Origin of the sequence: Pseudomonas bijieensis, from assembly GCF_013347965.1 — a bacterium.
Lineage (GTDB): Bacteria > Pseudomonadota > Gammaproteobacteria > Pseudomonadales > Pseudomonadaceae > Aquipseudomonas > Aquipseudomonas bijieensis.
The window spans coordinates 230,687-288,357 of sequence record NZ_CP048810.1; the positions used below are offsets into that span (position 1 = coordinate 230,687).

A 57,671-nucleotide genomic window follows, 5' to 3' on the forward strand; every position below is an offset into this window, starting at 1 on the left:
GATTTCCCCGGCCACGCCGACCGGCACCGGGCGCAGGGATTCGTCCAGCACATACAGGCGGTTGTTGGCGGTCGGCTGGCCGATGGGCATGTGGCTGACCTCGGCCCCCGGTGCTTCGAAAATCGGCTGGAAGGCCACGTCGTCGGCGCATTCGGCCGGCCCATAGGCGTTCATCAGGGCGATGTCGGGGAAGCGCGCGAACCAGTCCCGGGCCACAGTCGGCGGCAGGGCTTCACCGGTGGGCAGGACCCAGCGCAAGTCCGGCAATTGCAAATCGCATGGGCACAGCGCGAGCAAGGTACGCATCAGGCTCGGGACGATTTCCAGTACGTTCAGGCGCTCGCTGGCAAGCACTTGCAACAGGCGCTGCGGGTCGTGGGCGACTTCATCCGCAAGAATGTGCACGGTGGCGCCGAGCACCGGCGCGGCGAGGAACTGCCACACCGAAATGTCGAACGCCACCGACGCGGTCTGGGGAATCCGGTCGGTGGCGCTGAGCCCCAGGGCCGGCACCTTGCCGAAGATATTGTTGAGCATGCCACGCTGTTCGATCATCACGCCCTTGGGCGTGCCGGTCGAACCCGAGGTGAACAGTACGTAGGCCAGGCTGTGCGGGCCCGCGAGCACCGGCAGCGGCGCGTCGTTGCCGGACGTCCAGCAGGCTTCGGCGAACAGCGCCTCGGGCGCCTGGTCGAGGCCGCTGAGCAGTTGATCGAGCAGGCTGCTGCAAGCTTCGCTGGCGACCAGCAACGGCGCGCCGGACAGCCCGAGGATTTCCCGCAGGCGCTCGGGCGGATGATTGACTTCAAGGGGCAGCATCGCCGCGCCGGCCTTGAACACGGCCAGCATCATAGTCAACAACGCCAGGCCACGGGGGGCGACCAGCGCCACCAGTTGATCTTCAGCGGCGCCGGCTTCTCGCAGGGCATGGGCCAGGCGCGTGGAACGCAGGTCCAGCTCGGCGTAGGTCAACGACTCACCGGTGCAGATCGCGGCGACCTGTTCGCCGCGCTGGGCCACCTGGGCGGCAAACAGCTCGGCGTAGCTTTGATCCAGCGGAAAAGCGTGGGGGTTGAGCGCCCACTCGCCCAGCAACTGCTGGCGTTCCTCGGCGGCCAGCAGTTCGAAGCTGGCCAATGGCGCGTCGGGGGCGGCGAGCATGCTGCGCACCAGGCTGGCGATATGGCCCAGCAGGCGCTGCACGGTGGCGGCCTCGAAACGTTCGCGGTCATAGGACACGCGGATGCCCAGCTGTTCGCCCGGCAGGATCACCACGGTCAAGCCGTAGTGGGTGTGCACGCTGTGGTCCATGCCTTCGAGGCTGAACTGGAAACCGCCTTCGAGGATCTGTTCGTCGATGGGTGCGTTTTCGAACACCAGGATGCTGTCGAACAGGGTTTCGCCCCGGGGGAAATCGCTCCAGCCCTGGATATCGGTCAACGGCGTGTGCTCGAAGTCGCGCATGTCGACGTTGAGCTTTTGCAGGTCGCCCAGCCAATTGCCGAGCGAGGCGTTCGGGTCCACCGAAACCCGCAGCGGCAAGGTGTTGATGAACAGGCCGATCATTTCCGCGACGCCGGTCAGGTCGGCCGGACGCCCGGCCACAGTGACGCCGAAGACCACGTCCCGCTGCCCGCTGTAGCGCGACAGCAACAACGACCAGACACCTTGGAAAAACGTGTTCGGGGTGATCCGGCGACTGCGGCAGAACGCTGCCAGCGCTTGGGTTTCCTGCGCGTCGAGGTGAATCAGTTGGTCGTCCACCAGCACTGCATCGGTGTAGCGGTCGCGGGTCACGCCGTTGTCCACGGTCAGTGGCGTGGGGGCGTTGAGGCCTTGCAACTGGCCGCGCCAGAATTGCTCAGCCTTGCCTGCGTCCTGGCGTTGTAGCCACTGGATGTAATCGCGAAATGGCCGAGGGCTTTTCAGTTCCGGCGTGCGGTCGTTGCACAGTGCTTCGTAGACTTTGAGGAAGTCCACGGTCACCAGGGAAATGCACCAGGCGTCCATCAGGATGTGGTGGAAGCTGCGAATGAACTCGTAGGATTCATCGGCCAGGCGCACCAGCCGGAAGCGAATCAGCGGTGGCTTGGACAGGTTGAAGCCGACTTTCTGCTCGTCTTCCAGCAGCGTGCGGATTCGCGCTTCCTGCTCATGGGGGGCGAGCCCGCGCAGGTCGAGGGTGTCCAGCGGCACCTTGACCTGGCGATGGATCACCTGCACCGGTTGCTTCTGGCTTTTCCATTGGAAACTGGCGCGCAGGGAAGGGTGCAGCGCCACCACCTGGCGCCACGATTCGAGGAACGCCGCTTCATCGATGGCTCCGCCGATGCGGTAGCGATCCTGCATCAGGTACACGCCGGAGTCTTCGTGCAGCAAGGAGTGGAATAGCATCCCTTGTTGCAGCGGCGATAGCGGATAAATGTCTTCGATCGGGTTACCGGCGGTTTTTTCGGTGGTCATTGAAAGCGTCCTGCGTAAAAAGGGGCAGCGGTGATGGCGTGGCGACGGGAGGAGCCGTTCACAGGTCGGCCTCGTCCAGTTCGGCCAGCAACGCTTGCATTTCGTCATCGGACAGGCCCGAGGCGCTGAACTCGGTGCTGTCGGCTTGCGGCTCGGCGGCGTTCGGGGCCAGCGGTTGCGCGACCTCGGCCATGGCGGCGATGGTCTGGCGTTCGAAGACTTGCTTGGCCGAGAGTGCGATGCCTTGCTCATGGGCCTGGGCCACCACTTGCAGGCTCAGGATCGAGTCGCCGCCGATGGCGAAAAAGTTGTCGGTGACGCTCACGGTCGAGAGCTTCAAGACCTTGGCGACGATGGCTTGCAGGGTGGTCTCCATGGCATTGCGCGGCGCCACATGGGCGCTTTCATCGAACTGGTCCGGGTCGGGCAACTGGCGAGTGTCGAGCTTGCCGTTGGGCGTGCGTGGAAAGCTCGCCAGGGTCAGCACCAGGGCCGGCACCATGTACGACGGCAGGCGTTCGCCGAGGAAACGCTTGATCGCCTCGGAGTCCGGTGCGTAGCCATGAGCGGCCAGGATGTAGGCGAGCAGGCGCTTGCCTGCGGCCTGTTCCTGGACGATCACCGCGGCTTCGCGCACGTCGCTGTGGCTGCACAACTGGCGTTCGATTTCCCCCAGCTCGATGCGGTAGCCGCGGACCTTGACCTGATGATCCTTGCGTCCGAGGAACGCCAGGCGTCCGTCGGCCAGCCAGCACGCCAGGTCGCCGGTGCGGTAGGCACGGGTGCCGTCGGCCAGGGTGACGAAGGCCTTGGCGGTTTCTTCGGGCTTGTTGCGGTAGCCGCGGGCCAGGGTCGGGCCGGCGAGGACGATTTCTCCCGGCTCGCCGATGCCGCAGGCGGTGTCGAATTCGTTCAGCAGGCGCAGGTCCATGCCGGCGATCGGACGGCCGATGCTGACGTTCCGATTGGGCTCCAACACCTCATAGGTGGCCCAGACGGTGGCTTCCGTGGGGCCGTATTCGTTCACCAGCCGGGCGTGGGGCAGAGCCTTGCTGTGTTGCGCGATCAGCGACGGCGGACAGGCTTCGCCGGCGACGATCCAGCAGGCGAGGCTGTCGGCTCCGCCACTGCGTTGCAACTGATCGAGCAGGGCCTGGTAGAGCGACGGCAGCGACAGACCATGGCTGACCTGATGCTGGGTAATCAACTGGGCCAGGCGAGACATCTCCAGCTCTTCACCTGGGGCGGGCAATACCAGGCGTGCGCCTTGGGCCAGGGTCCAGAAAATCCCGGCGACCGAACTGTCGAAGGCAAACGACGACAGCAGCAGGTAGGCGCGCACTGGCGTCGCATAGGCGGCCATGCGCACCTGAGTCGAGAAGCTCAGGGCGCCGTGGCTGATTTCCACGGCTTTCGGCGCACCGGTCGAGCCCGAGGTGTAGATCAAGTAGGCGAGGTCGTTCGCGTCTGGCAACGGCAGTGTCGGCAAATCGCCGAGGTCCGGCGTTGCCAGGTCATCCAGCACGAAGCGTTGCAGGCTGGCCGGCACGCTGTCGGCCAGTTCGGCGCTGACCACGATGTGGGCAATGGCGCTGTCGGCGAGCATGTAGGCGCGGCGGTCGGCCGGGTAGGTCGGGTCGATTGGCACGTAGGCGCCACCGGCTTTCAAGACGGCGAGCATGGCGACAATGGCCGCGTTGCTGCGGGCGAACAGGATGCCGACAGGCACCCCGGGGCCGATGCCGGCCGCGACCAGCCGATGGGCCAGCTGTGTGGCGCAGGTATCGAGGCGGCTGTAGCTCAGGTCGCCGTCCTTGTCGCTGAGAGCGATGGCGTCCGGCTGTTGGCGAACCTGACGGGCGATCAACTCCACCAGTGTCAGCGGTTCGATGGAGGGCACGTTCGCATTGGTGCCGATCAGCTGCGATTGCAGCGCTCCACCCAGGGGCAGTTGGGCCCAGGCCCGTTGCGGTTCCGCCAGGGCGCCTTGCAGCAGTTGCAGCCATTGCTCGGCGAGGCAACCCGCCGCGTCGGCACTGAGGGCATGGCGATCGTAGATCAACTGCGCGTGCAGGCTGTCGGGCAACTGGCGCACGTTCAGGCACGCCTTCAACGGGTTCATCACCGCGCTGGCATGGCGCTCCCGGGCATCGCCCAAACGCCAGGCAAAGGCATAGTCGGCGTTGAGGTGGCCGGTGTAATAGTCTTGCCAGCCGATTGCTCGCTCCAGGGTGGCGGCCACTTGCGTGCTTTGCTCCAGCAGGGTCGCCTGGGCATCCAGTTCGATGTTCACGGGCAGGCACTGCTCGAACAGGCCCAGGGTATCCGCCAGTTCCGCACCGCGACTTTCATGGATCAGGGCGAGTGGCACCTGTTGCTGGCCGGCCAGTCGGCCCAGCACCGCTGCCCATGCCGCCAGCAGCAGGTCCGGGGTCAGGCCCGGGTGACGGGCGAGGTCGGTCGACAGGCTGAGGTCCAGTCGGGCGGGGGCAAATCCGCCATCGAGGGCCGATTCGAGCGGAAGCTGCAAGGTGGCCGCTTCGGTTTCGCCCGAAGGTTTCCAGAAACTCACGCCCGGATGGTCCGGCGCCTCCTCGACCAGGCTCCAGCGCCACTCGGCGTAATCGGCGTACTGCAGGGTTTCGGACAGGTCCGTGGGGGTGTCTTGCAGCAGTGCACCGGCCAGCCATTTCAGGCTGACGAGGTCGAAGTGGCTGCTGGCCGCCGCCAGGTCCAGGACCGCTTGCTCATCGGACAGGCGCACCAGGGTCACGCACAGAGGGGTTGTCCAGTCACGGGGCTGATCGGCGAGCCGAGTCAGTGCGGCGTCCTGGTCGGCGCGGCTGTGCTGGCGCAGGTCCTGCAGATTAACCACCAGTGAGCCGGCTTCGTCAATCACCTGCACCGGGTCGCGCAGGCCGAGTACGGGCATCAGTCGCGTGCGCAGGATTTCGCTGCCGGCCACCAGGGCTTGCAAGCGGTTGTTCAATGCGTCGACGTCCAGCGGTTGCGACAGCGACCATTGCAAATGACAGCTGAACGGGTGCTCCGCCGCGCCGTTGATGTGGGGGTAGACCGATGCCTGTTGCGGTGAAATACGAAAACCTTGAAGTCCGCTCATGTTCATCTCGACTGGAAAAGGGCTTGAGCCTGGATCACCGCACAGACGCCGGGGCTTGCTGGACACGTGTCAGGCAAGCCTCCTGCGAACGGCGGGTGGACCCGTTGAATGTCAGACGGCAACGTCGCTCGACAGCAGGGCTTCAGCCATGCCGGTCATGATGGCGCGCTTGCCGGTAAAGGGTTCGCGACCGTGCACGGCGAGCATGTTGTCGATGAACAACACGTCCCCCTGTTGCCAACTGAAACGCACCAGCGAGTCGAGGTAGGCCGCACGCAGCGATTGCAGTACGTGCGGCTCGATCGGTTCGCCATCGCCATAAAAGGTGTTGGTGGGCAGGTCGAGGTCGTTGAAGTTGCTTTGCAGCGAATCGCGGATGCGTTCGGGCAGGGTGCTGATGTGGAAGAACGTCGCGTGGTTGAACCAGACCTCTTCGCCGGTGCGCGGGTGGCGCACCACGGCCGGCCCGCGTTGGCGGGTGCGCAGGCGATTGTTGTCTTTCCATTCCACTTCGATGCCGACGCTGGCGCAGTAGGCCTCCACTTCGCGGCGGTCTTCGGACTGGAACACGGTCTGCCACGGCAGGCCGAAACCGTCGCCGTAGTTGCGAACGTACAGCACGCCTTTTTCCCGGAACCGCGCTTCGATCTGCGGGCTGATCCTGGCCTTCACGGCGCGGGTCGAACCAATCGGTGTTTCACCACCTGTCTCGGACGGCAGTTGGCAGTAGAAGAACAGCCGCAGCGGGAAGCGCGGCGAATAGGAGTGTTCGTTGTGGGGGAAAATCATCTGGTCGGCCGGGTAGTCGGTCGAGGTGTAGATGTTGCCGCCGACCCGTGTCCGGGGCGAGGCGCGGAACATGTATTCCAGTGCGCCGGGGGAGAGGGCGGCGATCACCTGGTCGAACTGTTCGACGGACGCGACGTTGAAGCCGCGAAACAGCAGGGCGCCGTACTCCAGCAGTTTCTTTTCCAGCGACTGGCGTTCCCGGGCGGCCCAGGCGACCAGGTCGACGCCACTGACCGCCGGCTCGATCACCAGGGGCAGGGCGTGGTCCGGGCTGAGCAGGCGCTCGGTCACCAACTGTTGTTCCGAGACGCTCATGGCTTTGCGACGCACGGCGCCGAGGGCGCGTGGCGATGGGGGCACGATAGACATAACGGCATCCGACTCGGTTAAAGGGACAAGGAGCGACGTTTGGCTTGCATCAGCTGGCTGCGACCGGCCAGCGCCTGGGACTGTTGCCGCTCGCGGGCGAAGGCCTGGTCCCAGCTGTCGATGCGTTCGGCCAGCGCCGGCAATGGCTCGTCCAGCAGGCTGTGTAGCTGTTCCAGCAGGCACGTCCACAGGTGTTGCAGACGCGAGGCACGGTCCTGATCGAAGTATTCACCGCGATACTTGAGGGTCGCGGCGAGGCCTTCGCTGCCGTGCACCAGGTCGAGCACCAGGTGGAAATCCCCCGGTGCCTGTGCCACGTCCAGCGCGGACAAGTGCGCGCCGGCGATGGCGGTCGGGGCCACCCGCGACGGCTGATAGTTGAGCTTGACCTGGAACAGCGGCGAGTGACCGGGACGGCGCTGCGGCGCCAGGGCCGAGACCACCAGGTCGAAAGGCAGGCCTTGGTGGGCGTAGGCCAGGCGCGCTTCATCGCGCACCTGCCCAAGGAAACCGGCCAGGGTCGGTTCGCCGCGCAGGTCACAGCGCAGGGTCAACTGGTTGACGAAGAAGCCGATGACGTCGTTGTGCTCGGCCAGCGGCCGGCCGCTGACATCGGTGCCCAGCAGGAATTGCGGCTGGCCGCCCAGTTGCTTGAGCACCAGTTGGTAGCAGGCCAGCAACAGCATGAACAAGGTCATGCCTTGCTCGCGGGCCAGCGTCGTCAGCCGTTCGCAATTGGCCTGGGGCACGCTGAAGTCCAGGCTGTGCTGGCCCTGGGTCTTGCCGTTGCCACCCAGGTCCAGCGACTGCGGCATGCCGGCCAGGTGCGCGCGCCAGAAATCCTGCTCGGCGGCGATCCGCTGTTCGCTCCAGTGCCGAGCTTCCCATTGGGCGAAGTCGAGGTATTGCACCGGCGACGAGGCATCTGCCGAGCCGGCCAGCTCCGCCAACAGCACTTGCGCCGAGCGACCGTCGAAAGCGATGTGGTGCAGGGTCAGCAGCAGGTCATGGTGCTGGTCATCGCGGCTGAGCAACTGCGCCCGCAGCACGGGGCCGGCCTCCAGGTCCACAGGTGTGGCGTGTTCGTTGGCCAGGTGGTCGCGCAGTGCCTGCTGTTGCTGCGCCTCACTCTGGTCACGCAAGTCATGGTGCGCCAGCCGGACCGCCGAAGCCGGCAGCACCCGTTGTTGCGGGCCTTCGACACCGTCGCGGTAGACGGTGCGCAAGACACTGTGGCGCTCGACCAGGGTGTTCAGGCGCAGTGCAAGTGTCTCGACGTCCAATGGCCCTTGCAGATGCAGGTGCAGCACCAGGTTGTGCTGGGTGTCGTCCGGGTTCAACTGACGCAGGAACCACAGGCGACTCTGGGCGAAAGACTGACGACCCTGCTGGGTGTCGAGGCGCTCGCTCGAGGTCTCGGAGGTTGGCGACGCCTGTCCCAGGAAGTCCTGCAAGGCTTGCGCCCATTGCCCGAGGGTTTGTTCGCCGAACAGATCCTGGGTATCGAGGCTCCAGCCCAGGTCCCGGTGCAAGCGAGCGGCGAAGTCGGCCAGGCCGATGGAGTCCAGGCCCTGGCCTACCAGGCTGAGCTCGACGTTCGCCGAGAAATACGGGTTGACCTGGCGCAGCGTCTGTTCCAACCACTGACGGCACGCCGCCGGGGCGAGGTGCGATGCCTCGGCTACCAGGCGCTTGAGCTGGTCAAGGTCGACGGCCTCGCTATCGTCGGCGAGGGCGCCAGTGCTCTGGGCAATGATGCTCAGGGTGCCCGCGGCCAATTGTTTGCGCGCGCCTTGACGGGCGATCTTGCCGCTGGTGGTCATCGGGATGGTGCCGGCTTGCACCAGCACAATCTGGTCGATGCCACAGTCGGCGGCTTCGCGCACGGCATTTTGCATCGACGCGAACAGCGCCGGGTGATGGGCCGGGTCGACGAACTTGCGTTGCGGCTCGGCGACGATCACCAGTTTCTCGCGGCCCAGTGCCGGGTCCATTTCCGAGAAGGCGGCGATGCGCCCGGTACGGATGCCCGGCTCGGCGTCGGTAATGGCGAATTCGATGTCGTGGGGGTAGAGGTTGCGACCGTTGAGAATCAGCAGATCCTTGAGCCGCCCGCAGATCACCACCTGGCCTTCGTGCATGAAGCCCAGGTCGCCGGAGCGCAGGTAATGTTCCGATGAGCCGATGATCTGTGCTTCAAAGGCTTCGCGAGTGGCCGTGGGGTTCTTCCAATAGGATTCGGCGTTGCTTGGGCCCTTGAGCCAGACTTCGCCAATGCGATCGTCAGCGCAGCGCTCAAAGGTTTGCGGGTCGACGATGGCGATGCTGTGCAAGGCTTGCGGGTAGCCGCAGGCGACGAACTCCACGGCGGCGGCATCGGCGGCCGCCAGGGCCACGCGGCCGGTCTCCAGCACGGCTTTGTCCAGGCGCAGCACCACCGGCAGCGCGTCGGCCGGTGTGGCGCTGACGCACAGGGTGGCTTCGGCCTGGCCGTAACCGGGGCTGATGGCCAACGGGTTCAGGCCGCATGCGGCAAAGCGCTGGGCGAAGGCTTCCAGGGTGCCTGGGTGGATCGGTTCGGCGCCGTTGATGGCGTGTTTCCAGGCGCTCAGGTCGAGCTGTGCGATCAGGCTATCGCTGACCACGCGGTTGCACAGGGCATAGGCGAAGTTGGGGGCGAAACTGGCGGTGGCGCGGTAGCGACTCAGCGCCTGCAACCAGGTCGACGGCGCATTGACGAACGTCTGGGACGCCATCAGATAGCAGGGCATGCCGCTGTAGAGCGGGGCCAGCATCCCGCCGATCAGACCCATGTCGTGGTACAGCGGCAGCCAGTTGACCATGGCGCCGTGTTCGTCGAAACCGTACGCCTGGCGCATCAGTTCGACGTTGGCGATCAGGTTGCGCTGACGCACCTCGACGCCTTTGGGCGAGCCGGTAGAGCCCGAGGTGTATTGCAGGAAGGCCACGGTCGAACCATCGATGGCCGGGCGTTGCCACTGGCCGGCCGGGGGTGTGCCCAGGTCCTGTACGGTCAGCACCTCGACGCGGCCCTCCACCAGTTCCAGCAAGCCTTCGCAATAGTCCGCCGGTGCGAGAATCAGCGCCGGTTCGGCATCCACCACCACGTTGCGGACGCGGTCGAGATGGCGCGGTTTGCGCGACGGCGGCGGAAACAACGGCACGGCAATCAAGCCGGCATACAGGCAGGCACAGAAGGCGCGGGCGTAGTCGAGGCTGCTGGGCAGCATCAGCAACACCCGGTCGCCCGCTGCATAACGCGCTTGCAGCGCGGCCGCCAGGGATCGGGATTGCTCGTGCAGTTGGGCAAAGGTCAGGGTTTCGCCGATCTCTACGCCGTCCGGCAGGAAATGCAGGGCGGCACGCTGAGGGAAGTGCTGGGCGTTGGCTTCCAGCACGTCGATCCAATGTTCGAATGAAAACATGTGCAATTCACGCCATGGCCACGATGACTTTGCGGTCACCTGTGAAAGGATTGCGACCGTGTGCCACCAGTCGGTTGTCGAGCATCAGGACGTCGCCGGGCTGCCAGGGAAAACTGATGGCGGTCTCGCGGTAGACCTCGCGCACGGTGTCGAGCATGTCGTCGGCAATCGGCGAGCCGTCGCCGAAATAGACATGGCGCGGCAGGTTCTCTTCACCCACCGCCGCCAGCAGGCTGGCGCGTACGCTCGGTTCGATGGCCGATACGTGGAACAGGTGCGCCTGGTTGAACCAGACCCACTCACCGGTCTCGGGATGCTGCTGCACGGCGGCGCAACGCTGGCGGGTGCGCAGGTCGCCATCGGCTTTCCATTCCCACTCGATGTCGTTGTCCTGGCAATAGCGTTCGACCTGGGCACGGTCCTGGGTGTTGAAGACTTTCTCCCAGGGCAGGTCCAGGGCGCCGCTGTAGTTGCGCACGTAGAGCAACTCGCGGCTGGCGAACAGCTCGCGAATCTCGGCAGGCATGCGCTGGTAGATCAGGCGGCTGTCGGCAATCGGGGTCTCGCCACCGGTTTCGCTGGCCTTGATGCAGTGGAACCAGATGCGCGAAGGCCAGGGCCGGGTGTAGGCCTGCTCGTTGTGCAACGGGATGAATTGATGGGCCGGGTACTCAGTGGAGCTATAGATCCCGGCGAAGACTTTGCTGCGCGGCGTGGAGCCGAATTCGTAACTGGCCAGCGGTGCACCGAAGCTGGCAGCGAAGCGCTTGAAATCGATGGGCGTGGCGACGGTGAAACCGCGGAACAACACGCCGCCTACCGTGGTCAGGGCATGGGCCAGGCCGTCGCGGATCGAGGCGTCCAGATCGTGGATCGACTGTCCCGGTGCCGCCTGTACCAGCACGGGTAACGACTGCGCGCTTGCATCCGTGGGCGCCATTGAAAAAAGCTCGGAACGCCCGTTCAGGTGTTCGATTGAGGTCATCCTTGTGCATCCTCTTTTGTCTTCTTCGACCAGTCACAGGACCTTGAAAGCAGGGCAGCGGTCGGGTGTGTAGGACTCGTCTGTAATGTATCCAGATCAATACAAGACGACATACTAGGTACAAATGAGATGGATTATCAATACTATTTATTTAATTTTTTTTTTGGATTAGACTCCGCTCCGCTGGCGCCAAACAGCCTTCGGCCAGCTCAAAAAACCTAAAAATATCTGTCGCAGGGGAGCGGGGCGTGAATTTCAAAAAGAACACAATTGCGTTGGCTGTGGGGTCGGCCATCGGCTTGAGCAACGGCGCATGGGCGGCTGAAGAAGCGAGCAAGATGGAGATCGCTCCCATCACCGTGACGGGTGAAAAAATCGACCGTACGCTCGAGAAAACCCAATCCAGCGTCGTGGTCGTCACCGACAAGAACCTGCGTGAGCATGGCGACAAGGACCTGGTGGATGTCTTTGCCCGTACGCCCGGCGTCTATAGCCAGGCCGGCAATGAGAACTGGGGTATTCGTGGCGTGCCGGTGTCCGGTTTCGACGACCAGGGCCCGGCGGCCCTCAACGGTGCGGTATCGGTGTATGTCGACGGTGCCGTGCAGCCGAACCGCGCGCTGACCCTCAGCCCGGTCCCGCTCTGGGATGCCGAGCAGGTCGAAATATTCCTGGGTCCACAGTCCACCACCCAGGGTCGTAACTCCCTGGCCGGTGCGGTGGTTATCCAGACCAAAAATCCAACCTTCGAGCCTTCCTTCTCGGCGCAAACCAATGTGGGGAACTATGGTGAGCACGGAGCGGCCGTGGCGGGTGGCGGGGCGATCGTGGATGAGAAGATCGCCGGGCGTATTGCCGTGGATTATTCCGACGGTGACGGCTACATCCGCAACACCACGCTCGATAAAGATGCCAACCCGCATCGCACCAGCAACGCGCGCGGTAAATTGCTGATCCTGCCCAATGACGACACTGACGTCTTGCTGACGTATGCCCATAACGAACACCGCCAGGGTGACCGCTCGACGATGCGCGGTTCCGATGGCAAGCCGAGCTATTACGACATCGCGTCCAATACCGAAGCCTTCGACAACCTCAAGCAAGACACCCTCAGCGCCAAGGTGGATTATCGCCTGAACGATGCCTGGTCGCTGACCAGCATGACCGCCAATACCAGCACGGACTACAGCAACCGTCTGGATTTTGACCAGAATGCGGTGGACAACGAGGTCGTTCTGCGTAAGCAAGACGGGAACCTGTTCAGCCAGGAACTGCGTCTGAATTACGCCTCGGACACGGTGAAGAGTTTCGTCGGCGCCTACTATGGCCACAACACCAACAAGTTCCACGACCGGCTGCTGTTCGATGACGTGCTGGTGCGTACCGTCAAAGGTGATACCAAGATTGAAAACAAGGCGGTGTTCGGTGAAGTCAACTGGACGTTCGCGCCGCGCTGGACGTTGATCACCGGCCTGCGTTACGACCACGAGACGAACAATACCGATATCGAGGAGGACGGCCGTTTCGTTCCCGAGAAAATCAAGAAGTCGTTTGATGCCGTGCTGCCGAAACTGGGCATCGACTATGAATTGGCCACGGACCAGTACCTCGGATTCATGGTGCAGAAGGGCTATCGCGGTGGTGGTGTCAACCTGCGCTCCGGTAGCGGTCACCAGGCCTACGACCCGGAATACACCACCAACTACGAGCTGTCCTATCGCGGTTCGTTCTTCGACAAGACCCTGCGCGCCCGCGCCAACCTGTACTACACCGACTGGAAAGACCAACAGGTCAGCGTGCGACAGTCTGGCAGCAACGTCATTGATATCTACAACGCCGGTCGCAGTGACATCAAGGGCCTGGAAGTCTTCGTCGAAAAAGACATCACCGAACAACTGACCCTGAACGTCGGTGGTGCCATTACTGACAGCAAATACAAGGACTTCGTCGCTGACAATGGCCAGGACAGGAGCGGTGAATCGTTCCTCTACTCGCCTAAATACAAGGCCTCGGTGGGTGGTGTCTATCGCTTCGACGATCGCCTGATATTCGGCACGGACATTGTCTATCAGAGCACCGCGCCTTCGGAGTACGAATTCGACTCAAACGGCAAAGTCAGTGGCGAGCGTAAGAGCGACGCCTATGTGCTGGTGAACTTCAACACCGAGTACAAAGTCACCAAGAACGTCGCCGTGTCCGCCTATGTCAAGAATGCGTTCGACAAGGAGTACGTCACCAACAATCGCAACGACGACATCATCGACGTCGGCGCACCGCGCACGTTCGGCATGATCCTGCGTTACGACATGTAAACCCATGGGCGCGGGGAGGCAATCTCCCCGCGCCTGGTTTGCGGCTTCCCGGATGTGTGTTTCCAGGCTGTTTGTTCCCTTCCAAACCCAGCCTCCATGGAGGAAATCATGAGTGCTTTTTCGAATGTCACAGCGGGTGGCGCGCAACAGCTACGCCTGTTGCACACCGGCCTGTCGAGTCCTTACTGCCTCGATTCGACACCGTTGCTGGAACGCCAGCAACAGCAGGAATCCAACGCCCGCAGTTACCCGCGACGCATTCCCCTGGTGCTTGAAAGGGCCCATGGCATTTATGTGCAGGACAGTCGCGGACAAGTGTTCGTCGATTGCCTGGCCGGTGCCGGCACTCTGGCGCTGGGGCACAACCATCCGGTGATCATCGAAGCCATCACCCAGGTCATGGCCGCTGGTGTGCCGATGCATACCCTGGACCTCATGACACCAGTGAAGGACGCATTCGTCCAAGAGATTTTCGCGTGCCTGCCCAGCGAGTTCGCTCGCCATGCACGTATCCAGTTCTGCGGCCCGAGCGGGGCCGATGCGGTCGAGGCCGCGCTCAAGCTGACCCGTACCGCGACGGGGCGGCATTCGGTCCTGGCGTTCGAAGGGGCCTATCACGGGATGACCCTGGGCACGCTGGCCATCAGCGGCAACCTGTCGCCCAAAAACGCCCTCGGCGCGTTGATGCCCGGTGTGCAGCGCCTGCCGTTCCCCCATGATTACCGCTGCCCGTTCGGGGTGGCCGGCGATCAGGCGGTCACGTTGAACGTGCGTTATCTGGAGCACCTGCTCAACGACCCGGAAAGTGGCGTGACCGCACCGGCGGCGATGATCCTGGAGCCGATCCAGGGCGAGGGCGGGGTGATCGCCGCGCCGGACCGCTGGCTGCAGGAGCTGCGCCGCTTGACTCAGGCCCATGGCATCCCGCTGATCGTCGATGAGATCCAGTGCGGCATCGCCCGCAGTGGGCGGATGTTCGGCTTCGAGCAATCGGGCATCACGCCGGATGTCATCACCCTGTCCAAAGCCATTGGCGGTGGCTTGCCGCTGTCGGTCATGGTCTATCACGAGTCGCTGGATGTCTGGCAACCGGGTGCCCACGCCGGCACGTTCCGTGGCAATCAGCTGGCGATGGCGGCGGGCACCGCGACCTTGCGCTTCATTCGTGACCATGGCTTGGTCCAGCACGCCGAAACGGTGGGCGCGCACTTGCAAAAACACCTGCGGGCACTGCAAAGCGAGTTCGCCTGGATCGGCGATGTGCGCGGTCGCGGCCTGATGCTTGGCATGGAAATCGTCGATCCGCAGGGCACCCTCGATGTACAGGGGCATCCGCCGGTGGACACGGCCCGGGCCAAGGCTTTCCAGCAGGCCTGCCTGAAGCACGGATTGATCGTTGAACTGGGCGGACGTCACGGCGCGACCGTGCGCTTGCTGCCGCCGTTGATCATTACCGAGCAGGAAATCGATTTTGTCGCGAAAATCCTGTTCCAGGCCGCGAGCACGATCAACGAGCGTCCTGCGGGTTAATCATCCACCGATGTCCAGGGCTTGCCGACTGCCATCGGCAAGCCTTTTTTTCATGGGGCAGGGAATAACAATGCAGAAAAATTTCGCCTCGCTGAAACCCGCCTCGCTGTTGCTGCTGGTGCTTGGGTTAAGCGCCTGTGGTGCCCAGGAACCGCGCGCCAGGCCCAGTGCGGCGTTGCCGCAGGTCAAGACTCTGACGGTCCAGCCGCGAGCGTTTGCCATGAGCACTGACTTGCCCGGTCGGATCGAGCCGGTGCGCATCGCCGAGGTGCGCGCGCGGGTGGCCGGTGTGGTGCTGACCCGGCACTTCCAGGAGGGCAGTGACGTCAAGGCCGGCCAGTTGCTGTTCAGCATCGACCCGGCGCCGCTCAAGGCGGCGCTGATGCGCGCCGAAGGTGCGCTGGCCAGGGTCGAGGCCGATGTCTATCGGGCCAACGCCCAGGTGCAGCGCTTCAAGCAACTGGTGGAGATCAGCGCCGTCAGCCCGCAGGCGTTCGACGAAGCCATGTCCGATCTCAAGAGCGCCCAGGCCAATCGCCTGGCGGCCCAGGCCGACCTGACCAGTGCCCGGCTCAACCTGGATTACTGCCAGGTGCGCGCACCGATCAGCGGCCGCATCGGTCGAGCCCTGGTCAGCGAAGGCGCGCTGGTGGGGCAGGACGAGGCGACGCAGATGGCGCGAATCCAGCAACTGGACCCCATTTACGCGGACTTCACCCAATCCGCCGATCAGGTGGTGGCCTTGCAGCAGGCGCTGGCCAGTGGGCGCCTGACCCTCGATGGCAGCGGTGCGGCCGAGGTGACGGTACAGGTGGGCAATCCCGCCCAGACCCGACGCGGCAAGTTGATGTTTTCCGATATTTCCGTGGACCGAAGCACCGGGCAAGTGACCTTGCGCGGCGAGTTCCCCAACCCGGACAACGTGCTGCTACCTGGCATGTACGTGCGGGTGGTGGCGCCGGCAGGGGTCGACCCACAAGCGCTGTTCGTTCCACAGCAGGCGGTACAGCGCGGTGCCGACGGCCAGGCCCGGTTGATGCTGGTGGATGTCGCTGGTGTGGTGCGCGAACGGGTGGTCAGCACCGGTGCGATGTTCGGCACCGACTGGCAGATCACCCAGGGGCTGGCGGCGGGCGAGCAGGTGGTGATCGAGCGGGCCGACAAACTCAGCGCGGGGACGCAGGTCCACGTGGTTACCTTGGCCGAGCAACAGGCTCGTAACTGACGGCCAGCGGCCTAGGGAAGAAAACGATGCCGGATTTTTTCATCAACCGTCCGAACTTTGCCTGGGTCATCACCTTGTTCATCGCCCTGGCCGGCGTACTGACTCTGGGCACCTTGGCGGTCAGCCAGTACCCGGACGTGGCGCCGCCGCAAATCAATGTCAGCGCCAACTATCCGGGGGCCTCGGCGCTGATTGTCAGCCAGAACGTTACCAGCCTGATCGAAGAGGAGCTCAACGGCCTCAAGGGCTTGATCTATTACGAATCCAACAGCGCCAACGGCGGTGCCGAAACCACCATCACCTTCAAGCCGGGCACGGATCCCGACATGGCCCAGGTCGATGTGCAGAACCGCTTGCAGCGAGTGGTCGGCCGCTTGCCCCAGGCGGTGATCGAGCAAGGGCTGGAAGTGGAGCAGGCACGTTCCAACTTCCTCCTGGTGTATGCCTTGTCCTACACCGATGGCCAGCAGGACTCCGTCGGGTTGGCTGACTATGCCGCCCGCGCCATCAACAACGAAATTCGCCGGGTGGCCGGGGTCGGACGAGTGCAGATGTACACCGCCGAACGGGCCATGCGGATCTGGGTCGATCCGGCGCGGCTGGTGGGCTACAACCTGTCGATGGCCGATGTCGGCAGAGCCATCGCGGGGCAGAACATACAGGTGCCGGCTGGTAGCCTGGGTGAACGGCCGGGGCCAGCCGACCAGCAGATCACCGCCACGGTGATGGTACAAGGGCAGCTCGAATCGGTGGAGGCGTTCGGCAACATTGTGCTGCGGGCCAACGACGACGGTTCCAGCGTACGAATCCACGACGTGGCGCGGGTCGAGCTGGGGCGCAAGGACTACCGCTTCGACGCGCGCCTGAACGGCAAGCCGGCGGCGGCCATGTCGGTGCAACTGGCACCGGGCGCCAACGCACTGCAAACGGCGGAGGCGATCAAGACGCGGCTCGCACAGCTGTCGAGCACCTTGCCGGCGAACATGGTCCTGAGCGTGCCGTATGACACCTCGTACTTTGTCGAGGTGGCAATCAAGCAAGTCATCTACACCCTGGTCGAAGCCATGGTCCTGGTGTTCCTGGTGATGCTGCTGTTCTTGCAGAACCTGCGCTATACGCTGATTCCGGCGGTGGTAGTGCCGGTCTGCCTGCTGGGAACGGTCGCGGTCATGGCCGCGCTGGGCTTCTCGATCAACATGATGACGCTGTTCGGCATGGTGCTGGCGATCGGGATCCTGGTGGACGACGCCATTGTCGTGGTGGAAAACGTCGAGCGGTTGATCGCCCAAGAACACCTGTCGCCCAAGGCCGCGACCCGCAAGGCCATGCGGCAGATCAGCGGGGCGATTGTCGGCATTACCCTGGTGTTGGCGGCGGTGTTCCTGCCGCTGGCGTTCATGGGCGGCTCGGTGGGCGTGATCTACCAGCAGTTTGCCGTGGCCTTGTCGGTGTCGATCCTGTTCTCCGGGTTCCTGGCGCTGACCTTGACGCCGGCCCTGTGTGCCACCGTGCTCAAACCTTTCGACCCGGCGCACCCGACCCGGCCCAACCGCTGGGCGAGCGCTTTCAATCGACGCTTTGAGGCCCTGGCCCAGCGTTATGAGCGGCTGGGCGCGAGCTGGGTTCGACGCGGTAGCCGCAGCCTGTGTCTGTACCTGGTGTTGCTGCTGGTACTCGGCTTCACCTATGCCCGGCTGCCGTCCTCGTTCCTGCCTGCGGAGGACCAGGGGTACATCGTCACCGATATACAGCTGCCACCCGCCGCATCGGCCGCGCGCACCGACGTGACGGTCCAGGCATGGGAGCGATATGCCCTGGCGCAACCAGCCACGGACCAGGTGTTGGCGATCATGGGTTTCAGTTTTTCCGGGGAGGGCGCCAATGCGGCGTTGTCGTATGTCACCCTCAAGGATTGGTCGCTGCGCGGCAGCGGGCAGGCCAGCGACGAGGTGGCTCGACGCGCGAACGACGCCTTTGAAGAGGTCGCCGATGGCACGTTGTTCAGCGTGGTGCCGCCGCCAGTCGACGGTCTTGGCACCTCCAGCGGCTTCGAGTTGCGCTTGCAGGATCTGGCGGGTCAGGGGCACGAAGCGCTATTGAAGGCGCGCAACCAATTGCTCGAGGCAGCCAAGGCCTCGCCGGTGATTGACCATTTGATGGAGGATGGCCTGGCCGATGCACCGCAAATCAACGTCAGCATCGACCGTGAAAAGGCCGAGGCGCTGGGGGTGAGTTTCGATGTGATCAGTGCGGCGCTGTCCTCGGCGCTGGGTTCGGAGCAGATCAACGAGTTCGCCAATCAGGGACGGATGCAGCGGGTGATCATCCAGGCCGATGGCATGAGCCGGCAGACGCCGCAAGCGCTGCTGCGCCTGCAAGTGCCCAACCGCCAGGGGCGCCTGGTGCCTTTGGATGCGTTCAGCCGTTTTGAATGGCAGGTCGGACCGTTGCAGATCGCTCGCTATAACGGCTCGGCATCGCTGCGTTTTTCCGGGGATGCCGCGCCGGGCTACAGCACCGGGCAGGCGATGCAGGCGTTGCAGGACATCGCCCGGCAGTTGCCGGCCGGTTTCAGTCTCGAATGGGCGGGGCTGTCGTTGCAGGAACAACAGGCCAGCGATCAGGTGCCGCTGTTGGTAGGGTTGTCGTTGACCATGGTTTTGCTGGTGCTGGTCGCCCTGTATGAAAGCTGGGCGATTCCCTTTGCCGTGCTGCTGATCGTGCCGGTGGGCATGCTCGGTTCGGTATTGGCGGTGACAGTGATGGGCATGCCCAATGATGTCTATTTCAAAGTGGGCTTGATCACGATCATCGGTCTTTCCGCCAAGAACGCCATCCTGATCGTCGAATTTGCCAAGGCCCTCCACGCTGAGGGCGCCAGCCTTGCACAAGCGGCGGCTCAAGCTGCACGCTTGCGGTTCCGACCGATCGTCATGACCTCCCTGGCCTTCATCCTGGGAGTGATGCCCCTGGCGTTCGCCAGCGGTGCCGGTGCTGCCAGCCAGCGAGCGCTCGGCACCGGCGTGGTCGGCGGCATGTTGGCAGCGACCGTGCTCGGGGTTTTGTTCGTGCCGGTGTTTTACGTTCAGGTGCTGTCCGTCGCGAACCGCTTGCGTCGCCGCCGTGGTGCATCGATCGAGGAGGGCGCGTGACATCCCGTTGATTCGAGCTGGGTGGAAGGCACTTCCGGCGTTGGAAAACACCGAGCCCCAGGCAGTCGTTCAAGGTCTCTGCAGTGATCACCAAACCCTGTGGGAGCGAGCTTGCTCGCGATGACGGCGGTACATCCGACATCACTGCCAACTGACCCACCGCTTTCGCGAGCAGGCTCGCTCCCACAGGGATTTGCGGTGGACTCCAATTCTGTGAACGCCTCGGAACCATTGTGGGAGCGAGCCTGCTCGCGATGACGCCGGCCAGCCAACATCACTGTCAACTGACCCACCGCTTTCGCGAGCAAGCCCGCTCCCACAGGGATTTGCGGTGGACTCCAATTCTGTGAACGCCTCGGAACCATTGTGGGAGCGAGCCTGCTCGCGATGACGCCGGCACAGCCAACATCACTGCCAACTGACCCGCCGCTATCGCGAGCAAGCCCGCATTCACAGGGATCTGCGGCGGACGCGCGATCTCGCCCGTCAGTAAGCCGGTGCTATCGGTCTTCCACGCGGACCTGTTGGAACCCTGTCACCAAGTCGGGCCATCCTGTCGTGCTCGACCTCAGGCATTGGCGTGGGTCAGCCCGGTCAAGGTGTCCGCGATAGCCTTCGTACGTTGCGCCGTGCCTTCGGTGGTGCGGCTCGAGTCTTCCAGGGCATCGAGCATCTCGCGCAGGGCGCTCACGGCGATGGACTGGTCTTCGATCTGTTGGGCGACACCTTGGATCTCCGTGGAGAGCAGGTCAATGTCGACGCCGATTTCCGCGGCATTCTTGCGGGTGATTTCCGCCAGCTTGCGAACCTCGTCCGCCACCACCGCAAACCCTCTGCCCATCTCACCGGCGCGCGCCGCTTCGATGGCGGCGTTGAGGGCCAACAGGTTGGTCTGTCCGGCGATTTGCTGGATAACCTGTACGATCGACTGGATACGCAAGCTCGAACTGGCCAGCGCCCGGGCGCCGACCACCGCTTCCCCCGCTTGGGTGGCAAGCTGCTCGACAGTCGTGCCGGCCTGTTCGGCGACGTTGTTTTGCCGGTCGATCGTGCCCGTCAGGTCATCCATCGACAGGTGCAGCTCGCCGGAGTAATGCTTGATCTGTGTTGCGATCTGCGCTTGCTGCTGGCTGGCGTGAGCCAATACCTGGCCCAGGTCCGTCAGGCCGTCGAACACCGGCAGGATCGTATTGTCCAGGCCGCGAGTGTCCAAGGCGCTGCTGAAGTCATTCATCTTGAACGCCATGATCTGCTTGACCACCACATGGTTCAGGCCCGCCAGCTTCTTGACCTGACGGCGCAGGAAAAACGCCTTGAACTCGCCATAGTGGGCGATGAAGTTATCGACGTATTCATCGACGAAACTGGCGCCCTTGGTGATTCGAAAGAAGAAAATCGCCGTGAGCGTCTGGTTCAGGTTCAAGCCGAGGATTTCGCCAAAGGTCGAGAAGCCGGCCAAGGGCACATCCCCGAAAATACCGGCCATGCTGCCCAGGTCGCTGCTGTTGTTGAGCCGGCGCAGGATGCAGTCGTTGAGAATGGCGGCCACCGGACGGCCGCCCTTGCCCTTGAGAAATTTCTCGTAGTCGAGCCGGGTCGCCTCGCGAAGGGGCGTGCGCTTGACCATCACCAGCTCTTCGCCGGGCGCCACATCGCAGAACAGCTGGATGATCTGCTGCTGAAAGTCGATACGGGCAATCGAGCGTACGAACAGCTCATCGCCCACGCGGATGGCGAATGAATAATCGGCCAGCTTCTTTTCCAGCGCCTGAGCACTGCACTCGAATGCATCGCACAGTGCCTGGACCATGCTCTTGATGTTCCCACGGCTGTCGATGACCTGGTCGATGGTGCGGTCTTCGACCGACGCGGTCAGCACATTGAACGTCAGCCCGGCAGGTTGGAAATTCTGGCTCTTGAACACCCCGAAGCGCACATCCGCCGCGGTTTTCAGGAAGACAATCTGCGCATGGTTCTGATAACTGCGCTGCCCATCGCTGATCAGGGTTTTTTTGAAATCCGTCTTGCCACCGGCCGACCCGCCGACGAACAGGCAAGGGAAACGTCCAGATTCATAGAGCGCCTCCATAAAGAACGACTCGGAGGCCGAAAGACCATCGAACACCACGTAGGCCAAGGTATCGCGATGATCGATGGGCGTGCTCACTTGCGCCTGCTTGATGTTATTCACCAACCTGGTGATTCGCTCACGCATGGCCAGGCGCTTGCCGCCACCGCGAATGTCCTCGCACTCCAGCGGCACCATCACCACCTCGGCCGACACAATCACACTGGCGTCAAACAGCTGCAGCACCACCCGGTCCCAGGTTTCACCGGTCTGGCAATACAGCGTGTTCGCACCGTTGCACAACTCGCCCGAGGTCGTGCACAGGCTGATGGTGCTGTTGGGAAAGCGCTTCTTGACCTTGGCAGCGACTCGGTCGATGTCCAGGTGAGGGGAGACGAACCCGGTGACCAACACGGGAGTGATGCGTACGTTGGCCAGCGTCTGGTCAAGTTCACCGGCAGTGCAGACCACGCTGACCGTCCCCTGGTTGCGGGCTCGGGCTTTGTTGAAGAGGTTCAGTAGGTTCATGGCTGGACTCGGTTGAGCGCGACGTGAGGCGTATGACGGCTGGGGGGTATGGGCGTGAGCTTGTGCTATTTGCGGGGGTGGCCCATAGGGGCTTTTGGTTGGGGGTTGCTCCGTCTGTTGGTTAGCGACTTTCGTATAGGTGCCAGGGAAGGGGCGATGAAAAAACAGTCTCTGACCTCTAGACGAAAAAATGGCAGCCGCTATGCTTCGGTGATGGCCTCTTGCTACTTTTTATGGACGTCATAACCAGTCCTTGGCGTGAGAGGAGAACTGGTTCGTCATCGCCCTTTTTGCAGAGACAACTCGTGAACAAACAAAAAGCTGTGTCGGGATTTGCTCGGAGTAGTTTAGATATAAAAACTGTGATGCTTTGGGTGTTGAAATGAGTGTCTCGAATATTAAAGGGGTTATTGTAGTTAACGAAGCTGTATCTGGTATCCAGTTGGCTGAGTTACAAAGAAAATTTCATATGAAACTGCCAGAGTCCTATGTGCAAATGCTTCGCTCGGCTAACGGCTTTTCATTGCAAAGTGGCGTGGTCGTCTATTCTTCTGATGAACTTGTTGAGAGGAACGAGACTCTTGAAGTGAGCACTTATGCTCCAGGTTGTCTTGCGATAGGCGACGATAGTGGTGGTCGTTCCATATTAATTTCTTTCACAAGTGAATGTGTTTATTTGGTGGGGCAAGGTAGCATGGATTCAGATGATTTTGAGATGATTAGTAATTCGTTGGCTTGTTGGCTTAGCAAGGGGTGTGTGCTCTAGTGCGCTGCGCTCGAAATAGCCTGTCCATTAGAGTGTGATTTAGCTCGTTTGCTTCTAATTTGTGGCGCGCAGCGCTACATGTGAGGACGTAATGTACGAGTATGTAGAGTATGTGTTAGCTAATTATTTTAATGTGGCGATTGGTTATTCCGAAGGAGAGGCTGTTTCAATTTTGCGTGTGCATCTAGCCTCAAATCCAACCCTTTTTATTGGGGTTAGAGCACATGTGAAACGTGCATTTGGCGACGAAAATTTTTCGTGGAAAGAAGCTCTTTCTAGAAATGATGTTGTTACATTTGAATCGGAGAGCGAGGCGCGTGAATATGCGCAAAATCTACTTTGGAGTCAAGTGCTTAAGCTCTGATTATTTATAAGATACATCGGTTTAAGCAGATCTATCAGGAAGGGGAGGCGATGCACGAAAAAAACAGGGTGGTTGATGTTAAAAAATCACAACTCGTAGTGGAAGGGGGCGGAGATGGGGCTCGATAGCTCACCTGTGATTGGCCCGTCTCATAATCGTGATGTGTTCCCATGTTACATTTGATCGAGGGCGGAAGGGGCAGACCCTGAGGGACCCCCGGTTGTCAATTGTTGGAAACCAATCGTTCCTAGAGGTTGAATTCAATGCAATATGTAAACCTGCTTGGTATGCACCCTGGATGCGTGGAACTGCGACCATTTGCGAAAAAATTCTTTGACACCCTAGGCGTTGATGATAGGGAAGAGCGCGAGAGCAGTAATTACATTGATGGTTATTATTTTAAGGGATCCCTTGGTGGCATGACTTTCTCCGTCGCTATCTCAGACGAAGATACGCATGAAAACGTACCGTACTGGATTCACATTTCAGCGAACTTGGTTACACCTGACGCATCTAGAAGATGCGGTTTCTCAGTTGATTCGAGATAAGGTACTTCCAATGGGGTTTAAGTTGGCCCGTATTGTTAACTTTGGTAAGCGAGGTGAGCTGCGAATTGACTACTGACATGTCAAGCGTGATAAGGACTATATTACGATTGTTATTGGTAGGGTTGTGATGATAGGTTTTGTCAATGGCGAGATTTTTCAGGTTGAATCACGGTGACCAACGCACTTGAGAAGTCAGAAGGCAACAGAGAGATAGGGCTCTAATAAATGAAGTTTACAATGACCGTAGTTGAAAAATTTGAGTTGTCAGATGGAGTTGCGATCCTCGCTTGTATAGGCTGTAACTCAAATGTTGATGTTGTCGGAAAGCGATTTTATCCGGTTTCTGGTGATAAGGTTCGACTGCCTCTGACGATAGTTTGTGAGCGTAAGATGCTAAATCAACAGTCGAATCTTGATCAAAAGGCTTTTGAAATAAGAGATGTTGTGGATCTGACGCAAGAAGAGGCAAGAAGTGGAGATTGGCAGTTGGTCGTAGAATAAAATCAAGAGGGCTGGACGGGGAGTAAAATTCTAGCTTACTTGAAGTAGTGCTATTAACGCTTTACTACGCTATTTAAAGGCCAAATAGAATGCTAGCGATTGTCGGGTAAAGCATTGCGCACAAGTAGATTTTGAGTTTGGCGATAAAAAATATTATTTATTTTGAGGGTTGGATGGATGAGTTCTCCAATTATTTTTAGCTTGAGCGAAGATGATAATTCAATGAGGTTGATTTATCGTCTTGAGCATGACTTGGAAAGAGATCACGAAAGAGTATCTTTGGCTCAAGCTTTAACATTGGATAAAACTCGCCCGCTTATGGGGCTTAAAGGAACCTATGGGCTTTTTGGATCAGCAGATTGGTGGGATAGCATCCGCCAAGGACAAATGCCGCTGTTATTCATTTCTGGCGTCATTTTGCGGGCTTATGTTGCGGGGCAAGATAAGCATCAAGCGAATAATATGCTTGATTTAGAGCTAAAAGACGGCTCGGTGCGAGCTGTTGGTATTTATGTCAATGATAGGGAAGACGTTCGGTTGTTTCGGCCTGGTTACAAAGCTAGTGTTGTATATGCGTTAGATGAGTTGAAGCAGCAGCCGGCTTCTGATGGTGGTGTTAACTACTCAAAGGTTGCATTGGAGATGGCGATTTCATTGCAGTCTGTTATATAGCGAAAGCCGCTTGTCGTTGGCAGCTTTGAGGCAGCGTGGACCAAGTTTTTCGCAGGGTATCTGCTGTAGTACGCACTGTCTTAGTTGGAGGTTATGGTCTATTAGAGATCCCTCAGGGACAGACCACGTTTTCTGTGAAGTATTTTGATTGACTGAAACAGTAGGAAATAGAATGGGGTGATGTCTTTTCTTAGGTTGGCTAAGCTTTCGGTCCGACTTGCAGGCTGTATGGCAGTTACGCAGAGATAGAGGGCTTTAGTTATGGAATCCCAACTGTTCAACGAAGTTCGCCAGATTATTGAAGACTGCAAAGTGCTGAATTTTCCAGAGTCAAAATTGGCACTTGCAATAATTCGCGCCGCAGAAAAATACTCCGATAAGGAAGTTGTAAGCGTCTTTTCCTGCCTGTCAAACGATGTGATGGCGGAGATTAGGCAGCAGATCTCAAGGTACGAAACTACCGGGGAATATTACGTCATTTCAAGTGCGGGGATAAAAGACTTGTTTGGACTGATGGGGCGCATTTCGAAATTAGTTGTAAGTTTCAATTAGTCCGTGTAGTAAAAATGTTAAGGCTGAAGGGGTGGCGGGGGCAGGCCACGTTTTCTGTGAAGTATTTTGATTGGCTGAAACAGTAGGAAATAGAAAAGGGTGATGTCTTTTCTTAGGTTGGCTAAGCTTTCGGTCCGACTTGTATGAAAGGACTCTCCATATGCCACGCAGAGCACGCGTCTTGATACCGGGCGTACCCTTGCATTTAATTCAGCGAGGGAATAATCGATCGGTTTGTTTTTTTCTCGGACGATGATTATCTTTTTTATATGGAACTCCTCGCTGAGCAAGCCAGCAAAAGTGGATGTGAGGTTCATGCGTGGTGTTTGATGAGTAATCATGTGCATTTGTTAGTCAGCCCTCAAGAACAAAGTAGTGCGGGTTCGCTTATGAAGGGAATAGGGCAGAGATATATGCAGTACGTGAATCGTACATATGGACGCAGTGGGACCCTATGGGAGGGGCGCTTTCGTTCATGCCTTGTTCAAAGTGAAAGCTATGTTTTGGCCTGCTATCGTTATATAGAAATGAATCCTGTCCGGGCTAGAATGGTAACGCATCCGGCAGAGTATCGTTGGTCGAGTTATCGTGCTAACGCACAATCAGAGTTTTCGTATTTTATTACCCCGCATGCTCAGTATCTGTCGCTTGGAGGGCCAAATACATCGACTGCCGAAGCTTACAGGGAGCTTTTTAGAAACGAGCTGGGGGTGGGGCTGGTTGACCAGATTCGGGCCGCCACTAATGGTAACTATGTGCTTGGTGGCTCTCGATTTGCTAATGAAATTGAAGCAGTGATCGGACGGCGAGCTCAGCGAGGCCATCCTGGACGTCCTGGAAAGCGACCACTGTCTTAGTTGGAAAACGTGGTCTGTCCCTGAGGGATCCCCACAAATTTACTCCAGGCTCTGCGCCTGATAATGCACCTCGTCGCGCAGGGCCTGCTCGAGTTTTTCTAAATGCTCTCGTCCGCCAAAGTCCGTGCAGCAACGCCAATACTCCAGCCCTAAGCGCCACAGCGAAAGCACTCGCCGATCTTTAAGGCTGTTACTTTGATAACGCTGTTCCAATTTGCTTTCACGTGCTAGCAGCCCTGTCAGGAAGATGAGGTAATTAGCCAAAGCTGCGATCAACAGCAACACCTCGATGCGCCGTGGACAATGACTTCTATGCAGATTCAGCCCCAACCCCAAGTGCTCACTTTTCACATCCCGGAAGCCTTCTTCAATCTGCATGCGCCTTTTATAAATCGCGACGATTTTCGCTGGATTCCACTCGCAGTGCTCCAGGTTGCTCGCCAGCAACCAAGGCTCACGCTCTCGTCTGGCGGACTGTCGGCTGAGTTTGTTTTGGCGATTGAACCTGTGACGCGTTGATGCTTACGTCCTTTGGCTGAGTGACGGACACAGTACAAGTCAATGAAATGAGGCGCGCTACGGGTCATCTCGACATGACCCAACGATTTGGGTGACGAAGTGGCCAGAGCATACAGGCTCTTCACAGGTTGCCAGTCAGCACCTCCCTGACGATAAAGCTCGCGATTTCGTATGCGAGCCACGTAATACCAGCCCTGCGCTGCCACTGCCTTCATCCATGGACGCCGAAAACCCGCGTCAGTTACCAGGATGGGAATACAACCGTCAGGCAGTAGTTCGGCCAGTGTATTAAGCAAGCGTTTTTGGTAGCTCGGGCAACTCTCGCGCTCATGCACACTTTCATAAATGGGAAATGAGCGTCCGGCCAGCGGGATCGCTGCTCTCAACAAAAAAGCATCCCCTGGAGCATCAATTCGAGACCAGTCGACCAAAATCAACGGATGTTTTAGCGAGCCCAGCAACGCTCGTAACATCACCCAGTAGAACAGTGGACGCTCTGCTCTGAGGTGTTGATTACCCAGCAATCGGTCGACTCGCTTGATGGCATGTTTGGGGTAAGCCCGGCCAGGTAGAGACCGCCCCAGGCCTGTCAGCGTCAGACGACGGCCTTGCAGTAACGAACTGACACAACTCATCAACGTAGTCAGACGGCGGGAATGGACAGAGGGAAGTGCTTGAGCGAGCGCTCTGTGTAAAAATCGGATGGCCTGCATGGGTTCGGGATCTTGTTTTTGTGTGGTGCAAACCAAGTTGCCGACTCATGCAGGTCTCTTCAATATTCCAACTTCTTGATTTCCTGTAAGAAAATTCGGGGATCCCTCAGGGTCTGTCCCCGTTTTCTTTGCGGTGATGGGGCCGATGGCGGCTATGCGCGACATAGCTACTCAGGCAATCCTCGGGTCGGCGCTGGATCAGGCTCGTGATTACGCAATAGAAAAGGTCGGCGACTACTACCAGACCAAAGGGGTACGAGCTGATAACGCCGACATCCTTGCTAGTGGTACAGTTTTTGGTGTAGAAACGCTCGCTGGTCGCGTCATGTCTGCGGTGGATGGAGCCAAGCAGTATGTGAGGCATATAAGTGGTAAAAGTGTCGAAAATAGCAGTGGCGAGACGGTTATTTTGTATCGAGTTGATGATGCAGATTTTGCTCCACGCATCGCGTCGGATGGCTCCGTGCCAGTCGTTGCTACTAAGAAAGGTGATGAACGTGCACTTTTCATTAATATCGGTCAGCCGGAGAGAGCGAAGGAGTTCGCATCGGTGAATCGCGGGGGGAAGGCAACTATTACTGCGGTGGAAGTTGATGCGTCCTTTCGTGAGCGGCTAAGGGCTACGGCCATCTACGATAAGGCCCCCGATGTAGGGCTATATCCAAGTTCACCTTTAAGTGTTGATGTTAATAAGGCGTCGGATCAATTTGGCCTGAGGACTCCTGAGCATTTTCAATGGCTGAGGGGTGCCATAAAGCCGAATACGGTCCGTATCATCGATCCGAAAAATCTATAAATAGAGGCGTAAAGGTGGCGGTAGTTTTTATTATTCCTTTTCATGTTCGACCGCTTGAGTCGTCAATCATGCCGTCTGATCTTTCTGGGGCATATGTAAGTTGTTATGCGTCTGGAGTTGATTATGTTGATGCTACTCAGAAAGTGCTAAAGCGGCTCTCTGATGATGGCCTGTATCCAATTGAGATTTTGGAGCCAATCCATGAGATGAACTCTGAAGAATGGTTCGAGCACATAAAAGAGCAGTGGGCAGATCACTTTGAGTCTCTGCCAACTCAGCTTGAGTTTGAAGAGGCGATTCAGAACAATAAAGTGGTATATGGGCCTTTTGGTTCATATTCCTAGCAGTAGAATCTCTGGAGGTAGTAGTTTTTGAGCTTCATCCATCTGCTGATTTATCACAAGTGAATTGATTTTGTGGGCCAGTGGTGTTATGTCAGTAATTCGCTGAATCCATTCTCCAGTATATAAACGGACGGCCTCTTGGCTGAGGCCGATCTGGATGGCGCGATACGGCAATGGTTGCAGTAGTAGATTACGCTCCGGGTCCCACTGAACACGTACTGGGGAGCGGCTTTTGAGTTGTTTCCATTCCTCGTGGCTCATGTTGGGTTCGGAGTGGCTGGGGCAACTATGTGCCAGTGCCCACTCGAAACCTTCGCGGGTTATGTCGATGGCAAGGATGCGTTTTTGGCCTTCGTCCTTGAATCCCCAGCCTGCGCGATACATCATCCAAAGAAATGATGGCTTAATCCAGGTCATGCGCTCCATTTTAAAGGGGGGCGAAACAAACGTTCCGTGTGTTAACGCGCTGTCGGCAATAGCATCGGAATAGGCTTGATAAACACGAATGGTTTTATCGTCATAAACAGCGCGAACTTGTTGGAGAATGGTTTGATTCATTGCTTTTTTCTCGCTGTAAGTCATCCGGTCTGAAGTATATTTTATGGGGAAGCGTCGTGAGTGATTGGGAACAGGTCATCACTTCGTGCATGATGAGTCAAGAGTACACCCTATGTGAAAAGCCTGAAGCCCCTTGGCCGGGGTGGATCCCCTCCATTAAGCCAACCAGCACGATCCCTCAGGTACAGACCACGTTTTCTGATGAAATTGAAGCAATGATCGGACGGCGAGCTCAGCGAGGCCGTCCGGGGCGCCCGGGAAAGCGATCGCTCTCTTAGTTTAGATCACGTGGTCTGTTCCCCCATTTCCCTCACTCCCCAGCGCCTTATTAAATGTTTTCTACATCCCCTAAACTTTTTTCCAAAACCAAGCATAAGCACTGACATTAGCGCTGCTTGGTCGTTGGTCCGGAAATAGTATGGCGAGCAACAACCCTCGTACATTCCATTCGTTTGGAGGCATCAGCCTTTCTTGTGCCGGGTCACGCACAACAAAGAGTCACGGTTCTTATCAATGGCTTACAGGCATCGTTCAATACGCTTGAAAAGTCAGAAGGCAACATCCTCGAAATACCCGTTACCCCCTCGATGCAGCAACATATCGCAGAGCAGGGTTTCGTGAGGATGCAATTGCAATTTGCAGACGCAATAAGCCCGCAGCAGCTCGGTTTGGGCGATGATGCGCGGATACTCTCGGTAGGATTGAAAACGTTAACCGTCAATTGACTGTGTGTTGGTAGTGCAGTTTTAAGCGATGGAAAAAGGGGGGCTTGTCGCCTGGACGACAAAGCGCCACCCGCTATGCTTCGACGATGGCGTCTTGCCATTCACTACGCCCATCACAACAACCCAGGGCGCGAGACGAGAACCTGCCCGTCATCGCCCCTTTACAGAGATGATCCATGAATACATACAAAGCCGTGTCGGGAGTTGTGTGGGGTTTTTTGTTGGGTTGCATCGGCCAGGCCAATGCCTTTCAACTTTCGCCGGATGGCACCTTGGCTGAGCGGGAGATGGCCAAGAAATACGGGGTTTCCTATAAGGCGACGGTGCCTTTCGCCAGCTTTGCGCTGCATAATTTTTCCGATCCGGCCCATGAGGCGTTGACGCAGAAGATCTATGGGTGCGACGGCGATTGGCAGGATTGCAGCAACCCTAACCTGGAGTATGCCGGAGCCTACATTATTGCCGGGGTTCGCTGGAACGATGACCCGGTGTTCATGCCAGGCACGGAAGATGCCAGAACCAAGGGCTGCAATGGGCGTTACTCGGTTGGCTTTATCTCGCAGACGCGGTGCTGGGTAAATCTGTTCGAGAAAGCCGAGGACAAAAGCGCTTCCGATCCGATGGCGTTCATGGGGTCGGGGAATTACATCTCTCGTTCGCATTTCGGCGACCTGCAGTTCTTGCATGCAATGGCTTCCCAGGAGGGCGCCACGCCAGAGCAGACCAAGCGTGAAATCATGATGTGGGCCGAGTTCGCCTGGGGTGTTGCCGACGGAACCTACCCCATCAATACCTATTTGAAAGACATCAAGATCGAAGGCTGGGAGCAGCATTTCAATAATGGGCAGACGGTGCAGGACCTTTTTGCGGTCGGGCGTCCGTGGCTGCGGGCGAATGTGAACCAGGTGGCGTTGGGCAGCCTGCTTCATCTTGTCCAGGACAGTTTTGCCGGCGGGCATGCGCAGCGGCGCGAAGAGGTAATGGGTGACAAGTGCATGGGCGGGGCGGAGGCTGTGCTGGGGCGAATCGAGGAGTTTCATTCTTACGCCCGGCAGGATCATGCCAAGCACAAGGCCGATGACGCCAGTTCAGTCGCTAGGATCATGCTGATGGCCCATGAACCGGACGTCGTGGATGCGGGCAAGAAGCTGAGAGGGTTTATCGCCGATCGCAGGAAATGGGCGGATGTCAGGCCTTATCTGGATGAGTGTGTCTTTGCCCTGGCCAATGAAACGACTCCGGCGTCGGCGGGTGATGGATACAGGCTGGAAGCCAACCGCTGAACACGTGACGAAAAGCTGTGGGGGAAAAACTGTGGGAGATTCTATGTTGCAGGGGAACCCTGCAACCGTGAATTTGGTTGGTATTCGCTCTGATTTTTCATCAGGGCGAATGCTACCCGACACAACTTGCGGGCGAGGATAACCAAGGCCTGAGTTCTGGCCAGGCCTCGTGCCAAGAAGGCCTCATAGTAAGGTTTCCAGGCAGGAGACCGACAGGCCGCCATCGCGGCGTTGTGCGCCAGGCGTCGTAGCTCCCCGTCCCCTTTTTTGCTCAAGTGACGAGGACTGTGCTTCTTCCTGAATCTTTTGGACGCAAATCCATCCCCAAGAAAGCAATGAATGCATCGCCACTGACAAAGTGACCGCGCATGAATGCGGTCGCCAAGCCAATGGCCGTCAGTTCACCAATTCCTTCGATGGCTTTGCAGCGGTTGATGTTTTCAGTGATCCCTGCCGCTTGGCTGGCCTCACGCATTAGTTTCTGAATGGCCTGATCGGACTCTTTGAAGACCTCCAACTGCCGGGCCAAGATGTCCTTCAGACACGGTTCGTTCGAAAAACTCAGCACGATACTGACGCGGGCCTTGATGAGTGCCGCACGTTTTCTAAGCAGGTTTTTTAACACTTTGTAGGCTTCTGGAGGTGGGCTCCAGATACGCAGCCTTGCTTGCTCGTTCGTTAGATACCGAGCCAGCAAACGCGCATCACAAGGATCAGTTTTAGCCCGCAGCCCAATACTTTCACGGTAATGGGCCACCCGATAAGGATCCACAACGTAAACATGAAACCCCATTCCATGGGCCAGCTCAGCTGTGTCCAGGTGATAAAAGCTGGTGGCTTCCAGCGCAATCGAGCTTTGGGCTGGTAGCGTTTTGAGCCACCGGCCAAGAGCTTCGCGGTGGTTGGCGATGGCTTGAGTGATTTTCAGGTCTTCGCGGTAAACGACGATTTCGGCCTTCGCTACATCGATACCAATAACCGTTGGTGAGTTAAGGATTGTCATGACGAATCCTCGGAGCTAGGGTTTAGGTGCTTGTCGGGGTCTACCTTTGCGCTGGCTTGCCTCTATCGTCGGTTTTACCGATGAATTCCTTATCGGCGCTTTAGGTAGAAAGGGCGGAACGAGAAGTCTCCCACGGTCCGTACTGGCTAGAGTCGGAATCGAGCTTTTAGTCCCGCCCACCCCTTCAAGTCTAAACATACAAGCGAGCTTGCTCGCGATAACGGTGTGTCAGCTTACGGTTATGGTGAATGTACTGACGTCATCGCGAGCAGGCTCGCTCCCACAGTAGCCGCAGAATGATGTGCCTTACTTGCCCGCCGGCCGTTCGTTGACATTCAGCCTTCCTCGACCATTATTAAGTGCCTCCAGAGTTATCAGTCCTCCAGAGGCACGAGCATGGTACAAACCGACATTCTCATTGTGGGAGCCGGCCCTACTGGATTGGTCCTGGCGTTATGGCTCACCCGGCAGGGGGTGGCTGTCAGGATCATCGACAAGAGCCATGGGCCGGGGGAGACCTCGCGGGCCATGGCCGTCCAGGCCCGTACCCTTGAGTTGTATCGCCAACTCGGCATGGCCGGTGCGGTCATCGAAGCCGGGTACAAGACCCCGGCCATGAACATGTGGGCCCTGGGAAAACGCAAGGCGCGGATTCCGCTGGTGGATGCCGGCGGGGATGTGTCACCTTATCCTTTTGTCCTCATATACCCCCAGGATCGTCATGAGCAGCTGTTGGTCGAGCGGCTTAAGTCCCTGGGCGTCGAAGTCGAGCGGCAGACCGAACTGCTGTCTTTCGAGGACCATGGCGATCGGGTTACCGCGCGCTTGAAGCAGGCGGATGGTCGCGAAGAGACGCTCACGGCCGCTTACCTGGCAGGCTGCGATGGCGCGCGCTCGCTCGTGCGGCATCAGGTGGGGAGCGGTTTCGAGGGCGGTACCTATAAGCAGCTGTTCTACGTGGCGGACGTGTCTGCCAGCGGTTTCGAGCCTGCGGGCGAGGCCCATATAGCGTTTGATAAATCCGAATTCGTGCTGGTGTTTTTCTATGGCGAAACTGGTCAATATCGCCTGATCGGCACGGTTCGTGACGAGCGCGCAGAACACCCGGAGACGCTTACGTTCGAGGACGTGGGTCACGACGCGATTAACGGCCTGAACATCAGGATCGATAACGTCAATTGGTTCTCCACTTACCGGGTCCATCATCGCGTCACGGATCAGTTCCGCTGGGGCAGGGCGTTTTTGCTGGGAGACGCTGCCCACGTCCACAGTCCGGCCGGCGGCCAAGGCATGAATACCGGCATCCTCGATGCGATCAATCTGGCCTGGAAACTGGCGGCGGTCGTGAAGGGGCGGGCAGCAGACTCGCTGCTCGACAGCTACCAGGCGGAACGCCAGGCGTTTGCGCAAAAGCTTGTGGAAACCACAGACCGGCTGTTCACCTTTGCCACCGCCCAAGGCAATTTTGCCGACTTCGTGCGCACGCGCATCGCTCCACTCTTCGCAAGCGTTGCCTACAAGAGCGAGAACGTGCGTGAGTACCTGTTCCGGATGGTGTCCCAAACCTCCTTGAATTATCACGAAAGCCCATTGAGTGCCGGCAAGGCGGGTGACGTGCAGGGCGGCGACCGTTTGCCTTGGGTACCGCTGCCGGGTGCCGACAACTACGAACCGCTCGCGACCATCGGCTGGCAGGTGCATGTCTACGGCGAGGCCCGGGCGGACCTGAAAGCCTGGAGCAGCCAGCACCAGATCCCCCTGCACACGTTCGCCTGGCAGCATGATCATGACAAAGCCGGGTTGTGCCGGGACGCCGCCTATCTGCTACGCCCCGATACCTACGTCGCCCTGGCGGATCCGCAAGCGTCTACGGCAACGTTGAGCCAGTATTTCAGCGACCGGGGCCTGACACTGCCGGCTTGAACGCGCCAGGTAGGGCGCCGGACGCTGCCGATAGCCAATCTGTGACCGTCTTCAGCCCAGATCCCCAGCCTCATGCCGCTCCGGCACCTGGCTCGCCTCGTCACCCCACGTGCGGTTGACTCGTTGTCCGCGCAGGACGGCAGGACGCTTGGCGATTTCTTCTGCCCAGCGTTGCACATGGGTGTATTCGTGGGCACTGAGGAATTCGGCGGCGCCGTAGACGTTGTTGCGCACCAGTTGGCCATACCAGGGCCAGACCGCGATGTCGGCGATGGTGTAGTCGTCGCCTGCCAGGTAGCGGCTTTCGCCAAGGCGGCGATCCAGCACGTCGAGTTGGCGCTTGGCTTCCATGGTGAAGCGATTGATCGGGTATTCGAGCTTCTCCGGCGCATACGCGTAGAAATGTCCGAAGCCGCCACCCAGGTACGGTGCGGCGCCCATCTGCCAGAACAGCCAGTTCAGTGTTTCGGTGCGACCTGCCGGATCGGTGGGCAGGAAGGCGCCGAGTTTTTCCGCCAGGTAAAGCAGGATCGAACCGGACTCGAAGACGCGGATGGCCGGCTCTACGCTGCGGTCCACCAGGGCCGGGATCTTGGAGTTGGGGTTGATCTGGACAAAGCCGCTGGAGAATTGGTCACCCTCGTTGATGCGGATCAGCCAGGCATCGTATTCCGCGCCCGCATGACCCAGCGCCAGCAGTTCTTCCAGCAGGATGGTCACTTTCACGCCATTGGGCGTGGCCAGGGAATAGAGCTGCAGTGGATGCTTGCCAATCGGCAAGGTCTTTTCGTGAGTCGGCCCGGCAACAGGGCGGTTGATGCTGGCGAACTGGCCGCCAGACGGGGCGTCGTTTTTCCAGACCTTGGGCGGAACGTAGGACGCATTGCTCATCGGGACATACCTCATCGGTTGCTTGTGGTGTGATCCCCCAGAGTCTACCGCTGTTCGTTCATGATCCGCGCCACTTCACCGGAAGCCTTGAGCTGGTCGAAGGCGCGTTGGGCCTTGGCGACGACTTCATCCGGTGTGCTCAGGCTGAAGGCCAGGTGGACCCTGTGGGGTTGTTCGTCGAGGGTATAGACCTCTTCCAGCGAAGTGAAATCCACCTGGGCGTCTTTGCTCATCAGGCGTGCGGTGTTCTCTGGCATCGGCAGCAACTGGATCTGGCGATTGAGCAGTTTTTGAAAGTTGTCGTGGTTGTTGGCCGAGATGACCAGCCGGGTGAACCCACGCTGTTGCAGGTAAATCTGCTTGGCGTCATTGCGCACCACGCCGATGCTGTACTGCTTGGCCTCCTCGAGGTTGTTGACGGCAATGCCTGCGCTGTCCCGCATCTTGTAGAGCCGGCTCGCTACCCGATGAATTTCACCGACCCATTTGAACAGTTGCTCGCGAGCCGGGGTGCGGTCCAGCGGGAAAATCAGCACGTTAGGCTCGTGTAGCGCCTTTTCATAGGCCCGGGCCCACGGGTAGAGCGACAGGCTGTAGTCGGTGAGCTGCGCGTTTTTCAGCGTTTCTTCGGCGATGCGAATGCCCGGCCCGACGACCTTGTCGTCACGCTGATAGGCGTACAGCGAGTCTTCGGTGACGACTTCGATTGCCTCGGCGTGGCTTTGCAGGCTGATGGAGGCAAGTAGCAAGCATGAGCAGAGTGTCAGGCGAATATGCATATGCAGACCTCATGGCGCGCGATGGTTGTTACAGGGCGACGCAGTCGCGCCCCTGGTGTTTGGCCCGGTACAGCGCCTGGTCGGCGCGTTGCAGCAATTGGTCAAAATGATCCATTGTCTCCGGGTCGAGCTCGGCGACGCCGATGCTCACGGTGACAAAAGGCGATACCTTGGAGCCGCTGTGGGGCAGCTCACGCTCGGCCAGGCTCGTACGCAAGCGTTGGGCGGCTTCGCAGGCTTGGACGCCGTCGATATTGGGTAGGACCACGACGAACTCTTCGCCGCCTACGCGTGCGGTCAGCTCGCCAGAGCGGCCGAACACACTGCGCAGGGTCTCGGCGATCTCTTTCAAGCACTGGTCGCCCTGCATGTGGCCGTAGGTGTCGTTGTAGATCTTGAAGAAATCGACATCGCACATGAGCACGGCCAGCGGGGTCTTATGGCGGATCGCCCGGCGAAACTCGATTTCCTTCAGTTCGTCGAAATAGCGACGGTTGGCCAGGCCCGTCAAGGCATCGTGACGTGACAACGTTTCGAGCGACTGGTTGGCCGCCTTCAATTCAGCGGTGCGTGCCTCGACCAGTTCGGCCATTTGATCGCGGCTGGTGGCAAGGGCCAGTTCGTCCGAACGCTGGCGCTCCAGATGGGCGTGGAGATTGTCCTGGAGTGCATTGACCTGGGATTCGAGCAGGCTCAGTTCATCCTGGCGGAGCACCGCCCGTTGCAGCTTGAGGTGATGCTTGAGGGTTTGCGGCGCAAGTTCGCCCAGGTGACGGGCGATATGCACCACGTGCACGGTCACCAGGCGGTTGAACATGGTCATGACCAACCCGGCCAGCAGCAAGGACTGGATGAGCTGGGTGATGACGATGCTGCGTGCTTCGCCCCAGAGGCGCTCCCACAGCAGGTTATTGTCGCCTTCGATGGTCAGCTCGCCGACTTTTTCCTGGGCTCCGGCGTAGGGCTGCGCTATGAGTTGGCGATGCAGCACCGGCACCACGCCCGATTGAGCGACGGTGTATCGATTGAGTTCGATGATTTCGGGGGCTTGGCCGGGGCGCAGGATGTTCAACACCACGCGACCCACGGGCGCTGCCGTGGCGACGCTGGTGATTTGCTGGTCGAGGGATTCACGGTCCAGCTCCCAAATGGCGTGGGCCAGGGTGTTCTGGAACACTTGGTCGATCAGGGCCAGTTCCGAATTCATTTCCGCGAGGTTGTTTTCCCAGGCCAGCCAGGTTCGCCAGGTGACCATCGCCAGGGTAAAGAGCAGGCAGAACAGCAGCGTTGCCAGCACCAGGCGCCGCCCCAGGGAGCTGAATGCCTTGGCCTGTGGTTGTAAGGAGGACACCGTACGGAAATCGCCCTCCATGTCATAACCATTTGCGCAGGATGGCATCGTAGACGCCGTTGCGGCGGATGGTTTCAAGGCCAACACGGAACTTCTCCACTGTTTCGGTCGGCGTCTTGCGGCTGAACGCCATGTTCAAGCCATCTGTACTGCTCAGCTCGGGCAGCGGCAGCGAGCGGATCAGCACTTTGTCCGGGTCTTCGCCATTCTGGCGTGTCAGGTACAGCGCGTTGAGCTCATTGGAGATCCACAGCTCCACGTGATCGACCTTGAGCTTGCGGTAGTTGTGTTCGTACTTGGTGCTCGACTGCAATTCTTCGCCGATGCGGAACCCTTTCGACACCAGGTACTGCTCGCCCACGTCCTGATTGACCGTGGCGATCTGGTGACCATGGGCATCGGCCAGCGAAGCGAGTTTTACCGGCCGGTCCGCCAGTGAGTAGATGTACCACTGCGTCGGGCCAATGGTGCCGACCCACTGGAAAAGCGATTCACGTGCCGGTGTACGGACGATCGAGTAGATCAACACGTTGCTTTCATTGAGCGCCAGTTCATACGCCCGGGCCCAGGGCATAGGCTGGATAGGCGCGTCCAGGCCGACCTCCTTGAGCACGGCCTGGACCACCTCGGTGCTCATGCCGGTCACTCGCCCGTTCTGCGTCATGTTGTAGGGCGGAAGTTCCTCGGTGACGATGCGCAGCGGCGCCTCTGCCGCGCAAGCGCCAGCAGCGAGGAACATCAGGACGCCCCACATCAGCAGGCGATTAAGCGGCAAACCCATTGATCATTACCCTATGCAACTTGCAGAACCCGGCGAGGCCTGGGAGCTATCACTGATAGGGTTATCGGCTGGGCGGGCGCCTGCTTGAATCGTGCCTGTCGAAAGCGACAGCCCAGCCGCGGGATCAACCGTTCAACAGCGTCATCGTTTGCGCCTGGTATCGGTCGCCCGCCACCGCACCTTCGCCCGCGAAAATCCCATCCAGTTGGGCCAGTTCGTCAGCGCTCAACATCACCGAAGCCGCCGCCACATTGCTTTCCAGATACTTGCGCTGCTTGGTGCCCGGGATCGGGATGACATGCTCGCCCTGGGCCAATACCCAGCCCAGGGCCAGTTGCGAGGCGCTGATGCCTTTGTCCGAGGCCAAGGCCTTGACCCGCTCTACCAGCATCAGGTTGCGATTGAAGTTGTCAGCCTGGAAGCGCGGGCTGAAGCGACGATAGTCATCGGCGGCGAAGTCCTCCGGGGATTTCAGCTCGCCGGTCAGGAAGCCCCGGCCCAGGGGGCTGTAGGCGACGAATGCAATGCCCAGGCGTTGGCAGGTAGCGAGCACGCCGTTTTGTTCGGGGTCGCGGGACCACAGCGAGTATTCGCTTTGTACCGCTGCCAGTGGATGCACGGCGTGGGCCCGCTGGATGGTCTCGGCGCTGGCTTCCGAGATCCCGATGTCGCGGACCTTGCCTGCCTTGACCAGCTCGGCCATGGCGCCGATGGTTTCTTCGACGGGCACTTCAGGGTCAATGCGGTGCTGGTAGTAGAGGTCCAGGTAATCGGTGTCGAGGCGCTTGAGGCTGCCGTCGACAGATTGCCGGACGTATTCGGGGCGGCCATTGACACCTCGGGCGTGGGGGTCGCTGCTGCGCACCAGGCCGAATTTGCTCGCCAGGTACAGGCCTTCACGCTTGCCACGCAGGGCGCGTCCGAGCAGTTCTTCGTTGGTGTACGGCCCGTACATGTCGGCGGTGTCGAACAGCGTCACGCCCAATTCCACGGCGCGATGGAGCGTGGCAATCGCCTCTCGCTCGTCCACGCCGGTGGTGTAGAAATCCGACATGCCCATGCAGCCCAGGCCGATGGAGGAAACGTAGGGGCCACGATGGCCGAGTTGGCGGGTCTTCATGATGATTACTCCTGGAAATGAACGACCTGTGCAGTCTCCATCAAGGGGTTTCCTGGATAAATCCACGATTATTGGTTTAACTATTCGTGATATCTGAATAATGAGGCGCAACATTGGACCGATTACAAGCCATGCAGGTGTTCCGGCGCATCGTTGAGCTGGGTGGTTTTGGCAAGGCGGCCGATGACCTTGGGCTACCCAGGGCCACCGTCAGCCTGCTGATCCAACAGTTGGAAGCGCATCTTGGGGTGCAGTTGTTGCAGCGCACCACCCGGCAGGTGCGCGCAACGCTTGATGGCCAAGCGTATTACCAGCGCAGTGGCCAGTTGCTGGACGACCTCGATGACCTGGAAAGCTCGTTGTCGGCGCAGCGAAGCCAGCCGCGCGGCACCTTGAAAGTGGACATGCCCATTGCCTTCGGGTGCACCTGGATCCTGCCGCGCCTGGCGGATTTCTACCGCCGCTACCCGGCGTTGCAACTGGATCTGGGCTTCCACGACCGCCAGGTCCATCTGCAGCGCGAGGGCGTGGATTGTGCAATCCGCGCCGGCAATGTCGTCGACCAGGCGTTGGTGGCACGCCCCATCGTGCGCCTGCACCAACTGACCTGTGCCAGCCCCGGCTATCTTGCCCGCGCCGGGACGCCTGGGCGGCTGGAGGATTTGCCAGCGCACCAGGTCATTGGCTTTGCGTCTGGCAATGGACGGTTTTTCCCGTTCGAATTCGAGGTGGCGGGGCGGGTGCGCGAAATGCAATTGCCGAGTGAACTGAACGTCAATAACGCCGACGCTTATGTGACCGCCTGTGAGGCGGGATTCGGCTTGATCCAGGTGCCGCGTTATCACGTGCAACGGCAGTTGGCCGAGGGCAGGCTGGTCGAAGTATTGAGCGAGTATCGCGTGCCGACGTGGCCGATCTCAGCGGTGTACCCGCCCCATCGACAGTTGTCGCCCAGGGTGCGGGTGTTTATCGACTGGGTGATCGAGCTGTTGCACGGCGAGGCGGATGCGCAGGGGGCGCTGATGGAGCGGGCGTAGGCTTCTGCACTGTGCTCGACGGCCAGGTCGACAGAGCCTGGTCAACCACCATCTCCAGGAGCTCGCGACTAAAGCCGGCCTTGGCCTGAACAGCCATGCCGTGAGTCATTGCCAGCACAAAGGCGGCCAGTGCCGTGCAGTTGGCGCTCTGCGGCAGATCCCCATCCTCTTTTGCCCGTTCGAAGCGCTCACGCAACGTCACTTCTGCGGTTGCTCGTGCGTCGATCAAGGCGCATCGAATGGGTTCGGCATCGTCCGAGCCTGCCAAGGCGCCATGGATTCCGAGACAGCCTTTGCGGTCCGGGTACCGGGTATTCAATTCCACCGCCCGGCGGAGGATGTGTTCGGCTACCTCCCGCGAAGTGGGTTGTTCCAGCGCCATCGGGAAGAAATCCAGATAATGCGTGTAATAGCGCTCGAGCGCTTTGCGGAACAAGGCCTCCTTGTTGCCGAACGCAGAATAAAGCGCAGGGCGTTCAACGCCTGTGGCCTGGGTCAGGTCGGTGTATGACGCCCCCTCGTAGCCCTTGCGCCAAAACACGCAAAGCGCCGCTTCCAGCGCTTTCTCCACGTCGAACTCACGCTGTCGCCCCATCAGATCACCTCAAGCTTTTTCATAACGATCGATATTAAACCCCTTGACGATTGCTTCGCAAATTCATACTGTCCGTTACGTTAACGGTCGTTATGGTTTCTCGGTAGCCTCCACGAGGGGCATTCAAACATTCATGAAGAGGTTTTTACCGTGCAGAAATTACTGGCAGGCAAGGTTGCACTCGTAACAGGTGGATCACGTGGCCTCGGTGCCACCCTGGCGCAGGCACTCGCCGACCTGGGAGCGGATGTTGCAATCAGCTACGTCGCATCGGTCGAGAAGGCCGAGGCCGTGGTCCAGCAACTCAAGGCGAAGGACGTTCGTGCGCTGGCAGTTCAGAGCGACCAGGCGGACATGGCGGCGGCCCGACCGTTGATCGACAATGTGATAGCGCATTTCGGCCAACTCGACATCCTGGTGAACAATGCGGCGATCGCGGTTCAGGGCAAGACGGTGGACGCCCCCGATCTCGATACCGTCAACCTCGATCGCCAGTGGCAGACCAACGTGATGGGCGCCGTGGCGACCACGCGCGCGGCCGCCCCGGTGCTGTCGGATGGCGGTCGGATCATCTTCATCGGTTCACTTCTGGGCGGGCATGTCCCGTTTGCCGGCGCCGCCGACTATGCGGGAACCAAGGCGGCTATCGTCGGTTATGCCAAGGGCGTCGCTCGGGACCTGGGTGCTCGCAATATCACGGTCAATGTCGTCCAGCCCGGCATCATGCCAACCGACATGTCGGCAGAGGTATTGGGCGACAGTGTGCCCGACGCGCTGCTGGACCTGCATCCGATTCGCCGGATTGCAACACTCGAGGAGGTAGCGGCTACGGTCTGTTTCTTGGCGGGGCCAAGCGGTGGCTATATCACCGGCAGCGCGATCGATGTAGCCGGCGGCCTGAGCATCTGATCCCCAACGTTCAATCGGAACCAGAGGTGCAATCTCCCATGACGACCATCGGCATCATCGGCGCAGGCGAGGTGGGTAGCCACATCGCACGCGCGGCCATCGCGAACGGCTATCAGGTCGTGATTGCCAATTCGCGCGGCCCCGAGACCCTGGAGAGCCTGATTGAGACGCTGGGTCCGTCAGCGCGCGCAGCCACTGCTGCGGGCGCTGCGATGGCGGGCGATTTCGTCGTCGTGGCGGTTCCACTCAAGGTCGTCAATGACATGCCGGTGGAAGCGCTTGCGGGGAAGGTCGTGCTCGATACGAACAACTACATGATATGGCGGGATGGGCATATCCCGCTCATCGATTCCGGCGAAAAGACCGTCCACGAACTCCGTCAGGAGCAACTCCCCACTTCCAAGGTGGTCAAGGCCTTCACTCATATCCAGGCGCCCCGGATCATCACTTGGGGCCAGCCCGCTGGCACCGCCGAGCGCCTGGCCCTGGCGGTTTCGAGTGATTTTCCCGAGGCGGTGGCACTCGTGACGCGACTGTACGACCAATTCGGTTTCGACACTGTCGACAGCAGCCCGCTTAGTCAATCCTGGCGCAACGCTCCCGGCCAACCCGCATGGAAGCAAGAGCGCCAGATCCGGCTCGAGCTTATGGCCAACCTGGCCGCTGCGCGACACCCGTCAAGCCTTGACCCAGCGCTGGCGACTCCAGCTACTCAACGTATCGACCGCGAACACCAGTAGCAACATCGCCAGGATCACCGTGCTGCCCTGTGCTTCCTGGAACAGGCTGAGGCTGACGTAGAGCATTTGCCCTAAGCCGCCGGCGCCGACGAAGCCGAGCACGCTGGCCATGCGTATGTTGTTTTCCCAGCGGTACAGGACATAGGCCAGCAGTTGAGGCAGAAGGTTGGGCAGCGTGCCGTAGCAGAACGCCAATACGGCATTGCCGCCTTGCAGGCGGATCGCGTCGGCCGGTTCGGAAGGGGTATTTTCCAATGCCTCGGCGAACAGCCGGCCGAGCACGCCGGTGGTGTGCAGGGCCAAGGCCAGGGTGCCGGCATTGGGGCCGAGCCCGGCGGCCAGGACCATCAGTGCGGCCCACACCAGTTCTGGAACGGCGCGCAAGGCATTGAGCAGCAGGCGCGAAGCGCTCTGCGGGGGCCAGCCGAAGCGACCGGCCGCAGGCAGGGCCAAAAGTAGGCCAAACACCGCCGCGAGCAGGGTGCCAAGGGCCGACATGGCAAGGGTTTCCAGGGCGCCGTGAGCGATCGCCTTCAGATGACCCGGGCTCAAGTCCGGACTGAGAAAACGCTGCGCGTAAGCCCCCATCCGGTGCAGATTACCGCTGTCGCCAAGCTCGCTCAGGTCGATGCCCAGGTAGACGAACGAGGCGACGACCGCCGAGCCGATGCACAGGACCATGACCGCGTTGAGCAGGCGCTTCATGCCAGCCTCCAGCGCAGCAGGCGGCTGAGTTGATCGGCGAGCAGCACCAGCATCAGGAACGTCAGCAGCAGGCTGGCCACTTCACCGCCGGCGAACATTCGCAACGACAAATCCATTTGCTGGCCCAGGCCTCCGGCACCGACGAACCCCATCACCACCGAGGCGCGGATGGCGCATTCCCAGCGATACACCGTATAGGACAGCAGTTCCGCCGCGACATTGGGCAGGATCCCGTAGCAGAAGGCCGCGAGCCGGCTGCTGCCGGACTGCAAGAGTGCGTGGGCCGGGCGCTGGTCGACCGACTCGTAGATTTCCGCGTAGACCTTGCCCAGCATGCCGCTGTAGGTGATGGCGATCGCCAGTACGCCGGCGGTGGGGCCGAGGCCGACGGCGCGTACGAAGAGCAAGGCCCAGACGATTTCCGGGACGCTGCGCAGGAAGATCAGCAGGCCGCGTACTGGCCAACGCAGCAGTTGCCCCCAATAACCCGGATGCCCGGCACGGGAGGCCGCCGACAGTGACAGGGCGCGGCTGGCCAACAGGCTTGCGGGCACCGCCAACAGCAAAGCCAGGGCCATGCCGGCCGTGGCGATAGCCAGTGTCTGCAAGGTGGCCTGCCACAGCAGTTCGATGAATTCGTCGCCATGGGCGGGAGGCCAGAAGGCCGCTACAAACCGGCCCATTTCGCTCTGGCTGTCGCTGGTGACCAGCACTCGGAGGTCCAATTCGCTGAACTGGATGCCGGGCCAGAGCAGGACAAGGGCCAGCAGGCTGAGCAGCAGGCGAGGGCGGCTGGCGGGGTCTCGGGTATCGCGTGTCAGCATCGGGGGATCTGCACGCTCGAGGGCGGGAGGGGCGTTGGCGAAGACTGCAGCTGTTCGTTGGCGTAGAGCGTGTCGAGCAACGGACGGTCGACCGCCTCGGTTGGCAGGTCGAACAGGATCTGCCCATCACGCAGGCCGATGACCCGGGAAAAGTGCGCCAAGGCCAGTTCCACCGCGTGCAGGCTGGCAACCAGGGTAACGTTGTGCTCCCGGGCGTGGCGACAGAGCACCGAAAGCGTGTGCTCGGCTAAAACCGGGTCCATGGCCGAGACCGGTTCGTCGGCCAGCAACACCTCCGGCGCCTGATACAACACCCGGGCAATGCCAACGCGTTGCAACTGTCCGCCGGACAGCTGCTGGCATTGCGCGAACAACTTGTCACCCAGGTCCAGCCGGGCCAGCGCCGCCCTGGCGCCTGGAATATCCAGCGGATGCAGCAGGTTCAACAGGCTTTTGCCGATGCCCCACTGACCGAGTTTTCCGGCCAGGACTGCGGTGACCACGCGTTGGCGTGGCGGCAGGGGCGGCGCTTGGTGGACCAGGCCGATACGCGCGCGCAGGCGCTGACGCTGGCGGGCAGACAGTTGCCAGGCGCGCTCGCCGAGCAGTTGCAGCTCGCCGCTACCCGGGCGCAGAGCGGTGGCGAGCAGGTTGAGCAGGCTCGACTTGCCTGCGCCGGACGGGCCGATGACCGCGACCTGTTCGCCCGTGCCGATGTGCAGGTCTATGCCCCGCAGCGCCTGGACACCGTTGGCATGGGTAACGCTGACCTGGGTCAGTTGCAGGGTCATTTGAGCAGTTCGGCGGCGCGTGCGGCTTCCTCGATGCCCTTGTAGTTCTCAGGCTTGGTTTCGATGAAGCGACTGGCGGCCTGCAGGTCGAGGATTTCCTTGTCTTTCGGGTTGGCCGGATCGAGTGCCAGGAAAGCTGCCTTGATCTTGGCCGCCAACGCTGGGTCGAGGGTGCCGCGCACCGTCCAGTTGTAGTCGAAATAGGCGGGGGTGGTGGCGAAGACCTTGACCTTGGTCGTGTCGACCTTGCCGGCCGCCACCAGTTTTTCCCAGACGCTGGCGTTCAGCACCCCAGCGTCCACCTTGCCGGCCTGGACCCAGGCGACGGTGGCGTCATGGGCGCCCGAGTAGCCCACGCGGCTGAAATAGCTTTCCGGCTTGATGCCGTCCTTGAGCATGAAATAGCGCGGCATGAGACTGCCGGAAGTCGACGACACCGAGCCGAAGGCGAAGGTCTTGCCCTTGAGGTCGGCGAGGGATTTGACGGCCGGGTCGGCGGTGATGAATTTACTGGTGAACTGGGCATCCTGTTCGCGCTGTACCAGCGGGATGGCGTTGCCGGTTTTCAGGCGTGCCTGCACGAAGGTGAAGCCACCCAGCCAGGCCATGTCGATCCGGTCAGTGGCCAGCGCCTCGACCACGGCCGGGTAGTCGCTGACGGGGACGAACTCGACTTTCATGCCGGTTTGCTGTTCCAGATAGGCACCCAGCGGCTTGAACTTGCGCAGCAACTCGGTCGGGGCCTCATCGGGAATCGCACTGACTTTCAGGGTATCGGCGGCCTGGGTCAGCAGGCTGCAAACAGACAGGGCAACGCCGACGGCCAATGCCAGGGAACGCTTGAGCATGGAAGATCTCCGGTACATGAAGGCAGGAATGTTGACGCATCACGCCCACGGGTAAGCGGTACGCCGTTCTGTGAGGGTAGACGAAGGAGAGGGATATTAACCGTTTCCGGCCTTGAACTCATCCAAACCCCTTGTGGGAGCTTGCTCGCCGCCACGCGTCTGCTTCCATGGCAACGCGCGTGGTGTGTCATCCAGGTGTCATCGAAGCCAGGCAGGATTCTCGCAAACCATCGTGGGATGTCCGGCAGCGCTTGTGCCTGCTGGCTGATGAAGCAAGGAACACCGCTATGAAAGGCGACGCCCCTCTGTTCGCGGCCATTGACCTGGGCTCCAATGCGTTTCGCCTGATGATTGGTCAGTCGGTAAAGCGTAATCGACGCCTGGTGATCCAGGAGGTGAAAACCCTGCGCGAGCCGGTCCGCTTGGCAGAGGGCCTGCAGGCTGGGGCTCTGGACGAGCTGGCGCTGGATCGGGGTTGGCAGGCCCTGGCCCGATTTGGCAAAAAGCTGCGTGGCTTTGAAGCCACAAGGGTGCGGGCAGTGGCGACCAGTGCCGTGCGCGAAGCGGCCAATGCCCAGTTGTTCCTGGCCAGTGCCGAGCGGCACCTGGGGTTTCGGATCGATGTGCTGTCCGGTCATGAAGAAGCCCGGCTGGTGTATGCCGGTGTTGCCCATACGGTGCCCGGTGTCGAGCGTACGCGGCTGGTGGTGGACATCGGCGGTGGCTCGACCGAACTGATTCTGGGGCAGGGCGCTCAACCGTTGTCGACGGAAAGCATCGCCATCGGCAGCGGCACCTTTGGCGCACGTTACTTTCCGGGTGGCTGCATTACCGCCCAAGCCTTGTTGGAGGCTGAGCGAGTGGCTACCCAGCAGTTTGAAAAAGTGGCGGCTGGTTATCGCGCGCAGGGCTGGCAGCAGGCGATCGGCTCTTCCGGTACTGCGCGGATGTTGGCCAAGGTGCTCAAGGCCAATGGTCTCAACGACTTTGGACAAGGCGGTATCACCTACGGTGGGTTGTTGCGTTTGTCGTTGAAGCTGCTGGACGTCGCTCATCTCAACCAGCTCAGGTTGGCCGGCTTGCAAAGCCATCGCCTGGGCATCTTGCCCGGTGGCCTGGCTATCATGCTGGCGGCCTTCAAGACTTTCGGTATCTCGAACATGATCGCTTCCGAACCGGGCCTGAGGTTCGGCGTTCTTCATGGCCTGATGCATCAGCACTGATCGCGGACGGTCGTTGTCATTACCGTTTATCAGCGACGGCTCAATTTCGGGCATCAGCGCTTCATCGGTTGTCCCTTGTTTGCCGCAACCTCCAGCATTTCATCGCCTGGGCAGCAGCTGCGTCCGCTTATCGCAAGCATCGGCCTGGATCAGGGTGATTGCATGAACGGAACTTTTCGCTCTTTCGATATGCAGTCAGTGAAGGCACAATGCGCATCCTTTTTTGGCTCGCCTTGCCCGGAGGCCTCGAAAATGATCAAAACGCCGTACTACCTCATCGATAAACAAAAGCTGCTGGCGAACATGCAGAAGATCGCCTATGTGCGTGAGCAGTCCGGGGCCAAGGCCTTGCTGGCGCTCAAGTGCTTCGCCACCTGGTCGGTGTTCGACCTGATGCAGCAGTACATGGACGGCACCACGTCGTCGTCGCTCTACGAACTCAAGCTCGGCCGGCAGAAGTTCGCTGGCGAGACCCACGCCTACAGCGTGGCCTGGGCCGACGACGAGATCGAGGAGATGCTCGCCAACTGCGACAAGATCATCTTCAACTCCATCGGCCAGTTGCAGCGTTACACCGAGGCATCTGCCGGCAAGGTCCGTGGCCTGCGGGTCAATCCGCAAGTGAGCAGCTCCGATTACCTGCTGGCGGACCCGGCGCGACCGTTCAGCCGCCTGGGCGAATGGGATCCGGTGAAAGTCGAGCAAGTCATCGAGCATATCTCCGGCTTCATGTTCCACAACAACTGCGAGAACGGCGATTTCGGTTTGTTCGACCAGATGCTGGGCACTATCGAAGAGCGCTTTGGTCACTTGCTGCATAAGGTCGAGTGGGTCAGCCTCGGTGGCGGCATCCATTTCACCGGTGAGGGCTACGCCCTGGATGCCTTCTGCGCACGGCTCAAGGCCTTCTCGCAAAAGTATGGCGTGCAGGTCTACCTGGAGCCGGGCGAGGCCGCGATCACCCAGAGTGCGTCGCTGGAGGTCACCGTGCTCGACACGCTCTACAACGGCAAGCACCTGGCCGTGGTGGACAGCTCCATCGAGGCGCACATGCTCGACCTGCTGATCTACCGCCTGAACGCCAAACTGGCGCCGAGCGAGGGCGAACACACCTATATGGTGTGTGGCAAATCCTGCCTGGCCGGAGACATTTTCGGCGAGTACCAATTCGATCGTCCGCTGTCCATCGGCGATCGGCTGTCGTTCATCGACGCGGCGGGCTACACCATGGTCAAGAAAAACTGGTTCAACGGTCTGAAAATGCCGTCCATCGTAGTGAAGCAACTCGACGGCAGCGTCGAGGTGGTTCGCGAGTTTGTTTACGACGACTATTTGTCCAGCCTCTCTTGAGCTGGCGGAAGGAGAAATAAAGAAATTGAAGAAGAACGTACTTATCATTGGTGCAGGAGGTGTCGCCAAGGTGGTGGCCCACAAGTGCGCGCAGCACAACGACGAACTCGGTCGTATTGCTATCGCGTCGCGCAACATCTCCAAATGCCAGGCCATCATCGACAGCGTCAAGGCCAAGGGTAGCCTCAAGCAACCCGCCGACATCAAGGCCTTTGCACTGAACGCTCTGGATGTCGAAGCGACCAAGGCGCTGATTCGCGAAACCGAGTCGCAGATCGTCATCAACGTCGGCTCTGCCTTCCTCAACATGTCGGTGCTGCGTGCCTGCATCGATACCGGCGTGGCCTACCTGGACACCGCCATCCACGAAGAACCGGGCAAGGTCTGCGAGACGCCGCCCTGGTACGGCAACTACGAGTGGAACCACCTCCAGGAGTGCCAGGAGAAGAACATCACCGCCATTCTCGGCGTGGGTTTCGACCCGGGTGTAGTCAATGCCTATGCGGCACTGGCGCAGCAACAGCATTTCGACCGCATTGATTCGATCGACATCCTCGACGTCAATGCTGGCTCCCATGGCAAATATTTCGCCACCAATTTCGATCCGGAAATCAATTTCCGCGAATTCACCGGACAGGTGTGGAGCTGGCAGGACAGCCAGTGGACCAGCAACACCATGTTCGAAGTCAAGCGCACCGATGACCTGCCGGTTGTCGGCTCGCAGAACCTGTACCTGACCGGCCACGACGAAGTGCATTCGCTGTCGAAGAACCTCGATGTGCCCAACGTGCGTTTCTGGATGAGCTTCGGCGAGCACTACATCAATGTGTTCACCGTACTCAAGAACCTCGGCCTGCTCTCCGAGCAACCGGTCAAGACCGCCGAAGGCCTGGAAGTCGTGCCACTGAAAGTGGTCAAGGCCGTGCTGCCTGATCCGAGTTCGCTGGCACCGGGCTACACCGGCAAGACCTGCATCGGCGACCTGGTCAAGGGCACCAAGAATGGCCAGCCGCGCGAGATGTTCATCTACAACGTGGCCGACCACGAGGAGGCCTACGCCGAAACCGACAGCCAGGGCATTTCCTATACCGCAGGCGTGCCACCTGTGGCCGCGGCCTTGCTGGTAGCCCGTGGCGAGTGGGACGTGCAGCGCATGGTCAACGTCGAGGAGCTGCCTGCCGAGGCGTTCCTCGAAGCGCTGGATGTGATGGGCTTGCCGACGCGCATCAAGGACGAGCATGGAGACCGTCCCTGGAACCAGAACGCCTGAAGGATTCCAGGCAGGTTCCGCCCTGGCTATCCCTGGATAGGAACTGCAGAATCACTCTGGATTCTGCAGGCGATTGAACCAGGAGACTCACCGTTGCGTGAATCCCTGGCAATCGGCGGGGAAGCCTTGAAGAAATGCTCCGTATCGAAAGGTACGGGGCATTTTTCGTTTATGGCGCATCAAACAGATAACCTGTGGCGAGGGGATTTATCCCCGCTGGGGCGCGCAGCGGCCCTGAAGTCAGACCTGCGGTGTTTCAGGTAGACCGCATCCCGCTTTTGGGGCCGCTACGCAGCCCAGCGGGGATAAATCCCCTCGCCACAAAAGCCCCTCGGTGTTCCATCCCTCTATCTCAACGAACGCGCACTGCGCCGCCTTTCGTGGCGAGGGAGCTTGCTCCCGCTGGGGCGCGAAGCGGCCCCAACACAAGTCCGCTCAAGCAAAAAAACCTCGCCATGAATGATCACTCGACCTTACGATTGCGCTTCACGCCCCAGGAGAAACAATCAGTGCAACCCTTCAGGATTCGCGAGCTGGAAATCACCGATGTGCAAGCGCTGCTGGCTTTCGAAATCCATAACCGTGCATGGTTCGAGTCGCAGATCGATGCACGGGACCCTGCCTTTTATTCATTGACGGGCGTAACCGATCACATTGAAAGTTATCTGGCCGATTTTGCCGCGGGCGCCTGGCACCCGTTTGTCATCGAAGATGCCAGCGGAAGAATAGTGGGGCGGGCGAATTTGAAAGGCATCGATGTACCACACGGTTGTGCCGAGGTGGGTTATCGCATTGATCAACGCGTTTGCGGGCAAGGGCTGGCAACGCTGGCCCTGAAACACCTGATTCAGGAAGCACAGATGCGTTGGGGGCTTACGGGGCTGGTGGCTTATGTCTATGAGAACAACGTCGGCTCAAAGAAGGTCCTTGAGCGGTGCGGGTTTGTGCCTGGAGCGCTGTCGGGTAGCGAGGAAGTCGAGGGCGGACGCCGCTTTGCGCTGTCGATCTAGCTATTCGATTCACGCAGGACAGCCATTGAGTTGGCCACCTGTACCACCGACGTCCATGTTTCGTAATTAGTTTTTTCCCTCTGGCTCCTTAAGTAACTCCAGTGTCCTCGAGTCGACACGCACCCCACCATCCAACGCCTGGGCATACACGGAATGCTCGCCCGCGGCCGCCGCAAAAAGCGTCATGCAGGATGCGAACTTCATGGTATCCAGTGCTCCCAGGAGTTGCTCTAGAGCGACTTCCGAGTCCAGTACGACACGGGTCGCGCGCTCAAGTCGCGGTCCCAAAAGCGGGTGATGCAAATACTCGCGTGTCTCCTCCATGCCGCGCAGGCCATAGTAGGTGGCGTTCTCACTGACACCCAGGCCGCGTAATTGGGGAAAGATGAACCACATCCAGTGGCCTTCCTTGCGTCCACGCCGTAACTCAAGCAAGGCGCGATCATAGGTTGACGCTTGCGCCTGGACAAAACGCTCCAGCGATTCGGTCACGCGAGCCTCTTGTACGGTTTCAAGATTGAAGAATGAGCGCGCCAGGTTCGAGCAAAATAGTGGCTTTATGACGTTGTAGCCGGGCGCGTATCGGTAGCCTTGATCATCCCCCCCTTCCATACAAAGGCAAGGCCTATAGCACACTTGCGCTATAGCGCCGCTCGGTACTCGACCCTAACCTATGAGCGCTGTCGGGTTTTCGACCGGTTGCAACGAGCACATTTGAACAAGGACCTGTTTTTTGAAAAGCATACCTGCCAGAAAGTCCAACATCTGCCTGGCTTATCGCAAGCGCCTCGCAACGGTCTTCGCCGCCTCGGCCCTTGCCGTCAGTGGCTGGGGTTCTTCTATCGCCGTTGCGTCGGCATCCACGGCCAGTGAGACGTCCTCTGCCGCTTGCACCAACGAAGCGGATTTTCAGGCCGGGACAGTCGTGGAGTATGAAAGCCGGGACAATCTGTCGTCGGCCATCAGTCGCGGTAAAACCGAGACGTTGGGACGTGAGGCATTTGCCGGCGCGAATCCGGTGGCTTCGGCGCACACTTCGTTCCTCAATAATGCGCCGTTCTTTGTGACGACAACGTTCGCCGAGATCAAGGACGGTCGGCTGGTTCGCTACGGCGATCGCCATGGTGCCGGTGCATCGTTGGTGACCACCACCTACCTGCCTCCCGCTTCCACGCCGATTGATCTGCAACCGGGGCAGACCGTCACCGTCAGCTACAAAAACAAGGCGGTGAGTGCCGGCGCAACCGTTGAGTTCGATGTCGTTGAGCAGCTGACTTACAACGGTCGTGAAACGATCAAGACGGCCCTCGGTACGTTTGACACCTGCAAGTTCACCAATGAAATCTCTACTGGCTCGGCTTCCGCCAATCAGCCCAAAAACGTGGTCGTTGTGCAGAATTGGTTTCCCGCGGACGGACCTTATCGTGGTCAGTCGATCCGATCTGTCACGCCTCCCGCCCATGGTGTCGCACAGAGAATCACTGAAGTCGTCAAGATGCAGTATGGGACGCGATGAGAGACGCGTCTCGGGCCGGAAGATTTGCCGGATTATCGTGGCCGACGAACATCCGCTGTTCCGGGAAGGGATGATGGTGCTGCTGGAACGCCTGATACCTGACGCCATGATCGAACAGGCGGGAAATCTGGAGGAAGTACGGACGCTCGCAACCAATGGCCAACCGCTCGATACACTGATTCTTGAAATACGTCTTCCCGGCCTGGGCTCCGTCAGCGAGCTCGCGCAGTTGCGCCAGGAGCTCAAGCACACCTCCATGATTGTGGTTTCGACCCTGGATGACGGCGATATCATTGATCGTGTCATGGCGACCGGTGTAGACGGGTTTGTCGGCAAGAGCCTTTCTCCCGACCAGGTCGGCAAGGCCATCGATGATATTCGCCGGGGCGAAGTACTGGTCAGGTACGAGCCTTCGGACCCGCTGCCGCTCGGCTCCAACGATGATATGAGCAAGCTCACCTCCCGGCAGCGAGAGGTCTGGAAATTGATTGCCGAAGGCAAGACCAACAAGGAAATCGCGGCGGCGCTGGAGATCTCTCCCTTCACCGTGCGCATTCATGTCTCTTCGTTGATCCGCGCGTTGAATGTCCCCAACAGAGCGGTGGCCGCTGCACGTTTTGCCGGGCGCCAGACGCCTGCTACCTTGCGCTGACGGAAACCCACAAGCCTCGGAACAGGCGCGCGCATACCAAGTGTGCACAGCGGCAATCTGTCATGAAGGGCGAATCGGCACCCAAGGCGCCGATTCGTCCAGTGCTTACAGCCAGTACCGCAGGCCGAGCATCAAGGACTGGGCGTTGTACTGGGTTTCCACATCGGCCTGGGGCAGGCCCTGGATTTTGCCGAAGTTCGCTTCGCGAGTCTTGAAGTAGCGATAATCCAGGGACATGGACCAATGCTCGTTGAGCTCATAACCGACGCCGGTGCCCAGTTGCCAGGCCGAGACAGTGTCGCGATGGGTGCCGCCGAACTCGACGCCGCCAGCCTCCAGGCCCTTGATGGTCAGCACCGCGTAGCCCAGGCCACCGCCAATGTAAGGCGTGAAGCGACTCAAGGGGGCAGGCAGGTTCGGGATGTCGTACCAGAGGTTGGCCATCAGGCTGCTGGCTTGCTCTTCGCCTTTGCCCTCGATGCTGCTTCCGCCCTCATAGACCCGGTTATTGAACTGGTCCAGGGTGTTGCGGCGATAGCTCAATTCCAACTCGGGCCGTAGCCCGACCGGGAACCGCCAGCCCAGTGCCAGGCCGGTGGCGAAGCCAGAGTGCAGCGGTTGATTGAACTCCATCTCGACGAAATCGTTGTCGTTCTGGGTCAGGTCCTGGTCAGCGACCCAGTTCACCCCGCCCATGGCACTGACATAGGGGCCGAGTGTGTCGGCGAAACTCGATGCTGGGGCGATGACACCCAGGCCAACGATGCCCATGACGAGATACTGAGTTTTTTTCTGTAGGTTCATGCTAGATCCGAAATGTACTGTTATCGATAAGTAAGCAAAGCGAGTCGGGGAGGGCGCGTTCAGCACGCAGCCATCCGGAAGGGTTCATACGAGATGCAAAGGCGTCGCGATTTTCTCGTGCCGCGAGGTGCCGAGGGCCCGTTGTTCGGCCAGCGTGCACAGGTTGTCCAGTGCGGTGGTCATCGCCGCAGTCAACGCTTTGCGCAGCAACCCGCGATACAGGAAACTCAACGGCCCGGAAATCTTCGCGCTATGGATGACATGGGTTTCATCGGCAGAAAGCCTGCGCATCTGATGATCGAATTCGAGGTCGATCCAAAGCAGCCGTGCGCTGTTGCGATAGCTTTCGTGCAGGCTCACGGCTTCGAGTTTCAATGGCATGTTCAAGCCATTCTTGAGAACGCATTTGCCGCGCGTTCCCGCCTGGAACGGACCGTCGAGTCGACACTGGCGAACGTCGGTATCCCATAACGGCGCTTCTGAAAAATTGCTCCAGATCTTCCAGATTTCAGAAGGGGGCGATTTGACTATGATTTGCACTTTGACATCGTTCACGGCGATACCTTGGTTGTGGAGGGCACGGTCATGGGGCAGATCCATTCAATGCTCAGGCAGCCGGCGCCGATTGACTCAGCACCTGGGCGGTAATGTTGGCTTGACCGATTTTTTCGCCCCGGTTGAACAGGTCGATATAGATGCGGTTGGTCTTGAATGCCTGGAGCGACGCATCAAAACCGGCTTGCGGCGCCAATGACAGCGGGCTGTTCCTGGGGATGGGGCGATCCAGGGTGAAGCTCAGTGCCAGCAGATTCATTGGGGTATTGAGTGGAATGCGCAGATGGCTGTGAGCGATCTGCATGTAGCACTGGCGCGCCACTTCGAGGAAATACACCATCGAATAGTGCGCGGGATCACCTGCCTGGAAGAAGTGTTCCGGCGGCAGTTTCACGGTGTCCACGCTCAGGCCCTGGGCGACGCCGCTCATGTCACTGACGATGACGTTCTCTTCCCTGGCCTTGTGCAGCAGGGCCTTGTCGCGGCAGGGCGTGGCGGTGAACTCGCCGGCTGGCGATGTTTCGAACGCCGAGCTGTAGGCCATCCCGAGGACGCAGGTGCACATCACTTTCCCGCCCTGCATGACCTTGGCATTGAACATCTGGGGATCCTGGCCTTGCTCGACGTGCAGATCGATCACGCCCTGCTTTTGTACGTATTGCTGGAACTTGATCGTCAGGCTCTTGATGTAGGCGACCCGTCCGCTCAGAGGGGGCATGGCCAGTTCGATCAGTTGCAGCACACCCTCGAGCAACAGAATGCCCGGGATGTGGTCCAGGGGATGATCGAAGAAGTACGGGTGCGCTTCATTCACCACGAGCTGGGCGTGCAGCGACTGAGGGTTGCGCTGGGCGTTGGCGATCACGATATGTTCCGCGCTGCGCTGCCAATGCGCCGGGCGCTGGGTTGCGTCGCCCCGGTGCAGGGCGAACAGGCTTTCCATCGCGCGTACTCGTACCCGCAGGCCGGAGAGCAGGGTGCTGGTGAGCATGTCGCTCAGTTGCTGCACGTCGACGCCATCGTTCTGCGGTTCGCGAACCAGGCTGACAGGCGTGATGACTTGCTGCAGTTCGTGGGATGACGAATGGGCAAAGCGCAACATGAAGGGATGCTTGATAGGCGAACTGGCCTCGGCCGCTTTCGGGTTCCATTGGCGAAGCTTCTCGGTAAACAGCCACATCACCGTCTTGCCGGCGTCGCGCACCTCGATCACGGTATGGCGCGCGCCCCTCAACATCACCGCCAACAGAGTCTCGATGCCACTGGCTTCAGCCAGGAAGCCGGTCAGCTCCCGCAGTGAGCCGCTGGCGGGCGCCGCAACAGGTTGCAACTCGCAGACTTCGACGTTCGAATAGTCGCTCGGCTCCTTGCCCAACCGTCGGCAAGCCTCTTCCAACGAGTCGGCGGCGTGGGCGAGGACCGCGGCGTGGATCACCAGCAAGGGTTTGTCGGCGGCATCCGGTTGATAACGACGCAGCGCGACCAGCCCCAGACCTTCACCCTCGGTGGTCGTGCTGCACCGGGCACGCTCTACTTCTACTTCAGCGCTGACAAAGCGTCCTGCGCCGAGAAGGAGCGTGGTGATGCCGTCGTTGAACCATTGTGGCGAGGCCAGCAAGGTTTGCCAGAACAGGCCTGTCGTGCCGACCAGGGTCTGATGGAAACCCTTGAAGTCGAAAATCTGCGCCGGATAACCGGACAACATGTTCGGCAGCATGGTTGCCACGTCCGTCACTTCGACGCCCGGTGCCGCACCTTGTGCCTGGGCGTAAAAGTTATGGGCGCTGCTATAGGCATTGCTGAAGCGCTCGCCACCCATGTTGCAGCACATGACCATCGCTGTGCCGGGCGAACCGGCCACCCCCGGCAAGCGTCGCAGCAAGTGATTGACGCGGTCGGTGATCAACAGTTTGAACGGATCGACATGAGCCAATGGTTTGGGGCCCATGCCAAAGCCGTCGATATCGATGACGTGGTCTTGTGCGAGGAATTGCCCCAGCAAAGGTTGGCCGGGAGCCGGGGTGTAATCGACGAAGCGCCCATAAGGGAACGTGACCGAGGGGGCGGCCGGTTGATCGAGTTGCTGCTGGAATGACTGCAAGGAGCGGTGGCTGCCCAGCGCTGCTTCAGCCTCGACAATGGCAAGGTCCAGCGTCACCACGCCACAGGCGCTGGCCGAGGCCGGCTGGGTCGCGACAGGCTGGTCATCGGGAATGTATTCATCCACCACCAGGTGCGCGTTGGCGCCGCCGAAACCAAAACTGGAGATGCCGATCCGGATCGCGGACTGACGCTCCTCCAGGGGTTGCACCTGCTGGGTGGCGAGCCGCAGGCAGGTCTCGTCGACCTTGGTGCTGGGGCGGTAGCCGGGCTGGGGTGGAATGCCTTTATGGCGCAGGATCATCAATGCCTTGGCGAGGGAAGCACCTCCGGCAGCGGCCAGGGGATGGCCGATGACCGACTTGATCGAGCCGATGGTGATTTTCTTGCCGTCCGGGCGATGGGGGGCAAAGAAGCTGTTCAGCGAGGCCAGCTCCGTTGCGTCCCCCAGCGGAGTACCGGTGCCGTGGGTCTCGATGTAGTCCACGTCACGTGGATCAAGACCACGATAGGCACGTTGGTAGGCCGAGTACTGGGCCTGTTTGCCGGGCGCGAACACCGAGCCTTCGGCGCCGTCGGCGGACATGCCCAAGGCGCGCAGGACGCCCAGGGGACGGCGCTGCGCCGTCAGGGCCTGGGCGAGCGGCTCGACCAGAAAGGCGACCGCACATTCGCCCGGCACGATGCCGTCGGCGTCCTGGCCGAACGCTTCCATCCGGGCCCGGGCGGAGAAGGCCGTCAACTGCGAGAAACCCAGGAACAGTGCTGGCGGCAGCACGGTGTTGAGGGCCATGACAATCGCGTTGTCCGCCTGCCCACTGTTGACCAGCGCCTGGGCCATATCCAGGGCGTAAGGGAACGAACTGCATGCGGTGTCCACCGATAACGCCGGCCCACCCAAGGCAAAGGACGCAGCCAGTTCTGCGACCTGTTCACCGGGTGTAAACCCCGGTGGTGTGGCGGTTTTTCCGGACATTCCGGTGGCGAAATAGCTCTCGTCACTCCAGGATGTCGCGATCACCAGTGCGGTACGCGCCTTGTTCAGCTCCGAGCCTTGTCCGGCCAGTTGGCCAAGCAGTGCCTGGAGTACTTTCTTGCCGATGGCGACCTGTCTTCCTTCATGCCGTGATGGGGTCGACACGTCATCGGTCAGGCAAAAAGCGCTGTCCAGATAGATGCGATCCTTCTCGCCTGCCTTGGTTGAATAGATCGATGCCTTGTCCAATTCCCAACGGGTCGGCATTGATTCAATCGGTGCGATCTGCCCTTGCGAGAGCAACTGCCAAAGCGCATCCGTTGACGGCGCCCCTGGAAACTCGCCCGCCATCGCGCTGAAGCAAAAATCGCCCGTTGTCGTTACTGCGCCACTCATACCCTGTCTCCCTGATCGCCCAAAATGCTGGGTGACCTGTTCGATCACCCGGATTCCATTCCTGTTGCCCGCTGCTAGCTCAGCCTGGCCAGCAGCGACAGGGCATCCTCGGGCGTGCGACGGGACATCAACGCTTCACCGGCAAACTCGCTGGCAGAGCACTGTTGCGCCATGGATTGGCAGAGCGCCTCTCGGGCAAAGCCGTTGAGGCCCAGTTGTGCGAAGGGCGTCTGGAGGTCGATCGACTGCGCCGTCTCCGGGATCAACGGGGACAGGGCGTTGAGCAGCAGGTTTTCTTCCTGCCCTTGAGTGTCCGTCGCGGCAGGTGAGGGCGCT

At 59.9% G+C, this 57,671-nt stretch carries 45 protein-coding genes and 3 pseudogenes (2 of these 48 running past the window's edge); 23 read left to right on the plus strand and 25 right to left on the minus strand.

The window, feature by feature from the left end; genetic code table 11:
- The 5 genes from GN234_RS00895 to GN234_RS00915 all read right to left on the minus strand — a co-directional run.
- A protein-coding gene (locus GN234_RS00895; RefSeq protein WP_176687638.1) for a non-ribosomal peptide synthase/polyketide synthase crosses the window boundary here: on the minus strand, positions 1–2,463 show its 5' end (the start). 11,484 nt of this gene lie to the left of the window's left edge; the window shows 2,463 of its 13,947 coding nt (coding positions 1–2,463); the start codon lies at positions 2,461–2,463; the stop codon falls past the left edge of the window.
- 58 nt (positions 2,464–2,521) lie between these two features.
- A complete protein-coding gene (locus tag GN234_RS00900; protein WP_176687639.1) occupies positions 2,522–5,584 on the minus strand; it encodes a non-ribosomal peptide synthetase in 3,063 nt (1,020 codons plus the stop codon).
- 111 nt (positions 5,585–5,695) lie between these two features.
- Complete coding sequence (locus tag GN234_RS00905) at positions 5,696–6,742, minus strand: TauD/TfdA family dioxygenase (protein WP_109753165.1); 1,047 nt, start codon at positions 6,740–6,742, stop codon at positions 5,696–5,698.
- A gap of 17 nt (positions 6,743–6,759) precedes the next feature.
- Complete coding sequence (locus GN234_RS00910) at positions 6,760–10,188, minus strand: condensation domain-containing protein (RefSeq protein ID WP_176687640.1); 3,429 nt, start codon at positions 10,186–10,188, stop codon at positions 6,760–6,762.
- 7 nt (positions 10,189–10,195) lie between these two features.
- The gene (locus GN234_RS00915; protein ID WP_176687641.1) at positions 10,196–11,173 is read right to left on the minus strand and encodes a TauD/TfdA family dioxygenase; all 978 of its coding nucleotides are present in this window, start codon (positions 11,171–11,173) and stop codon (positions 10,196–10,198) included.
- A 248-nt stretch (positions 11,174–11,421) separates the two neighbouring features.
- On the opposite strand from GN234_RS00915, the gene GN234_RS00920 reads away from it, so the two are divergent.
- The 4 genes from GN234_RS00920 to GN234_RS00935 all read left to right on the plus strand — a co-directional run bounded on the left by GN234_RS00920 (position 11,422) and on the right by GN234_RS00935 (position 19,392).
- Positions 11,422–13,485 carry a TonB-dependent receptor gene (locus GN234_RS00920; RefSeq protein ID WP_109753162.1) on the plus strand — a complete coding sequence of 688 codons (2,064 nt, stop codon included), beginning with the start codon at positions 11,422–11,424 and terminating at the stop codon, positions 13,483–13,485.
- A 108-nt stretch (positions 13,486–13,593) separates the two neighbouring features.
- Complete coding sequence (locus tag GN234_RS00925; RefSeq protein ID WP_176687642.1) at positions 13,594–15,015, plus strand: diaminobutyrate--2-oxoglutarate transaminase; 1,422 nt, start codon at positions 13,594–13,596, stop codon at positions 15,013–15,015.
- 70 nt (positions 15,016–15,085) lie between these two features.
- Positions 15,086–16,240 (plus strand): efflux RND transporter periplasmic adaptor subunit, encoded by a 1,155-nt coding sequence (locus GN234_RS00930; RefSeq protein WP_109753160.1) that lies wholly within the window; start codon positions 15,086–15,088, stop codon positions 16,238–16,240.
- A gap of 26 nt (positions 16,241–16,266) precedes the next feature.
- Positions 16,267–19,392: a multidrug efflux RND transporter permease subunit gene (locus tag GN234_RS00935; RefSeq protein ID WP_176687643.1), complete on the plus strand. Its 3,126-nt coding sequence runs from the start codon at positions 16,267–16,269 to the stop codon at positions 19,390–19,392.
- A 568-nt stretch (positions 19,393–19,960) separates the two neighbouring features.
- Here the strand turns inward: GN234_RS00935 and GN234_RS30250 are convergent.
- Positions 19,961–20,878 (minus strand): methyl-accepting chemotaxis protein, encoded by a 918-nt coding sequence (locus GN234_RS30250; RefSeq protein ID WP_411828798.1) that lies wholly within the window; start codon positions 20,876–20,878, stop codon positions 19,961–19,963.
- A 3-nt stretch (positions 20,879–20,881) separates the two neighbouring features.
- Positions 20,882–21,988 (minus strand): annotated as a pseudogene (locus tag GN234_RS30255) (FIST signal transduction protein); the annotation flags it as partial.
- A 382-nt stretch (positions 21,989–22,370) separates the two neighbouring features.
- Between GN234_RS30255 and GN234_RS00945 the strand changes: the two are divergent.
- From GN234_RS00945 to GN234_RS00970, 6 genes are all read left to right on the plus strand, one after another.
- Positions 22,371–22,754, plus strand: a complete 384-nt coding sequence (locus tag GN234_RS00945; protein ID WP_233459510.1) for an SMI1/KNR4 family protein — start codon at positions 22,371–22,373, stop codon at positions 22,752–22,754.
- Positions 22,755–22,845: 91 nt separating this feature from the next.
- Positions 22,846–23,118 carry a hypothetical protein gene (locus GN234_RS00950; protein WP_176687646.1) on the plus strand — a complete coding sequence of 91 codons (273 nt, stop codon included), beginning with the start codon at positions 22,846–22,848 and terminating at the stop codon, positions 23,116–23,118.
- A 785-nt stretch (positions 23,119–23,903) separates the two neighbouring features.
- Positions 23,904–24,167 (plus strand): hypothetical protein, encoded by a 264-nt coding sequence (locus GN234_RS00955; protein ID WP_176687647.1) that lies wholly within the window; start codon positions 23,904–23,906, stop codon positions 24,165–24,167.
- 177 nt (positions 24,168–24,344) lie between these two features.
- Positions 24,345–24,839: a hypothetical protein gene (locus GN234_RS00960; protein WP_233459511.1), complete on the plus strand. Its 495-nt coding sequence runs from the start codon at positions 24,345–24,347 to the stop codon at positions 24,837–24,839.
- Between the two features lie 261 nt (positions 24,840–25,100).
- On the plus strand, positions 25,101–25,391 hold the full coding sequence (locus GN234_RS00965) for a hypothetical protein (protein WP_176687649.1): 291 nt from the start codon (positions 25,101–25,103) through the stop codon (positions 25,389–25,391).
- A 269-nt stretch (positions 25,392–25,660) separates the two neighbouring features.
- Positions 25,661–26,248, plus strand: coding sequence for a transposase (locus tag GN234_RS00970; protein WP_233459512.1), 588 nt, complete (start codon positions 25,661–25,663; stop codon positions 26,246–26,248).
- Between the two features lie 39 nt (positions 26,249–26,287).
- Here the strand turns inward: GN234_RS00970 and GN234_RS00975 are convergent.
- Positions 26,288–27,480, minus strand: a pseudogene (locus GN234_RS00975) (IS4 family transposase).
- A gap of 145 nt (positions 27,481–27,625) precedes the next feature.
- On the opposite strand from GN234_RS00975, the gene GN234_RS00980 reads away from it, so the two are divergent.
- Together GN234_RS00980 and GN234_RS00985 are read left to right on the plus strand one after the other, a co-directional pair.
- Positions 27,626–28,276, plus strand: a complete 651-nt coding sequence (locus tag GN234_RS00980; RefSeq protein WP_176687650.1) for a hypothetical protein — start codon at positions 27,626–27,628, stop codon at positions 28,274–28,276.
- Between the two features lie 68 nt (positions 28,277–28,344).
- Positions 28,345–28,620 (plus strand): hypothetical protein, encoded by a 276-nt coding sequence (locus GN234_RS00985; RefSeq protein ID WP_218950894.1) that lies wholly within the window; start codon positions 28,345–28,347, stop codon positions 28,618–28,620.
- On the opposite strand, the gene GN234_RS00990 is transcribed toward GN234_RS00985, so the two are convergent.
- Complete coding sequence (locus GN234_RS00990; protein ID WP_176687652.1) at positions 28,609–29,178, minus strand: DUF4291 domain-containing protein; 570 nt, start codon at positions 29,176–29,178, stop codon at positions 28,609–28,611. The genes GN234_RS00985 and GN234_RS00990 overlap by 12 nt on opposite strands.
- A 901-nt stretch (positions 29,179–30,079) precedes the next feature.
- Between GN234_RS00990 and GN234_RS00995 the strand changes: the two genes are divergently transcribed.
- Positions 30,080–31,186: a hypothetical protein gene (locus GN234_RS00995; RefSeq protein ID WP_176687653.1), complete on the plus strand. Its 1,107-nt coding sequence runs from the start codon at positions 30,080–30,082 to the stop codon at positions 31,184–31,186.
- A 41-nt stretch (positions 31,187–31,227) separates the two neighbouring features.
- On the opposite strand, the pseudogene GN234_RS01000 reads toward GN234_RS00995, so the two are convergent.
- Positions 31,228–32,189: pseudogene (locus GN234_RS01000) on the minus strand (IS110 family RNA-guided transposase).
- Between the two features lie 396 nt (positions 32,190–32,585).
- On the opposite strand from GN234_RS01000, the gene GN234_RS01005 reads away from it, so the two are divergent.
- Positions 32,586–34,112, plus strand: a complete 1,527-nt coding sequence (locus tag GN234_RS01005) for an FAD-dependent monooxygenase (protein WP_176687654.1) — start codon at positions 32,586–32,588, stop codon at positions 34,110–34,112.
- Between the two features lie 51 nt (positions 34,113–34,163).
- On the opposite strand, the gene yghU is transcribed toward GN234_RS01005, so the two are convergent.
- From yghU to GN234_RS01030, 5 genes are all read right to left on the minus strand, one after another.
- Positions 34,164–35,003: a glutathione-dependent disulfide-bond oxidoreductase gene (gene yghU, locus GN234_RS01010; RefSeq protein ID WP_176687655.1), complete on the minus strand. Its 840-nt coding sequence runs from the start codon at positions 35,001–35,003 to the stop codon at positions 34,164–34,166.
- A gap of 44 nt (positions 35,004–35,047) precedes the next feature.
- Positions 35,048–35,782 (minus strand): substrate-binding periplasmic protein, encoded by a 735-nt coding sequence (locus GN234_RS01015; RefSeq protein WP_163858257.1) that lies wholly within the window; start codon positions 35,780–35,782, stop codon positions 35,048–35,050.
- A gap of 28 nt (positions 35,783–35,810) precedes the next feature.
- On the minus strand, positions 35,811–37,154 hold the full coding sequence (locus GN234_RS01020) for a diguanylate cyclase (protein ID WP_176689539.1): 1,344 nt from the start codon (positions 37,152–37,154) through the stop codon (positions 35,811–35,813).
- A 1-nt stretch (position 37,155) separates the two neighbouring features.
- Entirely contained in the window at positions 37,156–37,914 is a 759-nt protein-coding gene (locus tag GN234_RS01025) for a substrate-binding periplasmic protein (protein WP_163858260.1), read from the minus strand.
- 124 nt (positions 37,915–38,038) lie between these two features.
- Positions 38,039–39,034 carry an aldo/keto reductase gene (locus GN234_RS01030; protein WP_176687656.1) on the minus strand — a complete coding sequence of 332 codons (996 nt, stop codon included), beginning with the start codon at positions 39,032–39,034 and terminating at the stop codon, positions 38,039–38,041.
- Positions 39,035–39,147: 113 nt separating this feature from the next.
- On the opposite strand from GN234_RS01030, the gene GN234_RS01035 reads away from it, so the two are divergent.
- Positions 39,148–40,071 (plus strand): LysR family transcriptional regulator, encoded by a 924-nt coding sequence (locus tag GN234_RS01035; protein WP_109753150.1) that lies wholly within the window; start codon positions 39,148–39,150, stop codon positions 40,069–40,071.
- Here the strand turns inward: GN234_RS01035 and GN234_RS01040 are convergent.
- Positions 40,001–40,666, minus strand: coding sequence for a TetR/AcrR family transcriptional regulator (locus tag GN234_RS01040; protein WP_176687657.1), 666 nt, complete (start codon positions 40,664–40,666; stop codon positions 40,001–40,003). The genes GN234_RS01035 and GN234_RS01040 overlap by 71 nt on opposite strands.
- Before the next feature lie 150 nt (positions 40,667–40,816).
- On the opposite strand from GN234_RS01040, the gene GN234_RS01045 reads away from it, so the two are divergent.
- On the plus strand, positions 40,817–41,575 hold the full coding sequence (locus GN234_RS01045) for an SDR family NAD(P)-dependent oxidoreductase (protein ID WP_176687658.1): 759 nt from the start codon (positions 40,817–40,819) through the stop codon (positions 41,573–41,575).
- Positions 41,576–41,613: 38 nt separating this feature from the next.
- Positions 41,614–42,315: an NADPH-dependent F420 reductase gene (locus tag GN234_RS01050; RefSeq protein WP_176687659.1), complete on the plus strand. Its 702-nt coding sequence runs from the start codon at positions 41,614–41,616 to the stop codon at positions 42,313–42,315.
- Here the strand turns inward: GN234_RS01050 and phnE (GN234_RS01055) are convergent.
- Genes phnE (GN234_RS01055) through GN234_RS01070 form a run of 4 tightly spaced genes read right to left on the minus strand, consistent with a single transcriptional unit; the run spans position 42,253 to position 45,483 of the window.
- On the minus strand, positions 42,253–43,020 hold the full coding sequence (gene phnE / locus GN234_RS01055) for a phosphonate ABC transporter, permease protein PhnE (RefSeq protein WP_109753148.1): 768 nt from the start codon (positions 43,018–43,020) through the stop codon (positions 42,253–42,255). The two genes, GN234_RS01050 and phnE (GN234_RS01055), sit on opposite strands and share 63 nt — an antisense overlap.
- Positions 43,017–43,844 (minus strand): phosphonate ABC transporter, permease protein PhnE, encoded by an 828-nt coding sequence (gene phnE, locus GN234_RS01060; RefSeq protein WP_163858268.1) that lies wholly within the window; start codon positions 43,842–43,844, stop codon positions 43,017–43,019. Before phnE (GN234_RS01060) ends, phnE (GN234_RS01055) begins: the two co-directional genes overlap by 4 nt.
- A complete protein-coding gene (locus tag GN234_RS01065) occupies positions 43,838–44,635 on the minus strand; it encodes a phosphonate ABC transporter ATP-binding protein (RefSeq protein WP_163858271.1) in 798 nt (265 codons plus the stop codon). The genes phnE (GN234_RS01060) and GN234_RS01065 overlap by 7 nt, the downstream gene beginning before the upstream one ends.
- The gene (locus GN234_RS01070) at positions 44,632–45,483 is read right to left on the minus strand and encodes a putative selenate ABC transporter substrate-binding protein (RefSeq protein WP_116832652.1); all 852 of its coding nucleotides are present in this window, start codon (positions 45,481–45,483) and stop codon (positions 44,632–44,634) included. The genes GN234_RS01065 and GN234_RS01070 overlap by 4 nt, the downstream gene beginning before the upstream one ends.
- Positions 45,484–45,770: 287 nt before the next feature.
- Between GN234_RS01070 and GN234_RS01075 the strand changes: the two genes are divergently transcribed.
- From GN234_RS01075 to GN234_RS01090, 4 genes are all read left to right on the plus strand, one after another.
- Positions 45,771–46,706, plus strand: a complete 936-nt coding sequence (locus GN234_RS01075) for a Ppx/GppA family phosphatase (RefSeq protein ID WP_176687660.1) — start codon at positions 45,771–45,773, stop codon at positions 46,704–46,706.
- A 252-nt stretch (positions 46,707–46,958) separates the two neighbouring features.
- Positions 46,959–48,056, plus strand: coding sequence for a carboxynorspermidine decarboxylase (locus GN234_RS01080; protein ID WP_109753143.1), 1,098 nt, complete (start codon positions 46,959–46,961; stop codon positions 48,054–48,056).
- A 25-nt stretch (positions 48,057–48,081) separates the two neighbouring features.
- Complete coding sequence (locus GN234_RS01085) at positions 48,082–49,326, plus strand: saccharopine dehydrogenase family protein (RefSeq protein WP_109753142.1); 1,245 nt, start codon at positions 48,082–48,084, stop codon at positions 49,324–49,326.
- Positions 49,327–49,835: 509 nt separating this feature from the next.
- Positions 49,836–50,336 carry a GNAT family N-acetyltransferase gene (locus tag GN234_RS01090; RefSeq protein WP_176689540.1) on the plus strand — a complete coding sequence of 167 codons (501 nt, stop codon included), beginning with the start codon at positions 49,836–49,838 and terminating at the stop codon, positions 50,334–50,336.
- 66 nt (positions 50,337–50,402) lie between these two features.
- Here the strand turns inward: GN234_RS01090 and GN234_RS01095 are convergent, their stop codons facing one another.
- Positions 50,403–50,828: a DUF1810 domain-containing protein gene (locus tag GN234_RS01095; RefSeq protein ID WP_176687661.1), complete on the minus strand. Its 426-nt coding sequence runs from the start codon at positions 50,826–50,828 to the stop codon at positions 50,403–50,405.
- A 241-nt stretch (positions 50,829–51,069) separates the two neighbouring features.
- Between GN234_RS01095 and GN234_RS01100 the strand changes: the two genes are divergently transcribed.
- Both GN234_RS01100 and GN234_RS01105 read left to right on the plus strand, forming a co-directional pair.
- Complete coding sequence (locus GN234_RS01100) at positions 51,070–51,852, plus strand: hypothetical protein (protein WP_176687662.1); 783 nt, start codon at positions 51,070–51,072, stop codon at positions 51,850–51,852.
- On the plus strand, positions 51,839–52,504 hold the full coding sequence (locus GN234_RS01105) for a LuxR C-terminal-related transcriptional regulator (RefSeq protein WP_109753137.1): 666 nt from the start codon (positions 51,839–51,841) through the stop codon (positions 52,502–52,504). Before GN234_RS01100 ends, GN234_RS01105 begins: the two co-directional genes overlap by 14 nt.
- A 105-nt stretch (positions 52,505–52,609) precedes the next feature.
- On the opposite strand, the gene GN234_RS01110 is transcribed toward GN234_RS01105, so the two are convergent.
- The 4 genes from GN234_RS01110 to GN234_RS01125 form a co-directional block, all read right to left on the minus strand.
- Positions 52,610–53,308, minus strand: a complete 699-nt coding sequence (locus GN234_RS01110; RefSeq protein ID WP_109753136.1) for an outer membrane protein — start codon at positions 53,306–53,308, stop codon at positions 52,610–52,612.
- An 84-nt stretch (positions 53,309–53,392) separates the two neighbouring features.
- Positions 53,393–53,908 (minus strand): SRPBCC family protein, encoded by a 516-nt coding sequence (locus tag GN234_RS01115; RefSeq protein WP_233459513.1) that lies wholly within the window; start codon positions 53,906–53,908, stop codon positions 53,393–53,395.
- Positions 53,909–53,915: 7 nt separating this feature from the next.
- Positions 53,916–57,335, minus strand: a complete 3,420-nt coding sequence (locus GN234_RS01120) for a polyketide synthase family protein (RefSeq protein WP_176687663.1) — start codon at positions 57,333–57,335, stop codon at positions 53,916–53,918.
- A 74-nt stretch (positions 57,336–57,409) separates the two neighbouring features.
- Positions 57,410–57,671, minus strand: partial view of an acyl carrier protein gene (locus tag GN234_RS01125; protein WP_163858301.1) — the 3' portion only. Its footprint extends 824 nt past the window's final position; only the last 262 of its 1,086 coding nucleotides appear in the window; its start codon lies off the right edge, out of view; the stop codon is at positions 57,410–57,412.

Bases quoted from the DNA above. Each gene is read 5' to 3' on its own strand.
- GN234_RS01080 (WP_109753143.1), top strand. From the start codon at position 46,959: ATGATCAAAACGCCGTACTACCTCATCGATAAACAAAAGCTGCTGGCG.
- GN234_RS00930 (WP_109753160.1), top strand. From the start codon at position 15,086: ATGCAGAAAAATTTCGCCTCGCTGAAACCCGCCTCGCTGTTGCTGCTG.
- GN234_RS00985 (WP_218950894.1), top strand. From the start codon at position 28,345: ATGCCGTCTGATCTTTCTGGGGCATATGTAAGTTGTTATGCGTCTGGA.
- GN234_RS00995 (WP_176687653.1), top strand. From the start codon at position 30,080: ATGAATACATACAAAGCCGTGTCGGGAGTTGTGTGGGGTTTTTTGTTG.
- GN234_RS00990 (WP_176687652.1), bottom strand. From the start codon at position 29,178: ATGAATCAAACCATTCTCCAACAAGTTCGCGCTGTTTATGACGATAAA.
- GN234_RS00980 (WP_176687650.1), top strand. From the start codon at position 27,626: ATGGCGGCTATGCGCGACATAGCTACTCAGGCAATCCTCGGGTCGGCG.
- GN234_RS00910 (WP_176687640.1), bottom strand. From the start codon at position 10,188: ATGTTTTCATTCGAACATTGGATCGACGTGCTGGAAGCCAACGCCCAG.
- GN234_RS00950 (WP_176687646.1), top strand. From the start codon at position 22,846: ATGTACGAGTATGTAGAGTATGTGTTAGCTAATTATTTTAATGTGGCG.
- phnE (WP_163858268.1), bottom strand. From the start codon at position 43,844: ATGCTGACACGCGATACCCGAGACCCCGCCAGCCGCCCTCGCCTGCTG.
- GN234_RS00900 (WP_176687639.1), bottom strand. From the start codon at position 5,584: ATGAGCGGACTTCAAGGTTTTCGTATTTCACCGCAACAGGCATCGGTC.
- GN234_RS01020 (WP_176689539.1), bottom strand. From the start codon at position 37,154: ATGGAGGGCGATTTCCGTACGGTGTCCTCCTTACAACCACAGGCCAAG.
- GN234_RS00915 (WP_176687641.1), bottom strand. From the start codon at position 11,173: ATGACCTCAATCGAACACCTGAACGGGCGTTCCGAGCTTTTTTCAATG.
- GN234_RS00965 (WP_176687649.1), top strand. From the start codon at position 25,101: ATGGAATCCCAACTGTTCAACGAAGTTCGCCAGATTATTGAAGACTGC.
- GN234_RS00935 (WP_176687643.1), top strand. From the start codon at position 16,267: ATGCCGGATTTTTTCATCAACCGTCCGAACTTTGCCTGGGTCATCACC.
- GN234_RS30250 (WP_411828798.1), bottom strand. From the start codon at position 20,878: ATGGCCGGTATTTTCGGGGATGTGCCCTTGGCCGGCTTCTCGACCTTT.
- GN234_RS00955 (WP_176687647.1), top strand. From the start codon at position 23,904: ATGACCGTAGTTGAAAAATTTGAGTTGTCAGATGGAGTTGCGATCCTC.
- GN234_RS01065 (WP_163858271.1), bottom strand. From the start codon at position 44,635: ATGACCCTGCAACTGACCCAGGTCAGCGTTACCCATGCCAACGGTGTC.
- GN234_RS01050 (WP_176687659.1), top strand. From the start codon at position 41,614: ATGACGACCATCGGCATCATCGGCGCAGGCGAGGTGGGTAGCCACATC.
- GN234_RS01040 (WP_176687657.1), bottom strand. From the start codon at position 40,666: ATGGGGCGACAGCGTGAGTTCGACGTGGAGAAAGCGCTGGAAGCGGCG.
- GN234_RS01105 (WP_109753137.1), top strand. From the start codon at position 51,839: ATGGGACGCGATGAGAGACGCGTCTCGGGCCGGAAGATTTGCCGGATT.
- GN234_RS01030 (WP_176687656.1), bottom strand. From the start codon at position 39,034: ATGAAGACCCGCCAACTCGGCCATCGTGGCCCCTACGTTTCCTCCATC.
- GN234_RS01025 (WP_163858260.1), bottom strand. From the start codon at position 37,914: ATGGGTTTGCCGCTTAATCGCCTGCTGATGTGGGGCGTCCTGATGTTC.
- GN234_RS00960 (WP_233459511.1), top strand. From the start codon at position 24,345: ATGAGTTCTCCAATTATTTTTAGCTTGAGCGAAGATGATAATTCAATG.
- GN234_RS00925 (WP_176687642.1), top strand. From the start codon at position 13,594: ATGAGTGCTTTTTCGAATGTCACAGCGGGTGGCGCGCAACAGCTACGC.
- phnE (WP_109753148.1), bottom strand. From the start codon at position 43,020: ATGAAGCGCCTGCTCAACGCGGTCATGGTCCTGTGCATCGGCTCGGCG.
- GN234_RS00905 (WP_109753165.1), bottom strand. From the start codon at position 6,742: ATGTCTATCGTGCCCCCATCGCCACGCGCCCTCGGCGCCGTGCGTCGC.
- GN234_RS00970 (WP_233459512.1), top strand. From the start codon at position 25,661: ATGGAACTCCTCGCTGAGCAAGCCAGCAAAAGTGGATGTGAGGTTCAT.
- GN234_RS01005 (WP_176687654.1), top strand. From the start codon at position 32,586: ATGGTACAAACCGACATTCTCATTGTGGGAGCCGGCCCTACTGGATTG.
- yghU (WP_176687655.1), bottom strand. From the start codon at position 35,003: ATGAGCAATGCGTCCTACGTTCCGCCCAAGGTCTGGAAAAACGACGCC.
- GN234_RS01110 (WP_109753136.1), bottom strand. From the start codon at position 53,308: ATGAACCTACAGAAAAAAACTCAGTATCTCGTCATGGGCATCGTTGGC.
- GN234_RS01120 (WP_176687663.1), bottom strand. From the start codon at position 57,335: ATGAGTGGCGCAGTAACGACAACGGGCGATTTTTGCTTCAGCGCGATG.
- GN234_RS01075 (WP_176687660.1), top strand. From the start codon at position 45,771: ATGAAAGGCGACGCCCCTCTGTTCGCGGCCATTGACCTGGGCTCCAAT.
- GN234_RS01115 (WP_233459513.1), bottom strand. From the start codon at position 53,908: ATGGATCTGCCCCATGACCGTGCCCTCCACAACCAAGGTATCGCCGTG.
- GN234_RS00945 (WP_233459510.1), top strand. From the start codon at position 22,371: ATGAGTGTCTCGAATATTAAAGGGGTTATTGTAGTTAACGAAGCTGTA.
- GN234_RS01070 (WP_116832652.1), bottom strand. From the start codon at position 45,483: ATGCTCAAGCGTTCCCTGGCATTGGCCGTCGGCGTTGCCCTGTCTGTT.
- GN234_RS01015 (WP_163858257.1), bottom strand. From the start codon at position 35,782: ATGCATATTCGCCTGACACTCTGCTCATGCTTGCTACTTGCCTCCATC.